Consider the following 54,328-nt stretch of genomic DNA (forward strand, 5'->3'; position numbering starts at 1 on the left):
AACATTATATTGACATGCCTAACTGGCTCTGACAAACTAATTTTACTTGTTTATGGTATCAATTAATTCAACCATAATTGGACTTATAAGATTGGGAGGGTATTCATTTGCGCAAAAAGATCCCACCTTTAAATTCTTTAAAAAGTTTTGAAGCAGCAGCTAGACATTGTTCTTTTAGAAACGCAGCGGATGAACTTTTTGTATCAGTCTCGGCAATTAGCCATCAAATAAAGCAACTAGAACATGTACTTAATGTTGAATTATTTATTCGCAAAACACGCTCCGTGGAACTCACTAAAATTGGTAAGCAATATTACCCTATCCTTCGCGATGCCTTTGATAAAATTGCTGAGGGAACCAGCTTAATTTTAAAACCAACACAATCAGATGTATTAACGATTCAATTATATTCAACATTAGCTATTCGCTGGATAATACCAAGGCTGCCCGACTTTCAAAGCAAATATCCTGATATCAGCGTAAGATTACACACTTCGCAATTCGACGTTGATTTTAATAAAAGCGATGTTGATGCCTGTGTCAAGATTGGTAGTCGTGCTGCTGATGGCTTGCAATACTCATATTTGTTTTCTAGCGATGTATTTCCGGTGTGTAGTCCTAATATACTTGCTGGAAAGGAGCAACTGTCGCGCCCTGAGCAACTGAACAATTTTACTATACTGCAGGTTTATCCTTCGCAAAAAGATTGGTACATTTGGTTGGATGAGGTGGGCTGTAATAATGTTGACCCAGAGTCAGGACTGCAATTTGATAGCTACGACCATTCAATTTCTACCGCTTTACAAGGCATGGGAGTGGCACTTGGTATGCAGCCATATGTTAACAAAGAGTTGTCCTCAGGGTTGTTAATTGAACCCTTTCCTGAAATGCGCGTTAAACATCACAGCGATTGGTATTTTGTTTACCGTCAGGAAAAATTCGAACAGAAAAAAATTCAGTTATTTGAAGCTTGGCTAATTGAACAAGTAAAAGCAGACCCTGAGCTCAGTATTTCACGGGAGAGAACACCCAGCGAGCACGTTTGTTAGTACCGATCGTCGTAACTAATTTCTCTTGCTTGTCTTAGTTAATTGTCTGTGCGTACGCCACTTCTAACTGAATTAACGCTTTTGTGAGTTTTAATTACAGGAAAGCGCTAGGGTTGTTGATATGTTGATTATTTTCAAAATTTCCAACGAATTTATCTAAGCGGGCGTAACGTTAAATGAATCGTAATATAATTATCTCTGCTGCAATTTCAGGCTCAGGTCCGACTGAAAACAAAACGCCTCATTTACCAATTACTCCCAAACAGCTAGCCGATGAGGCAATTGCGGCAGCCAAAGCTGGCGCAGCCATCGCTCACATTCACGTGCGTGACCCAAAAACCGGTGCTCCCTCTCGTGACATTTATTTGTACAAAGAGGTTGTGGACAGAATAAGACAAGAGTCTACAGACGTTATCATTAACCTCAGGACTGGAATGGGGGGTGACTTGCTTTTAGGGCCTGACAGCAATCCGACAGAGCTTGGTTAACATACTGTTTTGGTCAGGCAAGTAAAACGTCAAGAACATGTAGAATTACTTTTGCCTGAAATATGTTCACTTGACTACCCGACATTATATGGCGATGTTCGTTGACGCTAGCTACCACTTTCTAAATCGGGTGCTTGCATGGTCTGGTAAAGATAGTCAAAAGAATAATATTGGATGGGCTGACGTAAAGCACACCATTGAATATTTAATAGAGGTAAGAAGTGGACAGTTGCTAGATATCACAGGCGTGCTGACAAGAGTCGGTGGTAAGTCGATGACTGTTTCTTATGATATGAGGGTTAGGGCAAATAAAAGCATAAAAGAAGCAACTAATTAGCATTCTGATGCACCTGCTACTTCACACTCGATAGTGAATCCAGGTTCACCTTTGAGTGTACAAAAGAACTTTCGCCTTTTTTATTGGTACCTATCTTTTATGTATTGCCAAAATTTGCTTAACATTAAACGTTTATAGATCTGTGTTAGCGCTGGTGAAGATCCGCTGTTATTTGCCACAGTGTAATAGTGGACGGTTAAGGCCTTACTTGCCATTTTCAATAGCAATTGCGTTGGCGTGTTTAACCCTTCCCGTTCACCATGGTGGGTCACATCTCGACCTTATCTCTATCGTGATTTTATTGATTACGACGTACTTATTAATATTTAGTGAAGATATTAAAATATAGTCTTTATGGTCACCGCTTATTGGCAACTTGGTTGTCTAAGCAAATGCATTCAAGCACTGGACACTCTAGGGAACTAATCCAGCTGTGTTCAGTCAAAATGTGTTAACATCCAGTTCAATACATGGCCCCAAAATCGCTTAGGCTTCAAGCCATCGCTAGAAGTGTTTATAGAGCTGATAAAATGAGAGAAATAAATGAAACCATATCAAGCAACTATTTTTAACGCCGCCGTATTGGTGGTATTCGGCCTTTGGGCGTATCTGAATGTGGCTGCAGAGTCGCGCTCTACGACGATATTGATCCCCGTGATTTTTGGCGTCGTTCTCGCATTGTTGGTTCCGTTTTTTAAAAAGGACAACAAAGTTGTTGCTCACGCGGTTGCCGGTTTGACGCTACTGATTACGATAGCGCTAATCATGCCACTAATAGGCTCCATTGGACGGGACGATATGGTTGCCGTGTTTCGAGTGGGAGTGATGATGGCCGCCAGTATTTTCGCACTGGTTATCTACGTTAAGAGCTTTATTGCAATGCGCCGCGCCCGGCGCATTGAGACGTAGCCAAGTGGGCTAATGCCGACAGTTTAAAGCTGGATTTTAGACTATTAGGGTTTCTGCGCTACTATCAATCAAATCAATCGAGGTTTGATTGACAAGACGCACTACCTTGTTTGAAGCAAATCTTGTATCAAAGCCCTTGCACCCCTTATTTTAGTGAGCGTTAAATACTTTGGATCTGCGGCAAGCGTTGACATTAATTCATCTAAATCAGCTCAATGTTTAATTCGCATATCACTTTGTTTAAAACGTCTCGATCTTGCCAGAGCCATTTATTCAGGATTTTGTGGCTGCGCATATACCCGCTTTTTGACTTAACGCTAGGCTTCGAAGTCTGCAACACGTTTCTAACCTACCTCTTTTATTTTTCTCTATAATCGGCCGCTAGCAACATAGGCAATAAGTAGGTCTAATGATGTTTATCGATGCATACATGGCGCAAGCATATATTTAGCTGCATCAAAAAGAAGATAAATAGGGTGGGACTGGCGAAGATAAGCTCTTAAGTAACCTTATTATGTGACGTTCATTAAATTCGTTTTACTCAATATAGAGGTTAATTTATGCACTTTAACCAACCGTTTGTTAAGCAGCATCAACTAGCTGAAGCTTCAGCTGTTAGCACAGTTACGCTTGAAATTGGAGAAGGAGAGGCTGCTTACCTGAGCCCGTGCAAATTGGGCCGCGTTTTGTTGGTTGGAAGCGTGATGTGACTAATGAGTTGCTCTACACTTATCAATCTTATTAGCCGAAATTATCATTATAAAAAATAGAATGGCAGGATTTGCCATTCTACCTTCAACAAAAGAATACCTGTTTAGCAAAACTGCCATGCAGCTACAAGGCTCATTAGAATGTACATAAAATTTTCAATCTAATTGAAAATATACTTTATTCGATAGGGCTGTTCTCCCCCGACTTTGAGGGCTGCGTGCCAGACGCTTGGCGAATCGAATCTGCTGTGCCTTGGACAAAAGCAATTATCTTTTCAACATCTTCCTCAGAAAGATTGTCGAACGCTGGCATGCCGTTGTCAACAGCAATCCCATCTTTTACCCATAATCTCGCGTTTTTTAACACACCCACCGGTGAATAACCCAAGTTCGGAATTACGCCACCACTGTCAATGCCAGGCGTACCATGACAAAAAGAGCAATTCGCCACATACAGTTCCAAACCTTTAGCAACATGCTCTGGCTTATAAGGTACACCGGCAACTAAATTAGTACGGGTCGATAATGTCGCTTTTGGCATTATCGCCTGACCGTCTAACTCGAACGTAAACAATTTACCCTTGGTATCGTATTTAGTCGCTTTGTTAAGCAGGCCATAAATACCGCCCCAACCCACCGCTATGGTGACATACTGACGACCATTCTTAGACCAAGTAATGGGCGCAGCAATAACACCTGAGGTAACAGGTGTTTGCCATAAAGGCTGTCCAGTAGTAGCATTGTAAGCGATGAATCGGCCATCTGCGGTACCTTGAAAAACTAGATTACCCGCAGTGGTTAAAGTGCCACCATTCCAAGGAGAAATATATTCGGAACGCCAAACTTCTTTTTGGTTAACTGGATCCCAAGCGATTAGAGTCCCAAACGGTTCAGTTTCGGGAAATGCAACATGGAAAAGATATCCTAAATTCCAGTTTGCACCTGACATTGTTGAGCCAGGTTTGTAAGTGTTATGCTCCCATTTTAGGTCGGGAGCAACGGAGAGCGGAATACCTTGTGCTGGAATATAGACGAGCCCGGTATCGCTATTGAAACTCATAGAATGCCAGTTATGAGCGCCAAAGGATGACGGCACAATTTCTACAGCTTCAGATTTTACTCTTGCGCCAGGGGCTTCTATGGGTCGGCCGTTTTGGTCAATCCCAGTTGCCCAATTAACTTCAACAAAGTTTTCTGCCGATATAAACGCGCCTGTTACACGGTCTATAACATAAAAGAATCCGTTTTTTGGCGCTTGCATAGCAACTTTCCGTAACTCACCTTTGATAACCAGATCAGCTAATGTGATCTGTTGAGTATGCGTATAATCCCATGTGTCACCTGGCGTGCCTTGATAGTGCCAAACATACTCGCCTGTGTTAGGGTTTAAGGCTACAATGGAGGCTAAAAATAAGTTATCGCCGCCGCTTGGAGAGCGAAAATCACGATTCCATGGGGAGCCGTTCCCTACTCCAATGTAAAGTAAATTTAGGTCCGAGTCATACGCCATAGAATCCCAAACGGTGCCGCCACCACCCACTTCCCAATACTTGCCAGAGGGGTCCCATGTTTTTGCCGCCATTTCCATAGCTTTATTTTCGAAAGGCTTGCTGGGGTCACCAGGTACTGTGTACCATCGCCAATGTTGCTCGCCGGTATCAACATTATAAGCGGTTACGTAGCCACGTACACCAAACTCAGCTCCGCCATTACCGATAATAACTTTGTCGCCTGCTACAATTCTCGGCGCACCGGTGATGGTGTACGAAAACTCGCCTCTGCGTTCAAGCGTGTCTTGCTTCCAAATAAGCGCACCCGATTTTGCGTCTAGGGCATGTAGATAGCCGTCAAAGGCACCCAAAAAGATCTTACCATCATGGTAAGCTACACCTCTATTTACCACTCCGCAGCAACCTTTTGATGCATAGTCGCCTGGTACCTCAGGGTCATATACCCAAAGCCGCTTGCCAGTGATAGCGTCAACCGCATGTAAGATTGACCAAGAAGAGGTTACATACATTACGCCATCTTTAACTATGGGAGTAGCTTGGACACTGCGCGTTGATTCAAGATCGTATGACCATGCCAACCCGAGCCGGTCTACGTTAGATGCATCGATTTGTGATAGTTTGCTAAATCTCGTCTCTTCCTCATCCAAACCATGCATCGTCCAATCGACTGACTCAATGCTGGCTGTTTCGTCGCTAATATCAGTCGCCTTTTTATCTGCACTCTCAGCGTATAAAAATAGCGGGACTATCAGTATTCCGCATGTGACCAATGCTAATGTTTTTTTTAATATCATAACCAAACCTCTATAAACTTTGCCTACCAAACAGTGCAAAACCCGACTTTCACCAGATTAAACCGGTTGCAGCAAGCTTCCGCCATCAACTACCAAACTTATTCCATTAACAAACGAGCCTGAATCACTTACCAAAAGCAATAAAGGTGCGATCAATTCATGATAATGCCCCAGCCTTTGCGGAATCAACTTATTAATATATTCCTTGCCGCGCTCAGAGTTCAATTGCGTTTCGTTTATTTCAGTCGCAAAGTACCCAGGACTCAGGGTATTTACACGTACGCCTGAACGTGTCAACTCAAGTGCCATATTGCGCGTTAACTGAGCAAGCGCAGTTTTAGATACAACGTAATCCGTTTTTTGAAGCCCAGTACAATGACTATAAATTGAACCAATATTGACAATACAACCTCTTTGCGCAGATGCCATGCGAATTGCAGCTTGCTTGGCGACTCGCCATGCGCCCTTTAAATTCACATCGATGATGTATTCCCATTCATCATCTTGATCAACGAATTTTGAAGGTGTAGAGCTAAGGCCGGCGTTATTAACCAAAATATCTAAGTTCTTTACCACGCTGTCCACTTTTTCAAACGCCATTTGAACGCTTTGTGTAGATTCAACATCCATGACAACCGCGTGCGCAAGGCCCCCTTTTTGATGAATTTTGTCTACCAATTTACGTAAACGGTCTTCACGACGTGCAGCAACGATAACCTCAGCGCCCAACTCCGCCAAGACTTCAGCAAAATAGGCGCCAAGACCACTTGAGGCCCCGGTAATTAGTGCTGTCTTGCCTTTAAGGGACACAAGTCCCGCAATATCTACGAGTTTATCCATACTTTATTGCCCCTGTTTTAACGCGCGACCGTTAAGAAACAGTGCTTTGCGCTTTTTAAAATCATCGCTTTGAATGCACATGTTTTGTAGTTTTGCTTCCAAATCCATGCTTTGTGATAGTGTTTGGTTATTGGCATTTCGCAAAACTTCCTTGCTAAGGGACGCCGTCAGCGGTGGTACGTCGGCCAACGACGCTACCCAACGAGCGGTAGCAAAGGCTAACTCATCATGTGTAACAACTTTATTTATCAAGCCAAGTGTTCGACAGGTTTGTGCATCTAAGCGCTGTGATTCAAGAATCATTTCAAGTGCACGTTTTGGGCCAACAGTGTTAGCTAAAAGCCAATGAAAGCCTCCATCTGGTATTAACGAAATTGCACCAAATGCACTGTACAGATAAGCTGTGTCTGCCATAATTGCAAGGTCACTTGCCATAACTATGGACGCACCTATGCCTGCTGCAGCACCATGCACAGAGCTTACAACGATTTTTTTCGACTCGCGGATAGCGGTTATGATAGGTGCATACTCTTTTTGTAATTGCTTCGTGATGTGGCCATCTATATCGGGAATTTCTTCTGCTATGTCGGCCCCTGCACAAAATCCTTGTCCTGAACCGATAATCAGAATAATCCTTATTGCCGGGTCGAGCTCCACTTCTTCCAGTGCACTTAAGAACGCTAGTCGCATCTCATGATTAAATGCGTTTCTCGATTTGGGTCTATTCAACGTAATATACGCCACCGCTTTTTTTAGCTCTATGTGGATTGTATTTGCCATGCTTAAATATCCCTTAAGTGTAACGTGTTTCTAATTTCTAAGATTAGACGAAGTAGGGTGTTTATTGCCCACTAAATTTCGTCACATCCATGGTATTTTTCTTCGATGTGATTAGCCCACCGCGCCGTTCATTTTAAGCTGCCTAATTGCTTCTGCCGAGTAGCCTAGTTTTGCAAGCAGGTCGTATGTATCAACGCCGGCTTCATGCTTGCCGTGTCGAACCCTTGAAGGTGTTCGACTCAGTCGCGGTGCCGGTGCTGGCTGAACTTGCCCTTCAACATTCAAGTATGTTTCGCGAGCTACGTTGTGTGGGTGCAAAGGTGCTTCCTTAAGGGTCAACACGGGCGCAAAGCATGCGTCTGTTCCTTCTAAAATAGCGCACCACTGCTGTTGAGTTTTTTGTTTGAATATCTTTGCTAAGGCCTGCCTCAATATCGGCCACTGTTTGCGGTCATATTGTGATGTCGTGTTAAATAGTGTGACATCTAGTTCTGCTAACTCAATAAGTTCTTTAAAAAACTGTGGCTCAATAGACGCTAAAGCAATATGACGACAATCAAATGTTTCAAAAGTATCGTAAAAGAATGCACCACCATCTAATAGATTAGTTCCGCGCTCGGAAACGTTCCATTGATTGACGTCACTAAAACTGTGATACATCCACATAAGATTAGCCACACCATCCACCATAGCCGCGTCTACCACTTGTCCAAGATTAGACCTTGTGCGTTCGAATAGCGCTGCTAAGATGCCGTTGGTTAAAAACAGGCTTCCCCCAGCAAAATCGCCAACAATATTCAGTGGGATAGTTGGGCTCTCACCTGATTTCCCGATGGCGTGCAAAGCACCCGATACTGCGATGTAATTCAAATCGTGGCCAGCACATCCAGCAAGCGGGCCAACTTGCCCCCATCCTGTCATCCGACCATAAATTAAACGGTCGTTAATCGCCTCACACTGCGTAGGTCCAAACCCTAATCGCTCAGCAACGCCGGGACGATATCCTTCAATGAGGACGTCGGCGGACTGAATAAGCCTCATCAAGACTTCTCTGCCCTCGGCAGTCTTCAGGTTAAGTACCACCGATTTTTTCCCACGTGCACTTATGTCTTTCTCATAAAGAGGATCTCGGTGAGTGCTGCGCTCAACCTTTATAACCTCAGCCCCCATGTCAGCAAGAAGCATTCCAGCAAACGGACATGGACCTAAACCAGACATTTCAATCACTTTTATACCGTCTAATGCACCCATTGAGATGCTCCTTTTGTTTTCACAAAGTCTTCATAGTTACCGAACGATGGTCTTTGTATGAAGCACCTTAATGCCACCTTCAATTGAAACCACTAATAAAAATCACGCTCAATAAAATTAGTATAGTCTTCTCTTGCGATGTCACGAGCAATGATGAGTTTCATGACTTCCGAGGACCCTCCGTAAATGCGCCCTATGCGTGCATCTGTGAACATTCTGGAGATTGGATATTCGTCCATGTAGCCTGCGCCGCCGTGCAATTGCACTCCTTCGTCAACAACTCGGCATAACAACTCACTGGTAAGCAGTTTCGCTTTTGCAGCATCTACCGGTGAAAGGCAATCAGCGTTGAGCGCCACCACTAGTTGATCAATATAAATCTGCTGGGCATCTATTTCAGCGCGCAGTTGTGCGAGTTGAAACTGGGTATTTTGAAAGTCAGCTAACACCTGACCAAACAACTTACGTTCAATGGTAAACGCGCGCGTAATATCAAAGGCTTTCTGCGCTGCAGCAATGAATTCTACCGCGCATATCAAACGCTCTTCAGCTAATGCCTCTTTCAAATAAGAAAACCCCTTTGTTGGATCTCCTAACACATTATTGTTGGGTACTTTGACATTTTCGAAAAAGAGTTCAGCGGTATCTTGCGCTTTCTTACCCATTTTTTCTAAATTTGAGCCTCGATTGAATCCCTCCATGCCGCCTTCAATAAGGAACAGGCCAATTTGGCGCGGGTTATTTTTAGGATCAGTTTTGGCCGCAACCACAATTACATCAGCATTAATACCGTTAGAAATATACACTTTTGAGCCGTTTAACAGCCAGTGGTCACCCTGGGCAATTGCGTTAGTGCGTATCCCTGCAAGATCACTTCCTGCATCAGGCTCTGTCATTGCTATTGCTAAGATCGTCTCGCCGGTAACACATTTAGGTAAGAAACGATGCTGCTGTTCCGAACTGCCAAATCTAGTCAGGTAGGGCCCAACTAGACGACTATGCAATGTACAATACCAATCAGCAGTCAAAGCGTATTGATTTTCTTCAATGATTATTTGTTCGAATCTAAAGTCGTTATCGCCAAGTCCACCGAACTCTTCGTTTGGCCACACCATTAAAAAACCGTTTGCTCCTGCTTTCGTAAACGCTTCACGTGAAACGATGCCTTCGCTCCGCCATTTCTCGATATTAGGCACGATTTCTTGATGTAAAAACTTGCGATAAGATCCCCTAAACAGTTGCTGTTCTTCAGTAAAATTTCGTTTGAGCATGTAAAACTAACCTCTTAATCAAAATATTGGTGCTGTGCTGCTTTTTCAACCACAATTCTAGGCGCAACAAAGCGTTCACCGTAAAGCGAAACCAGCTCATCGCAGCGTTTTATAAAATTATCTAAGCCATAGGTATTCACAAACTGAATATAGCCACCCGTCCATTTAGGAGCGCCTATCCCTAATAGCGATCCGATGTTGCCATCTGCTACACTTCGAAGCACGCCTTCTTGCAAACATTTCAAGGATTCAATTACTTGCCTGAATAGTATTCTGTCCTTTATATCTTGGTATGAAATTTCTACCTCAGGCTTATGATATAGCGAATACAATTTTGGCCAAATTGCCTTGCTACCATCTTCTGCATAGTTGTAGTAGCCACCGCCGTGATAACGACCACCTCGACTGTATTCCTTTATTAGTCTTTCACTTACTTTGACATTAGCTGAGTTATCGCCTAGCGAACAAAACACGCCCATTTCGCGATGAGTGGCCGCTGCTTTTTTTGACAGTTCTTGGCTTACTTCATCTTGTACCGCCAGTGGACCAACTGGCATACCCACTTGTTTTGCAAGCGACTCGATTAGCACCGGATCAAGGCCATCCATTAGTAAGCGCGCACCTTCATCCATGAAGGTACCGAACACTCTTGAAGTAAAAAAACCAAGCGAATCGTTTACGACAATTGGCGTTTTTTTAATTTGCTTCACAAAGTCAAACGCGATCGCTAATGTTTGCTCGCTAGAGCGTTCACCGCAGATAATTTCGATCAGGGGCATTTTGTCTACTGGCGAAAAGAAATGAATACCTATAATCCGCTCAGGTAAAAGGACGGAACTGGCGATCTGTGTAATAGGTAACGTTGAGGTGTTGGTTGCAAAAATAACCTTTTCCCCAACGACTTCTTGTGCCTGCGCAATTACCTTTGTCTTCAGCGCCAAATCTTCGAATACCGCTTCGATGATCAGGTCACATCCGATAAGATCTTGATAGCTATCGCTAGGTTTTATCTTCTGCAAAATATCGTCTTTTTGTTGTGCGGTCAGTTGTCCTTTAGATATGCCTTTGTCCAGCATTTTTTGTGTGTATTGTTTACCTTTTTCGGCTGCACTCTTGGTTACATCTTTCAGCACAACATCAATACCGGCAATCGCCGCCGCATAAGCTATTCCTTGACCCATCATTCCTGCGCCTAAAATGCCAAGCTTTTGCACCACATTAGGGCCGATGTTCTTTGGTCGACTAGCGTCGCGCCTGATAGCGTTCATTTGAATGAACATAGAGGTAATAATATTTTTGGCTTGGGGTGTCGTAATTAAATATGCCAACGCTCTAGCTTCGATGCGTAGCGCCGTGTCAAAATCCACGGCAAGAGTATCGCCGACAAGCGACAGGATCCGCTCTGGCGCGGGCAACAAACCTCGTGTTTTTTTAAACAGAGCAGCAGGTGCTATGGCAAGCATACTAATAATCTTAGGGTGCCAAATATCGCCCCCGGGGATTGTATGATGTTTTTTATCCCACGGCTGTTGCCAGTCATCGGAATGCGATTTTATCCATGTTTTGGCTGCCTCTATTAATCCGTCTGCATCATCTACAAGTGTGTCAACATATCCCGCCTCAATCGCGGCCTTAGGCCCTAGGCTGAGACCTTCTAATAAATGCGGTAGCGATTTTTCCATCCCAAGCATGTGTACTGAACGAACCACACCGCCTGCACCCGGTAATAGTCCCAAAGTGACCTCAGGAAAACCGATCACCACTTTTGGATGGTTCAGCATAATGCGGTGGTTACATGCCAGGCATATTTCGAAGCCACCGCCTAAAGCCGCGCCGTTAATGGCGGCCACCACTGGTACCTTCATTTGTTCAAGACGACGTAAATCGTGTTTGATCAACTGTATTTGTTGAAACTGCTGTTCTTCTTCTCCCGCACGAACAGATAACATCTCTTTGAGGTCGCCGCCTGCAAAAAATGTCGTTTTCGCAGAGGTAAAAACGACCCCTCTTAATGACACTTCTGAATATAACTTGTCGACCGTTTCAGACATTGCTTTTCGATACTGGGCGTTCATCGCATTCACTGAGCCATCCATGTCCATTGTCACAACCGCGATGTCGTTGGCATCCTTTTCATAAATAAAGCCATGAATATTGTTTGTGCTCATAATGTCTCTCAAATCTATTAGTAATATTAATTAAGCGTTTATACTCGCTCAATAATTGTTGCTATTCCTTGACCACCACCAACACAAAGAGCGATTAATCCACGTTTTAAATTTCGCCGCTCTAATTCATCTAGGAGCGTACTTACGAGCATAGCGCCTGTTGCGCCTAATGGATGCCCCATGGCAATTGCGCCACCACAAACATTGGTAATCTCATGTGAAATATCAAGGTCTTTCATAAAGCGCATGGCAACTGATGCAAAGGCCTCGTTGATTTCAAATAAATCAATGTCAGAAACCTGCATTTTGGCGCGGGCTAAGACTTTTCTAGCCGCCGGACCTGGCCCAATTAGCATGATCGTAGGGTCTGTCGCTAATACTGCAGTGGCGACAACCCGTCCGCGAGGAGATAGACGAAGATCCTTGCCTGCTTTTTCGCTCCCTATAAGAACTGCCGAAGCGCCATCAACAATCCCTGAAGAGTTACCGGGGGTGTGCACATGATTGATTTTTACTATCGCAGGGTATTTGCGCTGCATTAAGAGATCAAATCCCATTGCGCCGAGTGATTCAAAGGATGGCCGTAATGCACCTAAGCCCTCGAGCGTACTGTTAGGCTTAATAAAGTCGTCTTTGCTTGAAATAACAACGTTGTTGCAGTCTAAAATTGGCACAACTGATTTATCAAAAAATCCATTTTTCTGAGCGTATGCTGCGCGTCGTTGAGACTCAAGTGCATAGGCGTCAACATCTTCTCGTGTCCATCCTTCAAGCGTAGCGATCGTATCTGCTCCAATACCTTGAGGTACGGCAGTACAATATTGACTAATTTCGGGGTCATTGAGCCATGAACCGCCGGAGGCGCCCATGGGAACCCGCGACATAGATTCGACTCCGCCTGCTACAACTAGATCTTCCCATCCAGATGCAATCTTCATCGCAGCTAAATTAACCGCTTCTAGGCCCGAGGCGCAAAACCGATCTAGTTGAACACCGGCTACACTCTCGTCCCAATTTGCAAACTGTACAATAGTTTTGGCTATATCGCCGCCTTGCTCACCCGTAGGCATTACACATCCCATTACGACATCGTCTACATAGCTAGTATCTAAGTCGTGGCGACACTGTAACTCTCGCAATAAACATGCCCCTAATGCTACTGGCTTTACTTCATGAAGGGCTCCATCTTTTTTGCCTTTAGACCGAGGGGTTCGAATTGCATCATATAGATATGCTGTATTACTCATTGTACGAAATCATCCTCTGCTAGTTTTACACAAGGGGTAATGATCAGGGTGAATGATCACTTATCTACTATGGAGTTTAGTGCGTTGGCGGTTTACTATACAATGGCGATTGTCTACAAATAAATAGGCAATAAACTACAGTATTGGTTATCAACATTTGAGCGAGTGCAATGAAAAACATCACTGTTCCAAGCTATTTTGCGGCATCACTGTTAAAAAATATCCCTAATAAAAACGTTAACTATTTAGAATTGCTAAATAAAAATGATATACGTGCACAAGTTATCGAAAACCGTAATGCGCGTTTGTCAGTAGAGTCCTTTATCAGTTTACAGCAGGATATTACTAATTTAATGCAAGATGAAATGATTGGGCATTTTGAACAAGCCATGCCGTTAGGTGCATTCTCGATCTGTTGCCACAGTCTAATTCACAGTACAACAGTGGGTTCAGCATTAGAGCGCTATTGTCAGTTTTATCAGATCGTAAATCGAGGCTTGCTTCCAAAAGTAGCTTTTCAAAAAGAAGGTGTAAGCGTTATTCTCACACCTCAGTCAAGCTCTTTTATCTATGACCGTTATGCATATGAGGCTTGTCTATATTATATTCACCGATTGTTAAATTGGCTTAGCAATAGCTTTATTCAACCCGTACAAGCAAATTTTGACTATGCGTATCCTGAGCACGCAGCCCAATATCGTCCTTTGTTTCTTGGCACAAACGTTATTTTTGACAGTGATAGGACAGAGCTTATTTTTAGTGCGTCAGCGATGGACCTGCCTGTGGTGCAAGACCAACAAAGTTTAAGTAAGTTTTTACAAAACCCTGCGTATGAAATGGCGATTCAAGGATATGAGACCTCGCATTGGTCCAGCAGAGTGTCGAAGTTGATTCAAAGGGATCTAAAGAATATTCCTTCATTAGAAAGTCTTGCTCAAACTCTATCAGTTCATCCGCAAACATTGAGAAGACGGTTAAAAGTCGAAGGCACCAGCTTTCAGGGCATAAAAAACGATGCTCGCAGAGACTACGCCATTTACAAGTTGAGTAGAACGAGAGAGAGTATAGACAACATATCATTAAAAGCAGGATTCTCCGAAATCAGTACTTTTTTTAGAGCATTTAAAACGTGGACCGGCGTGACACCGACCAGCTACCGAAGAACAGATTAACTACAATCAACCCGAGGTCGAAAATATGCGGCGCAACTCTCTACGTAATACTTTACCACTTGCATTTCTTGGCAGGGTGTCGACCTGCTCCCAAGTTCGTGGAACCTTAAAGCCTGCGATATGTTTTCGTGCGTGTAACGTTAATAACTCTGCGTCTAAAACGGCCTCAGCTCTAAGCACCACTACCGCTTTTACAGACTCGCCCCATTTTTCATCTGGCACACCAATCACTGCAACATCGGTAATATCTGGGTGGTTAAAAATGGCATTCTCGACTTCCGCAGGATATATGTTTTCACCCCCCGAAATAATCATGTCTTTCAGCCTGTCACGAATATACAAAAATCCATCTTCATCAATATAGCCGGCATCTCCAGTATGCAGCCAATTATTTTTAAGCGCTTCTTCAGTTGCTAATGCATTCTGCCAATAGCGTGGCATATTCCAAGCGCACTTCACTAAAATTTCACCGACTTCAAATGGATTGACATTCTGACCTTGCGCATCAACTATTTTTATTTGCGTGCCAGGATAAGGAACTCCGCACGAACGTAACTTGCCTAACTTAGCATTGTGCAATCGATTTGGTAGTGCCGTTGCAACCGCTAAGTTTTCGGTCATGCCATACAAATGCATGAATTGGCAATCTTCACCGAACCGCTTCTGCGCGCTAGCTAGCACCGATTCAGCGATAGGTGCAGCGCCGTATGATACGCACTTAAGAGACGAGAAATCAGTGTTTGATGCTATTGAATGATTGACCACCATGTGAATAATAGTTGGTACAAGAAAAAGATGCGTAACCTTATGTTTTGGAAGAAGCGTCAGAATTTCTTGTGGATCGACCGTTTTGGTTAGCACGACCTTTCCACCCGCCGCAAGTGTCAGTCTGACTAAGTTAAAACCTGCAACGTGAAATAAAGGCAAACACACTAAATTAACCGTATCAGCGCGATAGTTTGCCCAGCTAGTATCGTGTTCAGTATCACTTGCAGCAATTGCCGATAACGCAACGGTTCTGTGCGTATGGCATACCCCTTTTGGATAACCGGTGGTGCCGCTAGTGTAAAGTTGTATCACATCATCATCGAAGTCAGCACATAGATCTGGTTTATCAAAAGTCATCGACATGTACCATTGTTCGAAGTTTATCCATTTAGTATGGCCGCCATCTAAGGCGATAATGGTAAGACCCTCGCTAAGGCTTGACTCAATCGACTCTATCAATCGATAATAATCCATTCCAACAAACAACATCACACTGTTGGAATCATTTAATATGTAGGCGATTTCAGGACCGGCGAGGCGCGTGTTTATGCTGACTTGTACAGCACCAGACTTTGCGATACCGAGCATTAGAAGTAAATAATTTACAGAATTCGCATCTAAAATTGAGATTCTATCTTGCTTGTTGACGCCGTGATTAATAATAGCTTGAGCGACCTGATTACTTTTGAGTTCCAATGCGTGATAAGTCAGCTCAACACCTTCAAACCACAAGGCAATATCATCTGATTGGGCAGCAGCCCGTTGGGTGATAAGGTTAGAAAACATGAGGTGTGAAGTGCCTTGTTTCATTTATTCTCCTTTGAACTTCAGATTTTTATTCATTGCAGAAGATTTTATTCAGCACGCAAATTTAGAACCAACTGAGGCGTTGCTTCATCGCATCGTGAGCTTCTGCTACCATTCGGTCAATAAGGACCTTACAACTAGGTATATCATCGATTAATCCCATTACCATACCAACAGTCCAGATGCCGTCATCCACATCGCCACCCTCAATGCATCGCTCGCGACCTCTTACACCTGCAACGAGCGGCTGCAATTCGTTAAAATCTGTATTACCAGCCTTTGCTTCTATTTCTACAACTTCCTTGGAGACAGTATTTTTAAATACACGTACCGTATTATTTAGCGAGCGAAACATCAGTGTTGTTTGCCGCTCGTCTGCATCAACCATCGCTTGCTTCATATTGTGATGGACAGGTGCTTCTTTGGTTGCCACGAAACGAGAACCCATATTAATTCCCTCTGCCCCTAAAAGCATTGCAGCCGCCATCTGGCTTCCAGTAGCGATGCCACCTGACGCAACAATGGGTATAGAAAGTTTGGCTGCTGCACATGGTATTAGCACCAAATTAGTCACATCGTCTTCACCAGGATGCCCTGCACATTCAAAACCATCGACACTGACAGCATCACAGCCCACCTTTTCGGCCTTCACAGCATGACGAACAGAAGTGCACTTGTGAATCACTTTAACGTTGTTAGCTCGAAGGTATGGTATAAAACGTTCTGGATTACGGCCGGCGGTTTCAATTACCTTGACACCACATTCTACCGCCGCCTGCAAATATTCATCGTATGGGATGGGTTTTATCGAAGGCAATATTGTGAGATTTACACCAAAAGGTTTGTCGGTCATTTCACTACAACGCCTAATTTCTTGGCGTAATAATTCAGGGGTTGCTTGCGTTAATGCCGTTAGTATGCCTAAACCACCTGCATTAGATACTGCTGCTGCCAATTCAGCCCGACCAACCCACATCATTCCTCCCTGAATGATGGGGTAACGAATGCCAAACATTTCTGTTATACGGGTTTTCATTCGACTTTCCTCATTTGAACCTGCTTTACTATTTAGAATATTGGATTAACTAGTGCGTTATCGAAATGGTGATACCACATTTAATGATAGGAAAAGATGACACCTCTGTGGACTATTTCGGTTGCATTCGAATACCAGCGTCTATTCGAATACACTCACCATTGATGTATTCATTGTCAACAATATGTAATGCTAATTTTGCAATTTCATGCGTATGACCTAGTCTTTTAGGAAAAACTGTCATATTTTCCAAAGACTTGTAATAGTCTTCTTGGACCTCGTCAAATAAGGGAGTGTGAATGAGTCCGGGGGCAATAGTGACAACCCGAATTGCATAAGGCGCGAGTTCTCTTGCCATAGGCAAAGTCATTGCAACAATCGCACCCTTAGTTGCCGCATATGCAACTTGACCAATTTGACCTTCAAAGGCAGCAACTGACGCGGTATTGATTATCACACCACGAGATTCCTCACCATCGGATAATTCATTAATAGCCATCTTTTCAGCGCCAAGTCGACATAAATTAAACGTGCCTATTTGATTTACCGCTACGGTTTTTTGATAAATATTTAGCGGGTGAGGGCCTTTCTTTCCGAAGGTTTTGCAAGCAGGCCCAATTCCAGCGTAGTTGTTTATAATATGCAATGCCCCGAAATGTAGGACCACCTCATCGATGGCTTTGCTTACTTGTGATTCGTCAGAAACGTCAACCGAAAAGTACGCAATATTATCGCCATGCTCTTCCTGCATTTTTTTACCGATTTCATCATTTAAGTCAAAAATCGCAACATTGGCACCTTTACTTAAATAAAGTTCTGCGGTCGCACGGCCTAACCCTGAAGCACCGCCAGTAACAATTGCTGTTTTTCCTATGATGTTCATATCTTTTACCTTTTGATCAAACTTTTTTCATGGTTAATTAACCAAACCAATGGCCATTTTCGCCAACGGTGCAACCATTTCGCCCATTTTATAGGCTTTATCATTAGAGGCATTACCATCTAATGCGCGTTTTTTTACGCCTTGCAAAATAGCCGCAAATCGAAATGCGCTGAAGGCGAGGTAAAAATTCCAGTCAGTAATGCCATTAATACCTACTCTTTTGCAATACTGTGAAACATAATCCTGTTCGCTTGGAATACCCAACGCTTCGCGGTCGATGCCATCTAAACCCTGTAGTGCTGAATTGCTAGCCATACGTAATTGCATACATTGATAGGCTAAATCGGCGAAAGGGTGGCCTAGAGTAGATAATTCCCAGTCAACTAGCGCTAGGACTTGACTTTTTTTAGGATGAAAAAGCATATTATCAAGGCGAAAATCGCCATGGACTAAGCTAACGCGACCATCTTCGGAGGGTGTGTTGTTAGGTAACCACTTAATCAACCAATTCATGTCTGCTATCTTTTCAGTTTCGCTAGCGCGATACTGCTGGATCCATCGGTTTATTTGGCGCTCGTAATAATTACCTGGCCGCCCATAATCGCTTAAACCTACTTCTGCGATGTTTATCTTATGCAGTGAGGCCATCACTCGGTTCATTTCGCTATAAATTTCGCAACGATGCGAAAAGTCGACATCAGGAAGTGCTGGATCCCACATAACTCTTCCGTCCACATATTCCATGATATAGAAAACACTTCCAATAATGGTTGCGTCTTCGCATAGCAATAGTGGTTTGGCAACCGGCACCTCTGAGTTTTCAAGTGCTGTTATGACCCGAAATTCACGGTCCACAGCATGAGCAGATTTGAGCAAGTCTCCAGCAGGTTTTCGTCTCAAAACATACCGTTTGTTGTGACTAGTCAGCAAATAGGTTGGATTTGACTGTCCTCCAACAAATTTTTTCGCCTCTATGGGTCCCTCTAATCCATCAAGATGTCGACCTAGATACTGTGATAAGGCAGTGACATTCAAATCTGAGTTAGACATTATCAGGCCTCCCCTTACTTGCCTGCATAGCGATCGATAATACTTTTGCCCAAAGCCATTTGATGCACTTCATCGGGCCCATCTGCTAATCGACACCATCGAGCATAATTAAACGCTTCAGCCATAAAATAATCTTCTGTAAGTCCTCCCGCACCATGCATTTGCATGCATCGGTCAATAATATTTTGGACAAGTAAGGGCACTGTTGTTTTAGTAGCAGCAATCATATCTACAGATGCAGACACACCTTCAGCGTCGATCTTATTAGATGTTTTCAATACCAGTAGGCGAGCCATTTCAACTTCAGAAAAACAACGCGAGATGTTTTCACGAATAGATTGGTGCTTACTAATAGGGCGACCGAAAGTCACGCGTGTACTAACGCGTTTGCAGGCTAATTCTAGGGCACGTTGGGCGCTGCCGATAAGCCGCATGCAGTGATGCATTCGACCGGGTCCTAAACGACCTTGTGCAATCTCAAAGCCACGTCCTTCACCCAGTAATACGTTTTCAAGTGGCACTCTAACATTGTCAAAAACAATTTCTGCATGCCCTATGGGCGCATCGTCATAACCAAGGGTAGTAAGTGGTCGGACTAACGTGATTCCTGGCGTGTTTTTGGGCACTAATACCTGAGTTTGTTGTTTGTGGCGATTAGTATTATCAGGGTCACTCTTTCCCATTACGATAAAAATCTTGGTGCGCTCATACATCGCACCTGTAATGAACCACTTGCGGCCATTTAAAACCCATTCTTGGCCATCGGTATTGATAGAGAGTTCTATATTGGTCGCATCACTCGATGCCACTTGAGGCTCTGTCATGGCGTATGATGAGCGAATATCACCCGATAGCATCGGTATTAGCCAGGTATCTTGCTGTTTACGAGTAGCATAGTTCATCAATACTTCCATGTTACCTGTGTCCGGTGCGTTGCAGTTGAATACTTCAGGTGACCAAATTACCCTCCCCATGACCTCAGCTAACGGCGCGTAATCAACAAAAGATAAGCCCCCATGTTCGCTGTATTGCGCGTGCTCTTCGGGTATAAATAAATTCCATAATCCGGCTTTTTTTGCTTTTACTTTTAGTTCATCCATCAACGGCAGTGGAGCAAAGCGCCTTGGGGCATTGTGCAGTGCTTGCGCGTATCTGATTTCGTTCGGGTAAATATGCTCAGACATAAATTGCGATAATTTGCTCAAAAGTTGTTGAGACTTTTCACTGTGTGAATACATATAATATTCCAATATCTATCGATGCTTACGAATTGTTGATTGAAAAGGTAATTTAACGGGTAATCTGACCTTGTCGCAATAACGAGTTATTAACCTTCATCAAGCTTCGAATTATTAAAACTGAGCGCTAGGTACGGATACAATTAAACCATCCAGCGCGTTACTCACTCGAATCTGACAACTTAACCGGCTAAATTGATTGGGTTCAACCGAACCTTCAAGAATTGCTAACTCAAGCTCACTTGGAGAGTCAAGCTTGTTGAGCCAATCCTTATCGACGTAACAATGGCAAGTACCGCAGCTCATTGTGCCTCCGCACTCACCTATAATATTTTCTATTCCCTCATTAACTGCAACCTCCATTACGGATTGCCCGAATTCGGCGTCAACCATCACTGCGTCGCCGTTTAATTGTATAAAAGTTACTTTTGCCATGCTTTACCCTCAAATAGTTTAGGGCTTTCTATTTCTAGAAAACCCTCACTATGGTGAATTATTCGAAATTGTAAGTGAACTCGATGCCAAATGTACGTGGTAAACCACGGGTCAGATAATCCTGTCCGAAGGCGTTCAAATTGAGTCCATAAGTGTAATAAAATTCGTCCGCTATGTTTTTCGCCCATATCGCAACGGAATAGTTTTCAGTCGTGTAGGTGACTCGGCTGTTTAGCAGCCAGTAAGCTGGATTACCCTCTGCTAGTTCTCGCGATGCCAAGAAGCCTGAACCAGCGTCTGCTGAACCACCAGGGTAGTTGCCGCCATAGTTACCAAATGGGTCAAAATTATACTCTCCCATATATTGTGCATCTAATGTTAAGTCTACAAACCCACCACGAATTTCCATAATGTTCCAGTCAACTCCAAAGTTGAAGGTAACGTCAGGTGCATTTGGGAAACTATTACCACCAACTAACACACCGTTTGGCGTAAAGCGTTGACCTTCATCGTATTCACTGTCGATTAGGCCTAATGAGCTTCGAATTCTAATGCTATCAGTAGGAAGTGCTGTTAGTTCAATTTCTAGCCCACTAAGCTCTCCATCTGCGGCGCGAAGGAACGATGTTGTTCCAACAATTTCTGCGACTTGCTGATTGTTGTAGTCGTACATAAATGCCGCAGCATTAATTTGTAAACGGTTTTCTAACCAGCGTGATTTGTAACCGACTTCATATGCATCGATGGTTTCCGGTTCAATAAAAAAGACCTGATTAATATCCTGATACGCTAAACCATTAAATGTTCCTGCCCGATAACCGCGGCTATAGCTGAAGAAAGCCATTGAACTGTCACTTACATCGTAGGACGTTATGACACGGCCTGTAAACTCATCACTTTCCTCACTTTGTGAAATTCTTGCAAGTGATAAATCAGCTGGGAAGCTATACGGTATCGTAGTCGCCCTAATGTTTCCTGCTTCATCGAACAAAACGGTGCGCGCATCGTTAAATTCAACGTCGTCTCGGGTGTATCGCAGACCGACCGTTACATTAAATTCATTTGTTACATCGTAGGAGATTTCGCCGTAAATAGCCTGAGATGGTCGTTCAATCGTAAATTGTTGATTAGCTAATATAGATGTGAAAGGTGGTGCCCCTGCTGCCGCACATCCCGATGTTAAGCCGACAAATTCGAAAAACGTTCTAGCATCTAAAAAGCCATTAGCATTTAAATTAAGCGGACTGCAGTTTCCATCGGACGGGATAACTCCTAGTGCTGGATTGGAGGGGTCAATAACACCGACAACTGGGTTAAAGAGATCTGCGGGCAATTGCGCATCAAGCAGTCCAAAGAAATCCGGTTCATTTTCTGTAAATACTTCTTCTGTACCGAAATAAACACCAGCAACAACACTGAGTCTATCAGTAACATACGTTAGCCGAAGATCTTGATTAAAACTTTCACTTTCAGAGAAATAACGGATTGCACAAAGGTCTAGTACTGTCCCGTCACAATCGTAGGGGTTTAGGGTAAAGTCAGCTTTGTCAAAACCCGTGATTGAGGTTAATGTAAAATCGTCCCACGTGTAAGATGCAGTTAACGACATGCCGTCTGAGGAAGTGCCATAGCGGTTTGCTTCATTAGACTCTATTTCATCTTCGTTTAATCGCCGGCCATTTCCATCCGGTAAAAGGGAATTACGCGTTGGCGCGCCGAGAACATTGGCTTGACCCGGGAAATAGCCTACTCCATAAGCCAAATCGCCTAAGCCATCATTTTCAGCCGTATAAGCTTTAAAATCAATTTCCAAGTCTTCACTCGGAGCCCACTTAACAGAAAATCGCAATGCTTGTGAGTCAGTCTCACCATAATATTGATTATCAACTGGGTTAAATGTATAGCCATCCATCTTTTGTTTAGTTGCTGCAATACGAAAGCCCAGTTCACTAGGAATGAGCGTGTGTTCAAAAGCGCCTGTAAATGCCTGTGAGCCAAAATTACCTGCGCCCACAGTAATAAAACCTTTATTTCCATCGTCTAAACTCGGTTTCACCGTTGCTATGGTAATAGCACCACCTGTTGTGTTACGTCCGAACAAAGTGCCTTGCGGGCCACGCAATACCTCTATTTGTGCCAGATCGAACAACTGTTGCCCATGCGCAGCGCGGAATGTTTGGAACACTTCATCTACATAAACGCCCACGGGAGAAGCCGTTGATGCGCTAAATTCATTGGCTACGCTTATTCCACGAATACTGAAGTTGGGTTGAGTTTTTGAATAAGCCGAGGTCACCTGTAAATTTGGCACACTGCCCATTAGATCGGATGTTTCGCTTATATTTCTTGCCTTCAATTCAGAGCCTGAAATTGCTGTTACGGTAATGGGAACATCTTGAAGATTTTGAGGCCGCTTTGTTGCGGTCACCTCTATAACTTCAATTACGGGAGCCGAAGAAGCTTCTACTTCTGCCGACTCATCCGCTTGCGCATAGACCATTTGAGTGCTTGCGCCAAGAATGGCTATTTGCACTGCCAAGGACAGATAATTTCTTTTTTTATTCATAAATACCTCAGTTCTTTATTTCAATCTTATTAAAAAGATGGCGCTATTGTTAACCAGGCAACAATATAGCCTTTAAGCATCGGCCTTCGTGTTGGTCGATGATTGCCGCATTAATTTCTGACATTGGGTAAAAAGAAACTAGTTTCTCGATAGGAAATTGACCATCAATAATGTATTGAACAAGTTCGGGTATAAATGTTTCAGGATCACTGTCCCCTTCTAATATTCCTTGCACACGATGCCCCTTGAGAATACTTCCTGTGAGGTTCAACTTTATGTCAACCTCGGGAGAAACCGAACCCAATAAACCAAGAAATCCATGTGCCGCAAGGTAAGTAATAGCTTCCTCAATCACTGCCGGTATACCCGTATTATCAAGAATATACTGCGCACCATCTGGTAATATTCTGCGAACTTGGTCAGCAGCAGGGCCCGCATGTGGGTCTATTACATGGGTGGCGCCCATTTCCAGTCCTAGTTTCCTGCGCACAGACATTGGTTCCACCAGAATAATGTTGCGGCAACGTGCAATTTTGGCAGCAATCACTGCGCTCATCCCAACTGAGCCCCCGCCGATAATAACGATATTAGAATCTGGCTCACAAGCCATTGAACGCAAAACACTGCCTGCGCCTGTTTGGAAACCGCAGCCTAGGGGGCCAAGGCATGCCAAAGGTGCGTTCTTATCAACTTTGATTACATTGCGTCGATTTGCAAGGGCGTGCGTGGCAAAAGATGATTGACCAAAATAATTACCGTAGATTTTTTCACCCTCATCTACGATAGTATGGCTACCATCACGGCGGGTGCCAGCAAAGTTAACTTCAGGAAACTGGTGGCAATAACTAGGTATGTTGTCTAGGCAGTTACCGCATGAGCCACAAGATAAAAAGCTTAGTACGACATGGTCACCTACTTGCAAGTCGTCAATTTTAGAACCCACTTCAATTATTCGCCCACTTCCTTCGTGGCCCAATACCATAGGAAGTGGAACGGGAATACTCTGGTCGCGAGAAATAATATCTGTATGGCACATACCGACACCTTCAATTTTCACCAGCACTTCATCGGCTTTCAATGTGTCTAATTTAAGCTCCTCCAACGAGAAGTCTTCGAAAGGTTTTCTAGCAACCGCTGCAATAATGTTCATATCTATGTCCCCGAACTTATATCCATTATGATTGATTTTGTCTCGGTGTAAGCGTCAAGTGCTTCCCAACCACACTCTCTGCCGATCCCTGACATTTTCGTCCCACCAAATGGAAAGGCTGGGTCTGCTTTTAACACACAGTTTACAAAGACTGTGCCAACATCAAGCGCATTTGCCACGCTATGTGCTTTGGCCAAATTTTGTGTCCAAACATAAGCAGCCAAACCAAACGGACTGTCGTTGGCCATGTGTAGAGCTTGCTCATCGTCATCAAACGGCGTTACTGAAACTGCAGGACCAAATACCTCTTGCTTCATAATTTCTGACTGCTCGTGCGCATTGCATATAAGCGTAGGTTTATAAAAGTAGCCGCTGTCTGGTATTTGGGTATCGCAATGAATAATGTCAGCGCCTGACACTTTCGCATTATTAATCATGTTAGAGACGGATTGATATTGTCGGGCGCTTATTAGCGGCCCCATTTCTGATGATCTGTCGTCACTCATACCAAATTTAATCCCGCTCGCACCGCTTTGAATACCTTCAACTACCTGGTCATAAAGCGAGCGATGAACATAAAGACGCGTTCCGGCGTAGCACACTTGTCCGCTATTGAAAAATGCACCAGCGATAGCATTTGGAATTGCTAAGTTTAAGTTTGCATCTGGCATAATGATGGAGGGTGATTTACCCCCTAATTCTAATGTAATGCGTTTTAAATCTGGAACTGATTGAGCAAGCAGATGCTGGCCTGTTTGAGTGGAGCCGGTGAACGCAATCTTCCTTACTAGGGGGTGCTGAATCAAAGCTTGACCAGTTGTCTCGCCATCGCCGGTTACCACGCTGATAACACCCTGTGGTATACCAGCCTGAATTGCTAACTCTTGCAGTCTTAAAAGGCTATGAGGAGCTTCTAATGGGGGTTTAACAACTATCGTACAACCCGCCGCTAATGCTGGTCCTATTTTAAACATGGCAAGAATAAGGGGAAAATTCCAGGGTACAATAGCAACGACTACGCCCACTGGCCTGCGTGTCGTGTACGCGAGAAACTCGGGCCCGCTACCAGCCAAACTTCCGCTCTTGCCATACATTTTAGTTGGCCAACCGGCATAGGTTCTTAGCCACATGGATGCTAATGGGATATCGACCGTTTCTGTAACACTTATTGGCCTTCCCGTATCTAGTGCCTCAAGCTTTGCTAAGTGTTCACTGTCTCTGTCAATTGCATCTGCCAGTGCATGCATGAGCTTCTCGCGGCCTAGTGGCGGTATATTTTGCCACTCTGAGCTTCTAAATCTGGCGTGGGCCTTTGAAACTATTTCATCAACTACAGCATGATTTGCTATTGGGATGTCAGCATAGGGTTTCTCTGTACATGGATCTATACAAGGTACTAATGAAGACTTGATGTCGCTTCTTGTGGCCCAGTCTTGCTTCGGTAAAACTAAATCTGTCCAACTCATACACTACTCCCAATATTTCTGCTCATTCAACATGTTTATAAAGGCTGCATCGAGATTGCTCATGCCTACCGTGTATAACTTTTGTTAACCTCATGTAAATATAATACTAAAAAAGACTCCTTGTCTACTTTTAAATGTATACATTGTTTAAAATTATAATTGTTGCTATTCCTTGACCACCATCAAGGCAAAGGGCAATTAATCCACGTTTTAAACTTCGCTTCTCTAATTCATCGAGAAGCGCACTGAAAAGCATTGCAGCTGCTGCACCCATTGGCTGCCCCAACGTAATAACATCAGTAAAAACGTTGGTAATCTCAAATGTATTATTGCGATTGATAAAGCCGTCTTTGACTGAAATTACAACAGTATTGCAATCTCCAACTTGTATAATAAATCTGGTAAGAATCTGTATTTCGGAAGTAATGACGTAATTGTAACTCTCGCAATAAGCTTGACCCAGTGATAGTGGCGTGACCTCATGAAGGGCTCCATCTTTTTTGCCTTTAGACCGGGGGGTCGAATTGCATTATGTCGATACGCGGTATTACTCATTGTAAGAAATCGTCCTTTGCAAATTTACATAAGGGATTGACAATCAAGTGATAATGCCATCATCATTTTTTGAGTTTAGAGCGTTGGCGGCCTACTATACAATGGCGATTGTCTACAAATAAATAGGCAATAAACTACAATATTGGTTATCAACATTTGAGCGATTGCAATGAAATACATCACTTTTTAAAGCTATTTTGCAGCAGAACTGCTTAAAAATATCGTTAATAAAACGTTAAATAACTGTAATTAATGAATAAAAATAATATACGCGCAAAAATTGTCGAAATCCGTAATACACGTTTGTCAGTGGAGTCCTTTATTAATTTACAGCAGGATATTACTAATTTAATGCAAGATGAAATTATTGGGCATTTTGAACAAGTCATGCATTTAGGCGCATTCTGAATCTGTTGCACAGCCTAATTCACAGTATAGCAGCCGGTTCAGCACCTAAAACTTGGACCGGCGTTGCACCGACCAGTTTACGAAAGACAGATTGACCACAATTAACCCGAGGTCGAAAATATGCAACGTAACTGCCGCACACTTTTACCTTTACGCGCGACTAATGCCTAGATCCATTCATTGCTTTAGGAACAAGTTTTCTTCCGACAGCAGCTTTTAACTCGGGCATTACTTACATAATAGGCAGGCTTTGCCGCTTACCGTTTTAACATATTCTTCAACAGATCTGATTTTTGCTTTCCCACCGGCTGACTACAGCAAAGGTGTCGATGAGGATACAAAAAAGTATATTTTCCTTTACTAAACGTTCACAGATCGGTGAACCTCAGATTTATTCATAAGTCAACTGTGCTGACTGCTTGGGATAAAATATAAGAAAATTCATTCTTAAAGTGGGTAAAGAATAATGGGTGTAATTATATTTTTCACAAAAAGACACTTTGTCCATTTTAAGTGTATACAGTGTTTGAAAAATAATGTAATACTTATAAAACCTGTTACAAGTTATTTACAATAATTTAAATGACATTGCGTAACGTTCCTATTTTTTTGACAATTTAACTGTTAAGGATTGCTAAAATGGCACAAACATTAGAGACCTTTGGTCCGATTTATCTCGCTGAGACTGATTATTTTAAAGAAGGATTTCCCCATGATCTATTTACTAAATTGAGAGCTGAAAATCCCGTAGTTTGGAGTGAAGAAAAAAATGATAGAGGTTTTTGGGTATTAACAAAATATAAGGACATAGAGTATGTCTCAAGAAATCCTCAGCTATTTTCTTCTGCAACAAAAAATGGTGGACACCGAATTTTTGATGAAGACAAAGTAGGTTTAGTTGCAGCAGGTGAGGACAACGCTACAATCGGTCGACCTATGATATCGCTGGATCCACCAGAGCATGTCGGGGTTCGTCAATCGGCTATGCGCGGTCTTACACCTGCAGCTATGAAGTCAATGGAGGGACGGATACGTGAGCGCATCAGTGCATTGTTAGATGCCGTCGTTCCTGGTCAACAGTTTGATGTCATCAGTTCATTAAGTGCGCCCATCCCCATACAAACGCTAGTTGAGATTTTGGGGTGCCCTCCAGAAATGGAAGCAGAACTCTACGCTTGGACAAATTGCTTAGTTGGTGAGGGTGACCCAGAATTTCGTCAATCGCCTGAGCATATGGGTAAAGTTATTGAGAATTTGGTCAAATTTGCGTTGCAGTTGCTAGATGCGGGTAAGGATGGCGATGGTACCGATATGATCAGCTTAATATCCAAAACATATGACGGCACAAAGTTAAGCCAAGCTGACTTCCTTGGTAATTTTATTCTGTTGGTTATTGGAGGAAATGAAACTACGCGAAATACTCTTTCCGGCGGACTGTTAGCATTCGCTGAATATCCTGACCAGCTTTCAAAGTTAATTGCTAACCCAGAGCTTATCCCAAGTGCCGTTAAAGAAATCTTACGATGGGTGTCTCCTGTGATGCATTTTCGACGAACTGCGACAGAGGACGTTGAGATACGCGGCGTAAAAATTGCTAAAGGTTCAAAAATAGTGATGTGGTATCCTTCAGCTAATCGCGATGAGGAGATATGGGAGCGTCCATTTGAATTTGATATAGAACGTAAAAATAATCGCCACTTCACGTTCGGCACGGGGCAGCACATGTGTATTGGAAATCGTCTGGGTGAGCTGCAGATTCGTGTCTTTTTAGAAGAATTTACCAAGCGCTTTAATCACGTTGAACTTGCTGGTAAGGCCAAACGGGTGCAGTCCAATTTTTTACAGGGTCTCAAAAAATTGCCCATGAAATTCAATAATGTGTAGTGGTTTGAACAATGAAACATTTTTCAAAAAAGGCTGAAAACTCGCCAGATAAAATTGCTGTGATTTTTGATGATAACGTAGCACTAAGTTATGCGCAGTTAAACAAGGCCAGTATCGCGTTTGGAAATTATATGCAGCACCTTGGAGTGGATTCGTCCAAACCCGTCGCTGTGTTAATGGAAAACCGATACGAATATATTGTTTGCGCATTAACTTTGCTCAGAATGGGGATGCAGTTAGTCCCGATCAATAGTCATTTAAAACAAGCAGAAATTACTTATATCGTCACCGACTCTGATGCTGCATTACTGATTACCTCTGACTTGTACAAAGATGTTTGTAAAAATTTATCGCTAACAATCTTAAACGTGGATGATGAAAAAGTCTGGGGAGCTATAAAACGTAAGTTCGAAAGTACATTTTCTGTTGAGTATGCGTTTAAACAATCTGAAGGACAGGTCTTATTTTATTCATCGGGGACGACTGGTAAGCCCAAAGGCATATTAAGACCGGTGAACGACCGACCATTTGGAACGCCAGCGCCTATTGAAGAGTTTTTATCCAATTACTATAAATTTGATTGTCAATCTGTATACCTTTGTCCGGCACCTCTTTATCATGCTGCACCATTAAATTGGACATTATCGGTGCTTCGTTATGGTGGTTGCGTGGTTGTTATGCCAAAGTTTGATGCTGAAAATGCCTTAAGGCTCATAGACACTTACAAGGTAGATGTCACTCAATTCGTACCAACTATGTTTGTACGCATGCTCAGCCTAAGCACTACGATAAAGCAAAGGTACTCCCAATCGTCACTGCGAATCGTGGCACATGCAGGCGCACCCTGTGCACCGGAGATAAAGCATAAAATGATCGATTGGTGGGGCATGATAATTCATGAATATTATGCCGGCAGTGAAACTAATGGCTTAACTGCTATTACCCCTGAGGAATGGTTGGAACATCCAGGGTCAGTTGGTAAGGCAGTGCTGGGTGAACTGCATATTTGCAACGAGCATGGTGTTCCTGAAGTAGCAGGTACGACAGGTCAAATATATTTTTCTGGTTTACCGCCTTTTTCATATAAGGGAGACGAGCGTAAAACACAAGAAGCTTATAACGAGAAGGGATGGAGCACTCTAGGCGATATTGGATATATAGACGCAGAAGGCTTTCTATATTTGAAAGATAGAAAGAACTTTATGATTATTTCCGGTGGTGTCAACATTTACCCACTTGAAGTTGAAAACACGCTTATGTCTTACGACCTAATACTTGATGTTGCAGTAGTAGGAGTGCCACATGAGGAGCTTGGCGAAGAAGTAGTCGCCGTGATTCAGTTACACGATTATTATAACAAAAGCCCCCAATTAGCAAACGAAATTATTGAATTTTGCCGTGAAAAGATAGCGCATTTTAAGTGTCCAAAGAGAGTTGTTTTTACAACTGAGTTACCTAGATTGCCGAATGGGAAGTTGTTAAAAAGGCATATAAAAGACAACTTACTTGAAGCTATCTCATCAAAAAAAGAAATAAAGAGGTGAAACATGAAAAATTTATTAAAAGATAGAGTGGCCCTGGTTACTGGTGGTTCGCGCGGCATTGGACGCGCCATTGCTGAGGCTTTTATAGCAGAGGGAGCTAAGGTTTTCATTAGTGGTAGAGATGAAAAGGTAGGCGAGCAGGTGGCTCAAGATTTAGGTAAGCAATGTCACTTTATTGCCTGCGATGTCACGGACGGCAAGAGCATTAATGCAATGGTCGATAGTGCTGTTAAGCAAGGAGGCAGACTTGACATCTTGGTCAATAACGCTGGAGGTGTGTGGGGATTCGCGCCCGCTTCTCAAATGGACGATGAAACATGGGATAATATCATTGCGCTGAACCTCACATCTGTTTTTAAAGCATCCCGCGCCGCGATGCGCGTAATGGAAAAACAAAATTACGGACGTATTATAAATATCTCTTCCGTTGAAGGAAAACAAGGGAAGGTCGGATTCTCACATTATTCGGCGACTAAACACGGTGTGATCGGCCTGACTAAGTGTATGTCGAAGGAAGGAGGTCCGTATGGAGTTACAGTAAACGCAGTCTGCCCCGGTTTAGTTATCACTGATCTAATCAGGGATAATGCTGGTTCTGCAGCTGAAGCTGCAGGCATGGATTACGATGAACTTATTGATGCGTATGCAAAGCAAGCCGCTATTGGAAGACCTATAAAACTAGAAGAAGTAGCAGCAATAACCGTAATGCTTGCATCGGAACTCGGTGGAGGAGTAAGTGGCGCACCAATTTCTGTTGATGGTGGCACAGCTTCTTATTGAACTAGCTGCCCCTCTGCGCATCAAGCAGGTGGGCATTTTATCAATTAGTTACCATTGAATATAGCGCTTACGGTTATGTGACCTAAGGCCTCGGCAAGAGAATCCAGATCTTTGCTCTCACACTTTGAAACGAAGTTAGTGAGGTAAAGCGTATTTATCCAAGTCAAAATTTTTGCCACCTCTGCCGTCGCCTGTTTTTTTGCCTTTCCTTGTTGGTGAACCGCATGAACAGCAAGTTCACTTTTATGACATAGCGTGGTCATCATCTCTTCGTATAAACGTCTTACATTATCATCATGAGGAGCCAGATCCTGAATTGCTGCCACGATAGCTTGATGCTTTTTAAATGCATACACAATGCCCTTTATTCCTTCATGCAAATCTTCTGGGTTTGCTTTTTCTGAGTTTTTAAACCACAAACCCGCGCCGTCAATGATATCCTTTGTGACCACGCCCATCAACCGAGCTACCAATTCACCTTTATCTTTGAAGTGAGTATAAAAAGTAGACCTAGCAATATCGGCGCGGCTAGCCAAATCATCGATTGTAATCTGCCCTAAACTGTTACCTTCTTCTAGCATCTTCTCCATTGCATCAAGCAGACGTTCCTCTATCAATGGTTTTCTTGTGTTTTTCTCCCTATTCCGACGAGTGGGCCTTTGTTCTAAATCTAACTGTCTCATTTTCATCCAGTGTTAAATATTATTTAATTTTACAACTACTGCACTTAATCAATACCAAATAATATTCGCAGTAAATAAATCGCCTAGATTATATTAATTGAAATTCAAATGCAGATATGAGTACTTCTAAACCTTAGCACATTGTAATAACGTGACCTGTTAGTTGGATCGTTCTAATATTAATCTCAAACAATAATAGCCTTTTCGGATAAAGCAATAAGGTGTTTATCAGGATTCTTTCTAGCTGTTAATAAATTCTTTGCAGTTATAAAGTCTGCAGGCGAATTTATGCAGTCAACGGCGAGCAGAATGTCCTCTTTAAAATACCACGCAGAGAATTTTTCCGACATTGTGTCACCGCGTAGCACTATATTATCATAACCGTGACTTAAACCAGCAATCTGAAGTTTCATATTAAATTGATCAGACCAAAACCAAGGTACGGCGTCATACGTTTTTAACTTACCGCATAAGGATGCTGCTGCACATTTTGCCTGTTCATTTGCATTTGGAACTGACTCTAGTCTTATGCGCGCTTCAGTAAAAGGGCTAGGAAATGATGCGCAGTCGCCAATAGCATATATATCGGGATCACTGGTTAACATTTGTGCGTTCACAACAATACCGTTATCTACTTCAATGCCCACTTTTTCAGCTAACATAACATTTGGTCTAACGCCTACACCAATAATGACTAAATCTGCAGGGAAGCGTTGACCATCGTTACATATCACCTCTTGTACCTGCTCCTCACCACTAAATGCCGATACCTGTGCATTGGTAACGATATTTACACCTCTAGTAGTATGAGCATTGGTATAAAATGCTGATATCTCTGGTTCGGTCACTCGCCTTAGTATACGCTCCATACTCTCTAAAATTGTAACTTCCATGCCAAAAGATCTCAGCGCGGCAGCGGCCTCTAGGCCAATATAACCACCACCTACAAGTACTGCTCGCTTCCCCTTTTTAACAAACTTACTGAGTCTATCTACATCACCAAAATCGCGCAAATAGCCTATTCCTTTAAGTGTTTCACCCGGCAAGTTAAGATAAACTGGGTTTGAGCCGATGCACAGTACTAATTTGCTATAGCTCAAAACTTTCTCGCTCGATAAGGTCACTGATTTATCGTTTTTATTAATATTCTCAACAGATTGGCCGAGGAGCATCTCTACATGATTTTTTTCATAAAATAGTTTCGATCTAAGTAGAATACTCTCTACGGATTTTCCGTCTGTTAACATAGTTTTTGAGAGTGGTGGCCGATGGTAAGGAAAATGTTTCTCGCGACCTACTATAGTGATCCCGTGTTGCCAACCCTGTTGCCTGAGGCTAGTAACTAATTGAACAGCAGCGTGGCTTGCGCCGACTATAACGATGGGTTTAGTCATTTCGAGTTTCTCCAACCACAGTGTACACTCTTAAGATATTCGTAGCTTTTAATTAGACACAAATAATAACATCAAATAGACGTATAGTCTCTTTTTTGAATGCGCGTTTCTAAATTTGCCACTATTGGCGGATTATCCGGCCAATACATAATGGTGTACTTACGAAACACTGGAATACTAAGCTCGCCGTCAGCCGCTGGTGAGCTTTGTATTTCATATTGGGAAAGTAGTAGTGTTTTTCTATCAAGGTTTTACGGATTTTATTAAATGAGGCAATACGACCGGTCAAGGTAATTGGTGGTGTGCCCTGAAGGCGGGCTTGTAGGATGGGAAACGCCATGCTGTAATTGTGATGAGGGCGGGCCCCTCGAACACGCCGATTAGGCGGTGTGTTCAAACCACCCTGAGCTGCATTTGTAAAGAGCGTTTGTGACCCGCTTTAGTGCGAGACCGAAATAAAAGACGTTTTTAGGGCTTAATCAGTATCACCATCCTTGGAGCTAGTCGTGTGATTTATGACTATAAAGCCAGTAATACCGCTGAAAAAAGATTAACACCAAATAAGTGGGTCTCCTGATCTGTTCAACACGTGATGATTTTGCTGAGATGACAGCTGACAAACTGTCTTTTAGTACAGGTTTTTAGTTGAATGAAATTGTGTTTCGGTTTATGTATGTGAACGTTAACCTGAAAAGATAGGCCAAATTAGCTTCTTCACGCACATTAGCTTCCACTTATTTCTACAGAGAATATCCGGCGAATAGTATGACGGAGTCTAAGCACCTCAACAGTGCCTGCTAGCAAATTCTTTGTTTCTGTCGATGACTAGAGTTTTTATCAAGGTGCTCTAGAATCTTTTAAATAACGAATGTGCGTGTGATGGAAGCAATGTTGGGTACGTCAATGTCAGCTTATCTCAAAACCTGCCGTTGGTTTAATAATGAGAACGTAACGTTTCTATATGCGTTGTATACTAACCCATTTTCCTTGACTATCTTTCGTTCTTTTCTCACATTATGGCTTATATAAAAACCAATAGACCTCCTATGGGTTTATGTATAAATCAAGCCTTTGGAGTGAACATGCCAAAATCTGTGAATCGTTCCTATTCTAGATATACCGAAGAAGCCATTGCGCTCTTCTCTAGACTTATTCGTGCCGCCAGATTAGAGAGAAAATTAAGCGCTCCATTAACAAAAAGCTAGGCTCAAAAGGCAAAGACACTGATACGGCAGCGCTATGCTAGCTATGAAACATTATCCGAAATTATTCGCCATCGGTTTACAAAACCTAAAGATACTCTTAGAGAGCTATTCTCAAGGCTGGTGTTCAATATTTTGTGTGGCAATACCAACGACCATGCCCGCAATCACGCTGCATTTTGGGATGGAAAACATTTAAGTTTGACGCCAGCATATGATATCTGTCCGTAGGGGAGCACAGGCAATGAAGCTGGGCAAGCTATGCGTATTGTTGGTGATAACAATTTGAGTCAGTTTAAAACCTGTTTAATGGTTGCGCCCAAGTTCTTAATAAGCAAAAGCGAGGCATTTGGGATATTTGAGCACCAAATATCCGTTATTGGACAAAATTGGCAAGTCGTTTGCGATGAAGCAGAATTGAGTGAAATTGATCGTCAGTTATTTTGGCGCCGCCAGTTTTTAAACCCTTTTTCGGTTATTGAGTAACTAAAGTCTGCTCTTACCCTTAATGGCTTTGCGAAGTATATAAAGTCTCGAATTAGCACTGTTGTGACTGTCACAAATTAGTTTGGGTGTAAAGCGGCTAATCTTTGGTGAAGAATATGCGTTGTAAGTCGGTAAAACCGCACAATGTATAACCAAGCAATGTGAATACCACAAGCTCTCACTATAACGTAACACAATATTCAGCGATGTCGGCTAAACGCGCTGGCCCAATCCCATTTATTGCCTGTAATTGTAATATGTTGTTAATCGGTCGCAGGGCAATAATTGCTTTTGCGCGACCCACTCCAATGTGCGGGAGCGTTTGTAATTGTTGTAAAGTCGCCGTATTGAAATTGACAAGATGGGGCTTGCTGGCAAATTTATCTAAGTAGGCTGCGGGATGATTTGCTGCTTTTTGCTGAGGCTTATCGACCGATAGCGAGGTAAATTGCAAGCCAGCAAACTCTGCAAAAATCTGCACTAATTCGTCTTGAAATACAGTGCGCGCGCCCAACGCTAGAGCTAATTCGTCGACACTTAGTAGGGCTTCTGCTGTATCTTCAGGGCTTAGGATACCAGCTAACTGCTGTGTTAAGAGCGCCATCATAACACGTGGATCACCGGAGGCTTTATCTTCATAGCCGGCTCGTAACTGCTCTAGCTGTTGGGCGCTTGAATGTAAAATAGGCAAGGTGGTTTGCAACAAGAGCAGATTATCAGGCTGCTGCTGAAGATACTGGGCAATATGATGCGCTGCATCTTCAGCCCGCATACCTCGGCCCCAACCTGCTAAAATTAACAAGATTGCCGCCAGCAGTTCTGTTGATTGCCAATTACTGATACTAGGCTGCAATAACACCCTTGCTTTGATTAAACGGTGGGCAAATCGTGCGCCATTAACACGCTGTTTTAGGGCGTTAAATCCAGAGGGTATTGCCATCGTTAATGCAAACGCTTGGATAAGCGCCTGCCCTAAAAACTTTATGCTGTAGAACCCCGCTGAAAACAGCATATAGACCACTTGAATGCTCGCTGCATTCTTACCGCGTAACTGTATGCCGGCAATTTTGACGGAGGAACGATTGGGTTTCACCCAGTTAAAGGCGCCCAATGCATTACGCGATGATACTGTTGCCCCGGTTTTAGAGATATTTAAACGTGCAGGACCGCTGCCATAATGGCCTTGAAGAACAAAACGGCCATTTTGCATGGCAATGCGTGTATTTTTTGCGATACGTTTTGAAACACGCACACCTTGCATGGTATTGGCAGTAACCGAAACACCCGCAATTTTCGCCTGTTTACGCAGCGATACACCACCGGTGCGACTGAGACGCGCATATTTACCGCGGTGCTCAATCCGCTTTTGCTTACCGTCACTGTCTTTTTCGAAAATATTCAAAAAGCCCATATTAGTCTCCTGTTGCGATGTTTGCAGGGTATTTTACATGATGAGGCTCTGGGGAGATGGTGCGATCCGGATGTTAAAACATCAAAACAGCTGCAATTGGCTACGGATTACTGCGACGCCACATTAACAACATATCCTTTGTGCTTTGTCTTATAGCAAAATTCCTCTTTCTAAAGTATATCAGGGTGCTGAAATTCAGGGAGCATCTTGCAATGACTTCTGAGGCGGCTGTTTGAGCCAGCGGTCCATCCAGGCTTCTAGGCGACGGTACATATCGACCCGGTTAGCAGGGTCGCGAAATCGGTGCGGCTCGCCGGCATAGCTATGTGCTTCGAGCACCTTGCCGTGACGTTTAAGTTCAGCCACCGCTTGCTGATACTGCTCAAACGGTGCGATCGTGTCGCTTTCACCATGCATTAAAAGAACAGGTGTTTTTACAGCATTAAGGCGGCTGATGGTATTGCTGATCGCATAAATTTCTGGGCGCTCCTGTGGCGAACCACCATGGCCCTGAGTGGCCCACAGCTGGATCAGCCGTTCGGCATTTTCATGGGACGAAGCAAAGTCGTAGATCCCGGCCATGGGTACGGCTGCATCAAAAGCGTCCGGTGCCCGAGCGATGGCAGCCAGGCTGATGATACCGCCATAGCTATAGCCGTAAATACCAACCTTACCGCTCGACCACGGCTGGGCACGAATGTAGTCGGCGGCGGCCGCTGCATCAAGTGCCTGACCGTTGGCCCAGTCGTTTTTTGATAGGTCCTGAAAACGGCGACCAAAGCCCGAGCCTCCACGATAGTTCACTGCAAACACTACATAGCCCTGCTGGGCAAGACGCTGCTCCACTAGATTGAGCCCGTTGTAATAGGAGTGAGTTCCGCCGCCGTGGACTTGCACTACGACAGGATATGTCTTGTCTACATCGAAGCCTGGTGGCCGGAAGATAAATGCCTGAATATACAAGCCATCCCAGCTTCGATAACTGATTTCTTCAGGCACAACCAAACCCGACCAGTTGCTGGCAAATTGGGTCAGTTGGGTCAAGCTACCGCCACGCGTCGCCAGCAAGTCGATTTCTTTGCCCCGAGTCGGCGTAGAGCGCACTAGGGCGAATTCGTCGCCTTGGGGACTTTGGTCCCAATCGTGGATCAAACCTCCGGCTTGGCTCATCCGGGTTGCGACACCGCCGGCGGCCGGCAACCGCCACAATGTAACTTCGCCACGGCTATGATTGGAAAAGAACAGCTCGCTACCGTCTCCTGACCAGGCTGGCGCGCCAGGCTCACGCGCCGTGATCTGCATAGAAAGCGCCTCGGCAGTGCCATTTTTAGTATCGATAATGAACAGATCCGACATTTCGGTGTACCAATGTGCCGATTTGGCCGCACCGAACGCAGCAATGCGCAATCCATCATGCGACCAAGATGGGTCGCCTAGTCCCATAAAGGACTTGGTCAGCTGCTTTTCCTCCTGATCCTCGACATCAACTAACCACAGATCGTTTGACCAGGTATCGGTACGGTTTGAGTAGTAGGCAACTGTCGACCCATCGGGAGACCAGCTGTGAGCGAAGCGCGTTTCATCCTGTGGCATCGCGCCTTTCGTCAACTGCTGTGGCGGCGCACTGCCGTCGACCGGCACCAGCCAGAGATCTTGATGTCCTGAACGGCCACTGGCGAAAACAACCTTATCACCGTTAGGGGATGGGCGCGGGGCACGCACATCAGCTTCATCATTGGTTAGACGCTTGGCGCTGTTTGCGCCCACCTCAATTGACCACAGGTCGTTGTCATGCACGAACACGATGCCACTGCCGTTGGCAAGCCATGCGGCTGAATGGCCTTGAGTCCAGAAGCGAGTCTCATCGTCTCGGTCGACCAGATACAGGCCGCTCTTGTCGCTTCTTCGTACGTCCACGGCTAATTGCCGACCGTCCGGCGAGAAGCGCGCCGCAAACACGCCGTCATGACCGGTGCCGCGACACACCGAGACAGCGCAAAGCGCCTCCCATGAAACAGCAGTCGACGCGTCCTGGGCATGTGCATGGACATGAAAAAACAAGCCGGCGAAGCAAAACAACAAAGCAGATAAAGACGTGGACAAAAGCATGGAAGAACGTTGCATAAGATCGGGACCTCAAAACTGGAATTAGAATAGAAAAATAAAGTATGAAAAGAATAAACCACTACCCTGTTGTATGCAACAAGGGCTGATTTTGCTTTAATTTAAAGGTATCCAACGGCCTGTTAGTGCAGGTTTATGTTTAGCATCTGGGCTAAACCTGAGAACAATACAGCGATAGCTTTCAGTTAGCCTTGACTTGTACCTTATCTTGTACAACCTTGTGGTTTTAATATATACTTGTCTTCTATATTGTACATGAGGAAGCTTTATGAGAATTGTATCTTTTACAGATGCTCGAAACGGTTTAAAGGCTGTTTTGGACACAGTCGTTAATGACGCAGATACTACGATTATTACACGAAGAGATTCGGAGGATGCTGTTGTAATGTCACTTGATTATTATAACAGTTTGATGGAAACCGTTTACTTACTCAAATCACCCCAAAATGCGGCTCACTTAGCTAAATCTATCGCACAATATAAAGCAGGTGAGAACATTCAAAGGGAGTTGATTGATGAGTAAAAGGTTATTGCCATGGACTGATGAATCCTGGAAAGATTATTTGTATTGGCAAACCCAAGATAAGAAAACGCTCAAGCGTATTAATAAACTTATACTAGACGCTAGGCGTTCACCCTTTGATGGCATTGGTAAACCAGAGCCTTTAAAAGAAAATTTTACTGGTTTTTGGTCGCGTCGAATCGATGATACAAATCGTTTAGTTTATGCCGTTAAAGACAGTTCAATCATCATCATTTCTTGTCGTTACCATTATTAGAATGGAGCCCAAGAAAGCTAACAAAAACATGAATACGGACATTTTGGAAGAGCACCAAAACGCCGCAATGAAGTTCTTTAAAAAGTTATTGAAGGGCCAGCAGGCAAGGCCATTAAAGATAGTCATCGACAAATTGCGCAGTTATTGGGCTGCGAGAAGGGAAATTATGCCCAGCGTTGCTTATTCAACCCAACAATACGAAAACAATCGCTGTGAATTGTCTCATCAGCCTAGTAGACAACAAGAACGGCAAATGCGGCGGTTTACATCCCAAGGCCAAGCACAACGATTTTTAGCGTGTCATGGCATTGTAAATAATCTGTTTAGGCTTGGCCGCCATAAAATGCAAGCCGATAATGGCTGATGGTGTGGACGAGCTCGACCATATCGTTGTGACATGGTGCTTTGATGCGAGTGAAGGTGGTGCCACCCCATGAATTTTCGTTAATAGCACCTTCTAAGAACAGCATGTGGAAGTGGATATTTAGATTCAACGCGCTACCAAAGCGTTAAATAAGTGTAACAGCACCTGTCTTGGCTTGTTTAGTTGTAAAGCCTGCTCGATTGACAATGTGCGTAGATATGGCGCGGTGAATGATACCCATGACTTTACTCAATTCACTTGGATATCGAGCCAACAGCAATCCCAAAGGGATAGGAAGGCTTAAAACCCACTGACGAATCGGATAGGCCCTTCAGGGACTGTGAAGAACATCGTCTACAATAGTGTAGCACTTTCCGTCATTCTTCTAGCGCCGCAACTAGGTCGGCATATTTTATCGACTACCTTCGCCACTGTGGGCGGGCTTATCCCCTTGTTATTGTTTAGTGAAGGTACACTTTGGCCACCACTTGCAGTAGTACTTGCCGGTGGCGTTGGCTTTTCCATCATACTGACGTTGGTATTTACGCCAGTGCTTGTGGCAAGGCTTTGTAGAGTGCGCACTAAAAGCCAATCAAACGTTAAAAGCAAAGTTAGTTTGCAAGCCTCATGAGAAAATTTGTCAAATAGTGGAATACGGATTATGCTTTTTTAAGCGTTCACTTTGTATTATGGTATTGGCAATTATTATGATGTTGTTACATTTTTATTTCTTGCTGATGTATTTTCTATGCGTAAGTTTCAAGAAAGATTCAACTGTTAAACTTTATCATGTTGTCATGTTGTCATGTTGTCATGTTGTCATGTTGTCATGTTGTCAGGTAGGCAACTCGCTTGATTAAGCTACCGATACATTATGGATTTTTACAACACTATAAGGTGCTATATGAAAAATATAAAGCGGAAGTTTAATGTAGTTCACATTAGCCCATAAAGTTGAGTTTATAAAATTAAAGGAAAAATATGTCTACAAGAAATATGAGAGTCATTGGTTTATGTTTATTACTTAATGGTTGTGCAATTAACGTTACTCCAGAAAAAATCATTTATCAAGATAAGCAAGTAGTCTCACTTGATGTTGAAAAAATGCAATCAAGTTTTGATACAGATTTATCGATGGCAAAATTAAGTAAAGTATCGATAAATACTGCTGATGGCGTAATACTTAATGGGATATCGTTTATTCATCCACAAGCAAAGGTTAGTATTGTTTTATTTGGTGGTAGTGGGATGAAAATCAGTTCCTCTGTAAAAATCCTTGAACGCTTTGCGTTAATTCCTGCCAATGTTACTTGGTTTGACTATAGAGGCGTAGGAGCTAGTACTAAGAAAGAAAGTTTATCAATTGATGACTTTAAAAAAGATGCGTTAAATGTTTTTTGATTTTGCTAATAAATTAAACAAACAGGATTTACCTATTATTATTCATGGTATTTCAATGGGTTCAATAATAGTGAGCGAACTTATCAATGAACGTAATATTGATGGTGTAGTACTTGATGGTGCTATAGGTTCAGTGACCGACCTCATTACTCAAACAACCCCATTATGGACAAAACTTTTTTCTACGGTGACAGTATCCCCAGAGCTTGCGTCGCTGAATAACATCGATAAGATAAGAGAGTATCAAAAACCCCTCTTGTTATTAGTCGGCGAAAATGATGAAACAACGCCAGTTAAGTTTTCACAAGCACTTTATGATGTCAGCTCAAGTAAGGTTAAAATATTAACCATAATTCCGGATATTGATCATGGCAGAACGATGAAAAAAGAAGAAGCCATATTGGCATATCAAGAATTTATAAAACAGATACCTTAACTTTTATCATTTATTTATTATTGTCTTCTTAATTCGTTGTACTTCGCAACCATATTTCCATACTTTCTCAATATTATATATTGTTGTTATGTCTAGCAATGGATTGCCTGAGACCATCAAAAGGTCGGCGTGATAGCCAACCTTTACCATGCCTTTCTTTGTTTATCCATAATACCTAAGTTATTGAATATATCTCGTAAAATGAAAGGCTGCTTTTTCGCCACGATACCACTAAGTTAGTGCAGAGCGACTTCAAATTCGAATTTCCCCCTCATATTTAATTTATAAAATTTATCTATCGGGACGGGGGATTTATTTTTAAGACACAGTGATAATTGTAGACTTATCAATAGTCACATATGGGGGATCAACAAACTCAGATATATTTTTATTTTTTGCTGATTTATTTTCTATGCGTAAGTTTCAAGAAAGATTCAACTGTTAATCTTTACCATGTTGTCTGATTGGCAACTCGATTGATTAAGCTACAGATACTTTATGGAACTGATTTTACAACATTAAAAGGTACTAATATGAAAATTATAAACTCGCTCATTACCGTTGGTTTTTTAATAGGCGCACAACAAGCATATGCAGCTGATAAATATGCTGAACCTGAATTAAGTTGGGGTGTTGGCCTAGGTATTATCATTGAAGATGAAGGTTACACTGAGCTGGATAGTGATAGCATGGCTGTACCTATATTTATCATTAATTACGGTAAGTTTTATCTAATGGGTCCTAAATTTGGCTATGAGTTATATGGCAATGATAATTATACATTCGGTTTGACTGGGAATTATCGACTGGACGGCTATGAAGCAACGGATAGTCGATATTTGACGGGCATGGATGACCGAGATGGCACTCTAGACTTAGGTGTTGAATACAGTTATGACACCGGCTTTGGAAAAATTGGCATAGGAGTCGTCGCAGATACACTAGGCAAACATGAAGGATATCAGGCGGACATTTCCTTTAGTTATCCCATTAACTTTGACAATGGCCAGCTCTCACCTTATATCGGTGCAGAATATCTTAGCGATGACTTAGTTAACTATTATTATGGTGTAAAAAGTACTGAAGCGACTCAAACACGTCAATTTTATCAGGCTGATTCTGCCGTTAACCTTGTGATGGGGATCAGAAGTACCTGGTTTTCGGGACCTCATCACAGATTTGTCGCGATGTTGGACTTTACAGTTTTTGATGACTCAATAAAAGATAGCCCGATTATTGATGTTGATCATGCAGCTAGCATGATCCTTGGTTATGCATATGTATTTTAAACCAGCTTTAGCCACAACCAAAGTGACGCCGGCACATACTTTTTATATTCGCTTTGCAAGCAAAATTGAAGGTCAGCATTTCCACAGGCTTTCTGTTGCGGCTCTAAGCCGGACGTTCTTGTAAAAAAATCACAATAGGTATAGATATGAAACATTTGAAACTGGCCACAACCGCTGCCGTTGTGATTGCTGCTGGCTTCTGGCTAATGCAGCCTGAAGACCCTGAACGTACAAACCCGTTTGACGGGGAAGCACAGCCGCTTTCCACTGGTATCCTTTCACCGCAAAAAGGTTTGACCCTTGCGCTTGAACGGATCACGCCAGACGGAGCTCCCCATGTATTGCTGGTTACCGAACTGCAAGGGGACCAGATTTCGGCAGTTGATCTGACCGCCGCAGGGCTAACCACAAAGACCGACTTCTTCGATGTTCTGACGGACGTTGGAATCGAAACACTTGTCAATATTGCGCAGGCCGATGCCAATGACCAGTTCCCGGTTGTGCAGCGCAGTTTTGGTGATCTCTTGCCTGCCGCTGGTACGGCTGCGCGACACGTGGCAAGTGGCACCAATTTCCCTGAGCATCAGGAGGAGACAGGCTCGGAGTCTGTCTTCAACTTTCCGAAATTCGGGGTCGCCACGCCACCTGTAACAACGGTTTCAACGGATGCAGACGAACTGCTCGATTACGAGGTCGAGATCTGCACAAGATTTGATCGCGACATTGAGCGTATCGAGGATTTTGATGCTGCGCAAAAAGGTTTCTTCTTGTGTGGAGATTTCAGCAACAGGAGTGTGCTGACGCGACTGATTGATCCCGACAATTTCGATTCGGGCACAGGTTTCAGCGATGCCAAAAGCGGACCGGAGCGCTTCCCCTCGGGCGGGCTGTTCGTGGTTCCACTTGACTGGGAGAGCTTTGTAAAAAACGAGCGTCTTGTCACGCAGGTCAATGACGAGATACGCCAAGACGCCCGTGCAGGCGAAATGATTCTGTCTTTCCGATCGCTGGTAGAAAAAGCGCTGGCCGATACGGAGTCCACCCGATTTCTGTACGACGACAAACAATTTCAGCTTGTAGAGAACGGCATGATCGCACGCGATCAAGTTCTGATGTCGGGCACCGCCGAAGGCGTCATTTTTATGCCGCCTAACATGAAGCAAATCGTCAGAGGCGCTATGCTTTACATAGTGAAAGGCACGTTTCTGACGGGGCAGGCTCCGTATGACGCAGTGCTCGAAAATTTTCTGGACGAAGAGCGCGCATCACTCCGGTTTCTCCAACCCGGACATCTTGTGACCCACAACTCTTCAAACATGGGGACTATTTCTGTCGTAGTGCAACGGGCTGAAAACTAACTGGTTAAGAACATTAGAGTGATGCATTAGGATCACCCTCAAATAGAAAAATGGCGGTAAACGCATCCACGCATTGGTCGTTCATCTCACGGGAGAGTTTGTGCGGGGGGGCTATGAAAAATGGCTGGATGGCAATGATAGGTGGACGCTTATTTTCAACCTTACTCATTCTAGTTGTGCTAAGTTAATATGTATCGGTAAGTTTAAGAAAAGGTTTCAAGAATGAGAATACTCATTGTCGAAGACAATCCAAAAGTAGCCAAGCTATTAAAAATAGCATGTGAAAAATTCCCTGCAAGTTGCGATATGTCAACCAGTGGAAAAATCGCAATTTCCTTATGTGAGATCACTAACTATGATGCTGTTATTCTCGACCTCGGATTACCTGATTTTGATGGTTTAGAGGTACTTAAAATCCTCAGAAAGAGAGATTATCATTTTCCCGTACTGGTATTAACCGCTAGAGGAAATATACAAGATAGAATTACCGGGCTTGATTTGGGAGCCGATGATTACCTGGTAAAACCATTTTCTATAGAAGAATTACTTGCAAGATTACGGGCATTATTACGTCGTCCAGGTACGCTAGCAGGCAGCATGCTGATCCACGGTAATATCAAACTAGATCTGTGTTCTAAGCACCTAGATATTCAGGGAGAACCTTTATTTTTAGGAAAAACTGAAATTGCTATTCTGAGTTATTTAATCAGTAATGCTGGGATCACAGTATCTAAAGATGCGATGAAAGACAGACTATATGGTTTTGATGATGATGTTAGCGAAAATGCAATTCAGGTCGCCATTCACAGACTACGTAAAAAGCTGGTTTGCGCAGGGGCGACCTTCGAATTAAAAACACTCAGGGGTATTGGATATATTTTGCATGTTGAAAAGGTTACCGCATGAAGTTATTTCGTTATTTATGGACGTTTCGTTATTCCCTTACAGCGACCTTGCTATTTGCCTATTGTATTGCTGGTATATTGTTATTCAGCTCTTTAATGGTGGCAATGCTTACGTTCAATACCGGTAATTTTGCAGATCTTGCCGCGCAAGAGCCTTCCGAAGAACTGGCTTACGATATTATGGAAGTTTTAAGTATTAACGATCAAGGAGAAATTCTGGTTAATAACCCGGACATTCTTAGTTGGGCATATGATAACTTATACGGTAATCTTGGTTTTCGGATAGTGGATAAAAATACCAATAAAATCATTAAAAGCTCAGCATCAGATGCTGTTGCAATCCAAACTTTACTACATTATTTACCTGTAGACTTATCTCCTGGTGCGATTAGATTAGACTCGAAATTAGGGCCGATCACCGGATTTCGTCTTCAGGTGAAGCTACAAGATATTGCGCTTTATATCGATGTTGCAAGAAGTGATCGCCTGGGTGAGTTTGCAAAAGAGGCAGTAATGCCAGCTATTCAAGCCAGTTTTAAAGTGATGATTTTTGCCTCTGTATTACTCTTTATTCTTGTGAGCCTAGTTTCCCTCAAATTAACAACAAGAAAAATAAAGCGCGTTTCTCTGGATGCCAATAAAATCTCACCAAACCAATTAGATCAACGTCTCAGTATCGATAAAATTCCCAATGAAATTGTGCCGTTAGCCAATGCGATTAATCGTGCTTTAGCAAGGGTTGAAGCTGGATTTGAAGAGCAAAAACGTTTTGTTGCTAACGCTGCACATGAACTTCGCACTCCTTTGACTATCATTCGTACACGCATTGAGCTGAGTGAACTACCAGACGGTTTAATCACAGATTTATTACAAGACGTAACTTATATGAGCCGCAGTGTTGAACAACTTCTTGATTTGTCCCGGGCGCAAAACTCGAGTACCTATTTACATAAGCCGATACCTATCGTCAAACCCGTGACCGATGCCTGCCAGCTTTTAGGTCCGCTGGTTCTGCGTGAAGATAAAGATCTCGAACTGATAGTAACAGGTAATAATGATTCGGTTATTTATGGTGACCACGGTGCACTGACGGTTGCCTGTAAAAATATCATTGAAAATGCAATTAAGCATGGCGACGTAAATGGATTGATCCGTGTTGAAGTCGGCGATAATTGGATAAGCTTTTCAGATAATGGTCCGGGCATAGATAAAAAAAACCAGACTCTCGCTTTACAAGCATTTTGGCGAAATAATCAATCAAGTAACGATGGCTCAGGTCTGGGTTTAGCCATCGTTAATGAAATTTGTAAAGCGCACAATGCAAAGTTAACAATTGGTCGTAGCATCAGCTTAAAAGGTGCTGAGATCACTATCCAGTTCTAAAATAAAGCAAAAGAGTATGAGTGGAATTAAGGCTGTATGCTACCTTTCGTTACACCATAGACACTACTAGTTACAAAATACTGTTAGTAACTCATGTAATATTTTGTTCTTATTAATTACACAAAATATAGAGAATCATATATGAAAGAAGATATTGATGAACTGAAAAATGAATTTCGAGCAAAACTTCTATTTTGGAATAATATAAAAAGTAAAAAATTTAAATTCTTATTAATATTATTATGTTTCGGCTTGATTGGATTAAAAGTTTTTACCACTATTTTCACTTTCGATTGGCTTGCCGGGTTGTTATGACCATCAGTTTCCGCTCTCTTAACAAACATGATATTAACTATTCGAAAGTTATTGACCTTTTTTTCGAAGCTTTTCCAAAAATTCAATTGCTACCACAATGGGTTGTCAAATATAGAATGAGAAATGGTAAGGATGGTTTTGAAGTTCTTTACGAACATAATTATTGGGTCGGGTTTATCTACGCTAAAGAGTATAAAAATATTGTATTTGTAAAATTTTTTGCAATATCAGAATCGCTCCGTTCAAGTGGTTTGTTCTGGTCAAGCCCAACCGGACACATTCCTAAAGGAATTTTCAAATTCAATCGGTGATTGATCGCCATTCGACGAATGCAACCGCTCCAGATTGTAATATTTAATATATGCAGCAACATCTTGCTTCATGTGTTCCCGTGTTGGTTGCTCTATTTTGAACAACCAATCATGTTTTAAGCTACCAAAAAATCTTTCAACCACGGCATTATCCCAACATGCGCCGACATCGCCCATGCTGGCGCGGCAGTCTAAGTCCTTGAGTAGCTTTCTAAAGCGTTTACTCGTATATTGCGAGCCTCTATCACTATGAAAAACCAAGCCTTTTGGAGGCTGGCGTAGGCCGTATGCTTTTAAAAATGCTTGCTCAACTAAGTCCGTCGTCATTCGACTCGACAAGTGCCAGCCTATAATTCGCCGACCACATAAATCCATAACAACGGCTAAATACTGCCAACCTTCGCCAGACCTCAAATAGGTGATGTCGCCGGCCCACACCTTATTTGGCCCAGGCGGATTAAAATTCATGTTTAACAAGCTATCAGCCACAGCATCACTGTGTTTGCGCTGAGTGGTTACTTTGTAAGCAATACGCTGTTTAACAATTAAGCGTGACCTTTTCATCAACTTAACCACTTGATATCGTGTTATTTCAAAGCCTTCTTTGCGCAGCTTTTTGCCTAGCTCACGGCTACCCAAACTGTCTCTACTTTCCTTAAAAAGCGCTTTAGCTCTGCGATGTAAATCCAGTGTTTGAGCACTGATAATAACCGCAGGCCGCTTGCGCCAAGCATAGTATGCCGACTTACTGACTAGCATAACTCGGCATGACATTGAAACTGGGTACTGCTTACCTAAACTGTATATAAATGAATATCTTACTTCATTTCTTTCGCAAAGAAGGCCGATGAGGATTCAAGTCATCAAAGCAACAGGTATACTAAATTACTGATTTGCATGAGGACATTGAATGAAACGATTAAAACGTACATTTACCACAGGCGAGAGAGACCTTGTTTTTGACCTATGGAAAAACGGCGCTGGATTCAGCGATATTGGTCGCGTAATTGAGGCCAAGCCTGGCTCTGTTTTTACAATTTTACGGGAAACAGGTGGCATTAAGCCGAAACCTAGGCATCGAAATATTACACATATATCTCTGAGCGAACGCGAAGAAATACGCGTCGCGTTATCAGCAAAGAAGAGCATTCGGGCAATCGCTGAAATGTTAAATCGGTCTCCGTCAACCATATCTAGAGAAGTCGCTCGCAATCGAGGACGCAGGTATTACAAGGCTGTAGATGCAGACAATCGTGCTAAGCGAATGGCGAAACGACCGAAGCTTGGCGTGCTACAGCGTTACCCTGAGCTAAAACAAATTGTGATAGATAAACTTGAATTGAAATGGTCACCGGAGCAAATTTCAGGTTGGCTAAGCGTCGAATATTCAAGACGTAAAAAGATGCAGGTATCACACGAAACAATTTATAAGTCGCTTTATGTACGATCAAAAAACATTCTCGACCATTCGCTTTCAGAACACTTACGCAGAAAGCGCCCTATGCGACACAGTCGCTTTCATACACGCAAAGGCCATAGAGGCTCAATTAATATTGTTAATGGTGTCTCTATTCACGAACGCTCGAAGCATATTGATAATAGGCGATCACTTGGACATTGGGAGGGTGACTTAGTATCTGGGTCAAAAAATACCCACATTGCCACATTAGTGGATAGAAAGTCACGTTTCACTATCATTCTCAAACTAGCGGGAAAAGATGCTGGCTCTGTTAATGATGCACTTCTAGCTATATGTAGACAAATGCCATTGGAATATCGAAAATCTTTGACTTGGGACAGAGGTATGGAATTGGCTAAACATAGCGTTCTTACTGAAGAGTTTGGGATGCCTGTTTACTTCTGCGATCCTCAGTGTCCATGGCAGCGAGGCACAAATGAAAACACTAATAGCCTTATTCGACAGTACTTCCCCAAAAAGACAGATTTATCACTACATAGCCAAGCACGACTGAGTGAGGTCGCAACTCAATTAAATGAGCGCCCAAGAAAAACATTGAAATTTAAAACACCATCACACATGATTGAAAAGAGTGTTGCTTTGTTGGCTTGAATCCTCAGACGCCTTTTTTAATATTTCACGCTCCATTTGCAAGCGTTTTTTATCTTTTCTGAGTTGAATGAGTTCAGCTCTTTCATCCGTTGATAACTCAGACTTTTCGCTTTGTTCTTTAAATTTCGCCACCCAATTATAAAGCAATTTATCAGTAATATTTAATGAAGCAGCCGCCTCAACAACTGAATAACCTTGCTCAGTTACCAGTGATACCGCTTCTTGCTTAAAATCATTTGGGTAATTCTTATTTGTACGTTTAGTCATTTTTACACCTCAATAAATTGGAGTTTATCCTTTATTGATGTGTCCTGCTAATTCAACCAGAACACAATCTAAATCTTAAAGTAAGCGAACAATTCCGCTGGTAAAGGAGTGTGTAATTTCCAAGTTACATTCATTGGCGCCTCGCCCTGATGGTTCTGGTAATCTATTTTTCCAAGGTAATAAAAAGGTGAAGCTGTTTTTGCGGTAAGTTTGTTTTTTCTCACAAAGAGATGCACTTTATCGTCAAACTGAACTGCTTTTCCTTTGGCACTATTTGCTTTGGTTGATGCCTGACTTTGCCAGTGGAATGTTTTATCGTCGATAAAATAGTCATTGTATTGATGCTCACTGGCTTTCCCTTGCTTATTCAGCGTAACCAATAAAAACTGCTCATTAGAATTTTTGGGCCTAATATGGCCGGCTTCCCACAAGCCTTTATTAAATTCCAATCCGAACAGCCCTGGAATATCTTGGCGCATAAACTCTTGATGGCAGTAAACATCAGCAGGATCCAGGATGTTTTTTAAAAAAGCCAATAAAGTCATATCAGTATATGACTTTATTGGCTCATGAACAGCATTCTGCTCTATCAACTGGTATTTCTGGTCGCCTAACTTTTTCACTTGCCGAAGAAGGTATTGCTCATCACCACTTGCATTATTGCGCTCAATCGCAATAGTTTTACCGCTTATATCGTCAGTATACTCAGGCGTAATATGTTCCAATAATAACAAGTCACCATGTTTAATTTGGTATTCCCCACCATCCATTGAATTCCCTGATGCAAATACTACAAAATGTCGTTTGGGGTCTAAGTTGCCATAGGAGAGTGGGAGATCAATCGTTTTTGAGTATTCATGGCTTTTTGACTTGAAATGTCCGTAAGCAATTTTAAGATCGGTAAAAAAGGGAACAGACTGTTTTAGTGCTGAATTAATAGAAATAACCTCTGCTAATGGTTTTTCTGAATTGGCGTCACTATTTGCCAGTCGATTCTCGTACTGTAGAAAGCGATAGTTTACTAATTCCTGCATTATATCCGCTAGAATATCGCGCAATTTATCAGGCACATCAAGGTTGATAGCAAAAATCTTCTCATCGAGTCGAAAATAGGCCTGACTGTTTATGCTGTTTTCTCCTATCCATGCCTTAACTGGGTTGCTGCGCCAATAGTTAGTCCATTTTTTTAGATCAACATTGTCATCTATAATACTGTCGTAAAACTGTGACGTTAGATCTCGCAATAATGGCCGGTGACGTTTTAGAACTGATAACGAACGCATCGATAAAGCTTCCAGTTCAATTGGCGCGTTAAGGCCACCTAATTCTAAAAATGCCTCTATTAAAATGAGCTTAAAAGATTTGGTTAAATGAGTGGTTTCTAAAGCTCTTAAAAATGTTCCAAATTGCTTTAAACAATCGTCTTCCTTTGCTTTTAAGTCTTTTTGGCTCAGTACAAATTCAAACCAACCACCATACTCTTTGCGAATTTTTTCTACCGATCCGCCGGCATGGTATAACTCCGAGAGGGTAGGTCGGCGACCAAAAGAGTCTTTGAGCCCAATGTAGATATCAACTTGTTGATCCGGGTTGTCGGAAATAAGCTGCTGCAAAATATCAATCGCAGCAAGTTCGAAATTAACGAAACACCCTTTAGGAAGCGGCAAATTGCCACTTCTGGCATCTGTTAGAAACTTTCTACGCGCACCATTGGTTACTCCAAAGGCAAATAAAGAGTCAACCTTACGGAAAAAGCTAATATGGTTACCTATAAAGTCCAAGATCACCAAGCGCTCTTTTTGCGTTGCAATGCTGGTTCGTAGCCCACGGCCTAGTTGCTGCAAAAATATAATTTTTGAATCGGTAGGGCGCAGCATCATAACTGTATCGATGGCGGGTAAATCGACGCCTTCGTTAAATAAGTCCACTGAAAAAATCACTTGGATGGCACCGGCTCTGAGTTCGTTGAGCGCGACATTTCTTGGCATTTTGGACTTGCTATGCACTGAAACGGCGTTAATTCCTTGTCTATTAAAGTAATCAGCCATAAAATCAGCATGTTTGGTAGAGACACAAAAAGCCAGAGTTCTGGTTAGCTTATGTTTCTGCCAATGGACCAAATTGTGCTTGGCTCTTGAAACAGTCGCTAATTTATTTTCAAGCTGTTCTGGGTCAAACTTACCGTTACGCCAGCTTATCTCATTATAATCGACAGTATCAGCTATGCCTTGGTAGTCAAAGGAACATAAAACGCCAGACTTAATGCCATCAAACAAACCAAAATTAAATACAAGATTATCGTCGCATAGCGACAAGATGTCTGATTGATCGGTACGCTCTGGTGTAGCTGTCAATCCCAGCATAAACTTAGGCGTAAAATAGGCTATTAGCTTTTGATAACTTGCTGCTGCAGCATGATGAAACTCATCCACTACGATATAATCAAAATGTAATGGCGAAAATTTGGCTAGATGTTGTTGTTTACCAATAGTTTGGATTGATGCAAATAACAAATCAACATCCTGCTGTTTCGTTTTTCCTGAATAGCGCCCTATACGTGTGTTTGGGTGGATCCTAACGAATGTCTGCTCTGCTTGATCAAGGATCTCCTCTCTGTGAGCCACAAATAAAATCTTTTTGGCAGACACATTTTTTGAATCAAACGCGGCAAGCCATGTTTTACCTGTGCCGGTCGCCATGACTACCAAGCCGCGCTGATACCCATTTATTCGAGTTTGGTGTAATGCGGTTAGTGCTTGTTGTTGAATAATATTAGGCTCAGGTAAAGGCTCAAAAGCCTCAGTACCTGTGTTGGATGCTAATTTAAGAGGTGATGCCTTGGGGATCCTCTTTTCATATTTATCTATCCAATCATGGTTTAATGGGACACACCTTGGATCGACATAAAGCTCTTCGTATTTTAAGCGAATGGTATTAAATTTGTCAGGTTCGGTTTTTAGATCAACGCTCACATTCCACTCGAGCCCGCCTTGCAAAGCGGATTTAGATATATTACTTGAGCCAATAAAAGCGCAGCCTTCTAATGCATCTTGCTGCGAGCCCTCGATGAATAAATAAGCTTTCATGTGAAAACTTTGGTATCCCTTGGATTCAAATACTTTTATTTCAGCCCCTCTTGATTGCATTAAAATCAATTGGCGTAAAGCTACCGGCTCTGTTATGCCCATATAATCGCCAGTTAAAATCCTGACTGTTGCGCCGCGTAAAAGGGCATCTTCCAACGCTGGGAAAATTAAATTAAGGCCGGTTTTTCGAATAAAAGCAGCTGCGATACTGATTGAAGTCGCATAATTTATCGCTTGCAGCAAATTAGGTAAAAATGGGTCAGTTCCACCAACGGTGAGATGTTGAGATGGGAAGGTCTTCATTTTTTAGTTCCTGTTTTTCTAACCAATATGTTGACCCATTTCTGTGTCGTGTCTCTCAATGGTTTTGTTTCTTCCCAGCACTCAATGACTTTAAAACCGCCAATACCGTTGACTAAGGCTTGTAGTTGCTCACTGTTATAATTATTAAACAAACGACCTAATGCGTCACAAGATTCACCGTCACCCCACTTAAATGAGGCATAAAAAACGCCGTCTTTTTTCAAGGCTTTATTTACCCGAGATAGCACAGATAATATTTGATCTTCAGGGCAATGTAATAAACTGGCGCATGCCCATATAGCGTCAAACTCATTATCAAACAACATGTCTTGATATAAGGCGACAAGAACTTTTTGTTTAATAAGGTTCTCGGCGATTTTAGCTAGCTCTGAGCTACCATCTAAGGCAGTGATTTCAAAACCGTGGTTTAAAAAATAACGGGAATCACGACCTGAGCCGCAACCGAGATCTAAAATATGTGCATTTGGTTTAAGATGTTGTAAAAATCTTGCGTACAGAGGCTCCAAGTCAACACTAGTAGTTTCTTGGGCGTAACTGCTAGCCTGTTTTTGATAGAAGCGCGTTAAACTGACTTTGGATTTGAATTGACTAATTAACGGGATATCTGCCTCTGCCCATACTAAGGAATCTAGTTCTGGTATTGCGACCCATTGCATCTGATCATGATCACGTAACTGGAAATCGCCGCTTAAGTACTCCACTTGATAAGCAATTAAGCGAACGGTTTTATCGTTATAAGAATGTATATTTTCGCCAATGTAATGGGTAACCTGAGTTTCAATCCCAAACTCTTCTCGCAATTCACGTTCAAGACACTGTTCAGGGGATTCACTCTGTTCTATTTTTCCACCCGGAAACTCCCAAAAGCCGGCAAGATGCAGCCCAGGTTTTCTGCGTGCAGCAAATACTTTGTTATTTTTGGCAATAATGCCAACGGCAACATTTATAATCGACAACATAAAAGTGGGTACTTCCTTTTAATTCAAGACTCTCCCTGCTGCCAGGTTAACTTAATTTAGAAATGGTTGCGAGCGCTGGCAAGCGCATTTTCATATTGAGAATAGAATAAAAAGATAAGTACAAAATGATTTGAAATTACTCTCATTTTTGGTGTAAAAATATGGGTTTAGCTAGCGAAGGTTTAAACAGTCTGTTTGACGTGTTTGTTCACTTTTTGCTATGCGGAATAATTTGTAGAAGCCTAGGTGTGCGTCACTTTTTCAAGTTTGCTTCCGCGCTCCACAACTCAAAATTTGCGTTAATCCTATGATAGTCCAACCATGGTTTGATTAAGTCAGTATTTTTTATAATACCTCGTTGATCGCTGTCTTCTGGTTTAGGATTTTCCAAATCTATTGATTCAATATCTTGACATGATTGAGCAAGAAAATTAGATATCAGTTCATCAAAAGTTGGTTGAATATAAGCAGAGTGGCTATTATCAAAACCCATAAAAACTCAAAAACGTGGCAGATTTCGCAATTATACAAAGGCTTGTAAATCTGTGATCTTTTCTGTCATACTTTTTTGTTGAATCTGTCATACTTTGTTTAATGCTAATTAATATGGGAAAAATATAAACTGTTGATATTATGATTATATTTTATCTAAATTGATGCTATTTAACCTTTACTCAATATTT

General features: G+C 42.6%; 46 protein-coding genes and 3 pseudogenes. 22 read left to right on the forward strand and 27 right to left on the reverse strand.

Annotated elements, in window-relative coordinates; translation table 11 throughout:
- Positions 1-107: 107 nt before the first annotated feature.
- From gcvA to BAE46_RS13510, 4 genes are all read left to right on the forward strand, one after another.
- Positions 108-1,049 (forward strand): transcriptional regulator GcvA, encoded by a 942-nt coding sequence (gene gcvA / locus BAE46_RS13495; RefSeq protein ID WP_070113295.1) that lies wholly within the window; start codon positions 108-110, stop codon positions 1,047-1,049.
- A gap of 176 nt (positions 1,050-1,225) precedes the next feature.
- On the forward strand, positions 1,226-1,537 hold the full coding sequence (locus BAE46_RS13500) for a 3-keto-5-aminohexanoate cleavage protein (RefSeq protein ID WP_244885027.1): 312 nt from the start codon (positions 1,226-1,228) through the stop codon (positions 1,535-1,537).
- Positions 1,538-1,625: 88 nt separating this feature from the next.
- Positions 1,626-1,874, forward strand: coding sequence for an acyl-CoA thioesterase (locus BAE46_RS13505; RefSeq protein ID WP_006006628.1), 249 nt, complete (start codon positions 1,626-1,628; stop codon positions 1,872-1,874).
- Positions 1,875-2,417: 543 nt separating this feature from the next.
- Positions 2,418-2,783, forward strand: a complete 366-nt coding sequence (locus BAE46_RS13510; protein ID WP_006006630.1) for a hypothetical protein — start codon at positions 2,418-2,420, stop codon at positions 2,781-2,783.
- Positions 2,784-3,671: 888 nt separating this feature from the next.
- Here the strand turns inward: BAE46_RS13510 and BAE46_RS13515 are convergent.
- The 7 genes from BAE46_RS13515 to BAE46_RS13545 form a co-directional block, all read right to left on the reverse strand.
- Positions 3,672-5,798 (reverse strand): PQQ-dependent dehydrogenase, methanol/ethanol family, encoded by a 2,127-nt coding sequence (locus BAE46_RS13515; RefSeq protein WP_070113297.1) that lies wholly within the window; start codon positions 5,796-5,798, stop codon positions 3,672-3,674.
- A gap of 57 nt (positions 5,799-5,855) precedes the next feature.
- Positions 5,856-6,638, reverse strand: coding sequence for an SDR family NAD(P)-dependent oxidoreductase (locus tag BAE46_RS13520; RefSeq protein ID WP_006006636.1), 783 nt, complete (start codon positions 6,636-6,638; stop codon positions 5,856-5,858).
- 3 nt (positions 6,639-6,641) lie between these two features.
- Entirely contained in the window at positions 6,642-7,418 is a 777-nt protein-coding gene (locus tag BAE46_RS13525; RefSeq protein ID WP_006006637.1) for an enoyl-CoA hydratase/isomerase family protein, read from the reverse strand.
- A gap of 111 nt (positions 7,419-7,529) precedes the next feature.
- Complete coding sequence (locus BAE46_RS13530; protein ID WP_006006638.1) at positions 7,530-8,669, reverse strand: CaiB/BaiF CoA transferase family protein; 1,140 nt, start codon at positions 8,667-8,669, stop codon at positions 7,530-7,532.
- Between the two features lie 92 nt (positions 8,670-8,761).
- Positions 8,762-9,940 (reverse strand): acyl-CoA dehydrogenase family protein, encoded by a 1,179-nt coding sequence (locus BAE46_RS13535; protein WP_006006639.1) that lies wholly within the window; start codon positions 9,938-9,940, stop codon positions 8,762-8,764.
- A gap of 14 nt (positions 9,941-9,954) precedes the next feature.
- The gene (locus BAE46_RS13540) at positions 9,955-12,108 is read right to left on the reverse strand and encodes a 3-hydroxyacyl-CoA dehydrogenase NAD-binding domain-containing protein (protein WP_070113299.1); all 2,154 of its coding nucleotides are present in this window, start codon (positions 12,106-12,108) and stop codon (positions 9,955-9,957) included.
- 38 nt (positions 12,109-12,146) lie between these two features.
- Positions 12,147-13,355, reverse strand: coding sequence for an acetyl-CoA C-acetyltransferase (locus tag BAE46_RS13545; RefSeq protein WP_070113301.1), 1,209 nt, complete (start codon positions 13,353-13,355; stop codon positions 12,147-12,149).
- A gap of 170 nt (positions 13,356-13,525) precedes the next feature.
- On the opposite strand from BAE46_RS13545, the gene BAE46_RS13550 reads away from it, so the two are divergent.
- Positions 13,526-14,527 (forward strand): AraC family transcriptional regulator, encoded by a 1,002-nt coding sequence (locus BAE46_RS13550; protein ID WP_070113303.1) that lies wholly within the window; start codon positions 13,526-13,528, stop codon positions 14,525-14,527.
- A 6-nt stretch (positions 14,528-14,533) separates the two neighbouring features.
- Here the strand turns inward: BAE46_RS13550 and BAE46_RS13555 are convergent, their stop codons facing one another.
- The 10 genes from BAE46_RS13555 to BAE46_RS15145 all read right to left on the reverse strand — a co-directional run bounded on the left by BAE46_RS13555 (position 14,534) and on the right by BAE46_RS15145 (position 26,389).
- A complete protein-coding gene (locus BAE46_RS13555) occupies positions 14,534-16,105 on the reverse strand; it encodes a long-chain-fatty-acid--CoA ligase (protein WP_070113305.1) in 1,572 nt (523 codons plus the stop codon).
- A 61-nt stretch (positions 16,106-16,166) separates the two neighbouring features.
- Positions 16,167-17,138 carry an NAD(P)H-dependent flavin oxidoreductase gene (locus tag BAE46_RS13560; RefSeq protein WP_070113307.1) on the reverse strand — a complete coding sequence of 324 codons (972 nt, stop codon included), beginning with the start codon at positions 17,136-17,138 and terminating at the stop codon, positions 16,167-16,169.
- A gap of 112 nt (positions 17,139-17,250) precedes the next feature.
- Complete coding sequence (locus tag BAE46_RS13565) at positions 17,251-18,021, reverse strand: SDR family NAD(P)-dependent oxidoreductase (protein WP_070113309.1); 771 nt, start codon at positions 18,019-18,021, stop codon at positions 17,251-17,253.
- Between the two features lie 33 nt (positions 18,022-18,054).
- Positions 18,055-19,071: a phosphotransferase family protein gene (locus tag BAE46_RS13570; protein WP_040520662.1), complete on the reverse strand. Its 1,017-nt coding sequence runs from the start codon at positions 19,069-19,071 to the stop codon at positions 18,055-18,057.
- A gap of 14 nt (positions 19,072-19,085) precedes the next feature.
- Positions 19,086-20,309, reverse strand: coding sequence for an acyl-CoA dehydrogenase family protein (locus tag BAE46_RS13575; protein ID WP_070113311.1), 1,224 nt, complete (start codon positions 20,307-20,309; stop codon positions 19,086-19,088).
- Between the two features lie 114 nt (positions 20,310-20,423).
- On the reverse strand, positions 20,424-20,744 hold the full coding sequence (locus BAE46_RS13580; protein ID WP_070113313.1) for a 2Fe-2S iron-sulfur cluster-binding protein: 321 nt from the start codon (positions 20,742-20,744) through the stop codon (positions 20,424-20,426).
- 58 nt (positions 20,745-20,802) lie between these two features.
- Complete coding sequence (locus BAE46_RS13585) at positions 20,803-23,310, reverse strand: TonB-dependent receptor (RefSeq protein WP_070113315.1); 2,508 nt, start codon at positions 23,308-23,310, stop codon at positions 20,803-20,805.
- Between the two features lie 49 nt (positions 23,311-23,359).
- Positions 23,360-24,460: an NAD(P)-dependent alcohol dehydrogenase gene (locus tag BAE46_RS13590; RefSeq protein WP_006005292.1), complete on the reverse strand. Its 1,101-nt coding sequence runs from the start codon at positions 24,458-24,460 to the stop codon at positions 23,360-23,362.
- Between the two features lie 2 nt (positions 24,461-24,462).
- Entirely contained in the window at positions 24,463-25,926 is a 1,464-nt protein-coding gene (locus BAE46_RS13595) for an aldehyde dehydrogenase family protein (protein ID WP_006005293.1), read from the reverse strand.
- 130 nt (positions 25,927-26,056) lie between these two features.
- Positions 26,057-26,389, reverse strand: coding sequence for a hypothetical protein (locus BAE46_RS15145; RefSeq protein ID WP_081483927.1), 333 nt, complete (start codon positions 26,387-26,389; stop codon positions 26,057-26,059).
- Positions 26,390-27,528: 1,139 nt separating this feature from the next.
- On the opposite strand from BAE46_RS15145, the gene BAE46_RS13600 reads away from it, so the two are divergent.
- Genes BAE46_RS13600 through BAE46_RS13610 form a run of 3 tightly spaced genes read left to right on the forward strand, consistent with a single transcriptional unit; the run spans position 27,529 to position 31,097 of the window.
- Complete coding sequence (locus tag BAE46_RS13600; protein ID WP_006005301.1) at positions 27,529-28,773, forward strand: cytochrome P450; 1,245 nt, start codon at positions 27,529-27,531, stop codon at positions 28,771-28,773.
- 11 nt (positions 28,774-28,784) lie between these two features.
- Positions 28,785-30,317, forward strand: a complete 1,533-nt coding sequence (locus tag BAE46_RS13605; RefSeq protein ID WP_006005303.1) for an AMP-binding protein — start codon at positions 28,785-28,787, stop codon at positions 30,315-30,317.
- Between the two features lie 3 nt (positions 30,318-30,320).
- Positions 30,321-31,097: an SDR family NAD(P)-dependent oxidoreductase gene (locus BAE46_RS13610; protein ID WP_006005305.1), complete on the forward strand. Its 777-nt coding sequence runs from the start codon at positions 30,321-30,323 to the stop codon at positions 31,095-31,097.
- A gap of 44 nt (positions 31,098-31,141) precedes the next feature.
- Here BAE46_RS13610 and BAE46_RS13615 read toward each other — a convergent pair whose 3' ends face one another.
- Together BAE46_RS13615 and BAE46_RS13620 are read right to left on the reverse strand one after the other, a co-directional pair.
- The gene (locus tag BAE46_RS13615; protein WP_040520663.1) at positions 31,142-31,780 is read right to left on the reverse strand and encodes a TetR/AcrR family transcriptional regulator; all 639 of its coding nucleotides are present in this window, start codon (positions 31,778-31,780) and stop codon (positions 31,142-31,144) included.
- A gap of 185 nt (positions 31,781-31,965) precedes the next feature.
- Positions 31,966-33,174 (reverse strand): NAD(P)/FAD-dependent oxidoreductase, encoded by a 1,209-nt coding sequence (locus BAE46_RS13620; RefSeq protein WP_040520665.1) that lies wholly within the window; start codon positions 33,172-33,174, stop codon positions 31,966-31,968.
- A 1,226-nt stretch (positions 33,175-34,400) separates the two neighbouring features.
- On the opposite strand from BAE46_RS13620, the gene BAE46_RS15255 reads away from it, so the two are divergent.
- Both BAE46_RS15255 and BAE46_RS14935 read left to right on the forward strand, forming a co-directional pair.
- Positions 34,401-34,607: a HipA domain-containing protein gene (locus tag BAE46_RS15255; protein WP_369403275.1), complete on the forward strand. Its 207-nt coding sequence runs from the start codon at positions 34,401-34,403 to the stop codon at positions 34,605-34,607.
- Positions 34,608-34,661: 54 nt separating this feature from the next.
- Complete coding sequence (locus BAE46_RS14935; RefSeq protein ID WP_216094988.1) at positions 34,662-34,862, forward strand: hypothetical protein; 201 nt, start codon at positions 34,662-34,664, stop codon at positions 34,860-34,862.
- A 181-nt stretch (positions 34,863-35,043) separates the two neighbouring features.
- On the opposite strand, the gene BAE46_RS13630 is transcribed toward BAE46_RS14935, so the two are convergent.
- Positions 35,044-36,273 carry a ComEA family DNA-binding protein gene (locus tag BAE46_RS13630; protein ID WP_006005315.1) on the reverse strand — a complete coding sequence of 410 codons (1,230 nt, stop codon included), beginning with the start codon at positions 36,271-36,273 and terminating at the stop codon, positions 35,044-35,046.
- Positions 36,274-36,468: 195 nt separating this feature from the next.
- Positions 36,469-38,397 carry a S9 family peptidase gene (locus BAE46_RS13635; protein WP_081483929.1) on the reverse strand — a complete coding sequence of 643 codons (1,929 nt, stop codon included), beginning with the start codon at positions 38,395-38,397 and terminating at the stop codon, positions 36,469-36,471.
- Positions 38,398-38,665: 268 nt separating this feature from the next.
- Between BAE46_RS13635 and BAE46_RS13640 the strand changes: the two genes are divergently transcribed.
- The 3 genes and pseudogenes from BAE46_RS13640 to BAE46_RS13650 all read left to right on the forward strand — a co-directional run.
- Positions 38,666-38,920 (forward strand): type II toxin-antitoxin system Phd/YefM family antitoxin, encoded by a 255-nt coding sequence (locus tag BAE46_RS13640; RefSeq protein WP_040520670.1) that lies wholly within the window; start codon positions 38,666-38,668, stop codon positions 38,918-38,920.
- Positions 38,913-39,176, forward strand: coding sequence for a Txe/YoeB family addiction module toxin (locus tag BAE46_RS13645; RefSeq protein WP_006005325.1), 264 nt, complete (start codon positions 38,913-38,915; stop codon positions 39,174-39,176). Before BAE46_RS13640 ends, BAE46_RS13645 begins: the two co-directional genes overlap by 8 nt.
- A 52-nt stretch (positions 39,177-39,228) precedes the next feature.
- Positions 39,229-39,534, forward strand: a pseudogene (locus BAE46_RS13650) (DDE-type integrase/transposase/recombinase); the annotation flags it as partial.
- Here BAE46_RS13650 and BAE46_RS15065 read toward each other — a convergent pair.
- Positions 39,500-39,646, reverse strand: coding sequence for a hypothetical protein (locus BAE46_RS15065; protein WP_238528952.1), 147 nt, complete (start codon positions 39,644-39,646; stop codon positions 39,500-39,502). The pseudogene BAE46_RS13650 and the gene BAE46_RS15065 overlap by 35 nt on opposite strands.
- Before the next feature lie 297 nt (positions 39,647-39,943).
- Between BAE46_RS15065 and BAE46_RS13655 the strand changes: the two are divergent.
- The 8 genes and pseudogenes from BAE46_RS13655 to BAE46_RS14885 form a co-directional block, all read left to right on the forward strand.
- A pseudogene (locus BAE46_RS13655) lies at positions 39,944-40,171 on the forward strand (hypothetical protein); the annotation flags it as partial.
- 350 nt (positions 40,172-40,521) lie between these two features.
- Complete coding sequence (locus BAE46_RS14475; RefSeq protein WP_083256889.1) at positions 40,522-40,941, forward strand: alpha/beta hydrolase family protein; 420 nt, start codon at positions 40,522-40,524, stop codon at positions 40,939-40,941.
- Complete coding sequence (locus tag BAE46_RS14480; RefSeq protein ID WP_083256890.1) at positions 40,931-41,377, forward strand: alpha/beta hydrolase family protein; 447 nt, start codon at positions 40,931-40,933, stop codon at positions 41,375-41,377. Before BAE46_RS14475 ends, BAE46_RS14480 begins: the two co-directional genes overlap by 11 nt.
- 533 nt (positions 41,378-41,910) lie before the next feature.
- Positions 41,911-42,666, forward strand: a complete 756-nt coding sequence (locus BAE46_RS13665) for a MipA/OmpV family protein (protein WP_006005335.1) — start codon at positions 41,911-41,913, stop codon at positions 42,664-42,666.
- 146 nt (positions 42,667-42,812) lie between these two features.
- On the forward strand, positions 42,813-44,024 hold the full coding sequence (locus tag BAE46_RS13670) for a fumarylacetoacetate hydrolase family protein (protein WP_006005338.1): 1,212 nt from the start codon (positions 42,813-42,815) through the stop codon (positions 44,022-44,024).
- Between the two features lie 222 nt (positions 44,025-44,246).
- Positions 44,247-44,930, forward strand: a complete 684-nt coding sequence (locus BAE46_RS13675; protein ID WP_006005342.1) for a response regulator — start codon at positions 44,247-44,249, stop codon at positions 44,928-44,930.
- Complete coding sequence (locus tag BAE46_RS13680) at positions 44,927-46,312, forward strand: sensor histidine kinase (protein ID WP_006005344.1); 1,386 nt, start codon at positions 44,927-44,929, stop codon at positions 46,310-46,312. Before BAE46_RS13675 ends, BAE46_RS13680 begins: the two co-directional genes overlap by 4 nt.
- Before the next feature lie 141 nt (positions 46,313-46,453).
- Positions 46,454-46,627, forward strand: coding sequence for a hypothetical protein (locus BAE46_RS14885; RefSeq protein WP_006005346.1), 174 nt, complete (start codon positions 46,454-46,456; stop codon positions 46,625-46,627).
- A 260-nt stretch (positions 46,628-46,887) separates the two neighbouring features.
- Here the strand turns inward: BAE46_RS14885 and BAE46_RS13685 are convergent.
- A pseudogene (locus BAE46_RS13685) lies at positions 46,888-47,781 on the reverse strand (IS3 family transposase); the annotation flags it as partial.
- Between the two features lie 67 nt (positions 47,782-47,848).
- On the opposite strand from BAE46_RS13685, the gene BAE46_RS13690 reads away from it, so the two are divergent.
- Positions 47,849-49,009 carry an IS30 family transposase gene (locus BAE46_RS13690; protein WP_070113319.1) on the forward strand — a complete coding sequence of 387 codons (1,161 nt, stop codon included), beginning with the start codon at positions 47,849-47,851 and terminating at the stop codon, positions 49,007-49,009.
- Here BAE46_RS13690 and BAE46_RS13695 read toward each other — a convergent pair.
- The 4 genes from BAE46_RS13695 to BAE46_RS13710 form a co-directional block, all read right to left on the reverse strand.
- Positions 48,971-49,276, reverse strand: a complete 306-nt coding sequence (locus BAE46_RS13695) for a transposase (protein ID WP_070113321.1) — start codon at positions 49,274-49,276, stop codon at positions 48,971-48,973. The genes BAE46_RS13690 and BAE46_RS13695 overlap by 39 nt on opposite strands.
- 68 nt (positions 49,277-49,344) lie before the next feature.
- Positions 49,345-52,665, reverse strand: coding sequence for a DUF3427 domain-containing protein (locus BAE46_RS13700; protein WP_070113323.1), 3,321 nt, complete (start codon positions 52,663-52,665; stop codon positions 49,345-49,347).
- Positions 52,662-53,645 carry an NUDIX domain-containing protein gene (locus BAE46_RS14490; protein WP_006004320.1) on the reverse strand — a complete coding sequence of 328 codons (984 nt, stop codon included), beginning with the start codon at positions 53,643-53,645 and terminating at the stop codon, positions 52,662-52,664. The genes BAE46_RS13700 and BAE46_RS14490 overlap by 4 nt, the downstream gene beginning before the upstream one ends.
- Positions 53,646-53,898: 253 nt before the next feature.
- Complete coding sequence (locus BAE46_RS13710; RefSeq protein ID WP_006004322.1) at positions 53,899-54,138, reverse strand: hypothetical protein; 240 nt, start codon at positions 54,136-54,138, stop codon at positions 53,899-53,901.
- Between the last annotated feature and the right edge of the window lie 190 nt (positions 54,139-54,328).

The organism is Glaciecola punicea, from assembly GCF_001756615.1.
GTDB lineage: Bacteria > Pseudomonadota > Gammaproteobacteria > Enterobacterales > Alteromonadaceae > Glaciecola > Glaciecola punicea.

Coding starts and splice junctions, on each gene's coding strand:
- BAE46_RS13500 (WP_244885027.1), top strand. CDS start 1,226: ATGAATCGTAATATAATTATCTCTGCTGCAATTTCAGGCTCAGGTCCG.
- BAE46_RS13505 (WP_006006628.1), top strand. CDS start 1,626: ATGGCGATGTTCGTTGACGCTAGCTACCACTTTCTAAATCGGGTGCTT.
- BAE46_RS13510 (WP_006006630.1), top strand. CDS start 2,418: ATGAAACCATATCAAGCAACTATTTTTAACGCCGCCGTATTGGTGGTA.
- BAE46_RS13515 (WP_070113297.1), bottom strand. CDS start 5,798: ATGATATTAAAAAAAACATTAGCATTGGTCACATGCGGAATACTGATA.
- BAE46_RS13520 (WP_006006636.1), bottom strand. CDS start 6,638: ATGGATAAACTCGTAGATATTGCGGGACTTGTGTCCCTTAAAGGCAAG.
- BAE46_RS13525 (WP_006006637.1), bottom strand. CDS start 7,418: ATGGCAAATACAATCCACATAGAGCTAAAAAAAGCGGTGGCGTATATT.
- BAE46_RS13530 (WP_006006638.1), bottom strand. CDS start 8,669: ATGGGTGCATTAGACGGTATAAAAGTGATTGAAATGTCTGGTTTAGGT.
- BAE46_RS13535 (WP_006006639.1), bottom strand. CDS start 9,940: ATGCTCAAACGAAATTTTACTGAAGAACAGCAACTGTTTAGGGGATCT.
- BAE46_RS13540 (WP_070113299.1), bottom strand. CDS start 12,108: ATGAGCACAAACAATATTCATGGCTTTATTTATGAAAAGGATGCCAAC.
- BAE46_RS13545 (WP_070113301.1), bottom strand. CDS start 13,355: ATGAGTAATACAGCATATCTATATGATGCAATTCGAACCCCTCGGTCT.
- BAE46_RS13550 (WP_070113303.1), top strand. CDS start 13,526: ATGAAAAACATCACTGTTCCAAGCTATTTTGCGGCATCACTGTTAAAA.
- BAE46_RS13555 (WP_070113305.1), bottom strand. CDS start 16,105: ATGAAACAAGGCACTTCACACCTCATGTTTTCTAACCTTATCACCCAA.
- BAE46_RS13560 (WP_070113307.1), bottom strand. CDS start 17,138: ATGAAAACCCGTATAACAGAAATGTTTGGCATTCGTTACCCCATCATT.
- BAE46_RS13565 (WP_070113309.1), bottom strand. CDS start 18,021: ATGAACATCATAGGAAAAACAGCAATTGTTACTGGCGGTGCTTCAGGG.
- BAE46_RS13570 (WP_040520662.1), bottom strand. CDS start 19,071: ATGTCTAACTCAGATTTGAATGTCACTGCCTTATCACAGTATCTAGGT.
- BAE46_RS13575 (WP_070113311.1), bottom strand. CDS start 20,309: ATGTATTCACACAGTGAAAAGTCTCAACAACTTTTGAGCAAATTATCG.
- BAE46_RS13580 (WP_070113313.1), bottom strand. CDS start 20,744: ATGGCAAAAGTAACTTTTATACAATTAAACGGCGACGCAGTGATGGTT.
- BAE46_RS13585 (WP_070113315.1), bottom strand. CDS start 23,310: ATGAATAAAAAAAGAAATTATCTGTCCTTGGCAGTGCAAATAGCCATT.
- BAE46_RS13590 (WP_006005292.1), bottom strand. CDS start 24,460: ATGAACATTATTGCAGCGGTTGCTAGAAAACCTTTCGAAGACTTCTCG.
- BAE46_RS13595 (WP_006005293.1), bottom strand. CDS start 25,926: ATGAGTTGGACAGATTTAGTTTTACCGAAGCAAGACTGGGCCACAAGA.
- BAE46_RS13600 (WP_006005301.1), top strand. CDS start 27,529: ATGGCACAAACATTAGAGACCTTTGGTCCGATTTATCTCGCTGAGACT.
- BAE46_RS13605 (WP_006005303.1), top strand. CDS start 28,785: ATGAAACATTTTTCAAAAAAGGCTGAAAACTCGCCAGATAAAATTGCT.
- BAE46_RS13610 (WP_006005305.1), top strand. CDS start 30,321: ATGAAAAATTTATTAAAAGATAGAGTGGCCCTGGTTACTGGTGGTTCG.
- BAE46_RS13615 (WP_040520663.1), bottom strand. CDS start 31,780: ATGAGACAGTTAGATTTAGAACAAAGGCCCACTCGTCGGAATAGGGAG.
- BAE46_RS13620 (WP_040520665.1), bottom strand. CDS start 33,174: ATGACTAAACCCATCGTTATAGTCGGCGCAAGCCACGCTGCTGTTCAA.
- BAE46_RS13630 (WP_006005315.1), bottom strand. CDS start 36,273: ATGGGCTTTTTGAATATTTTCGAAAAAGACAGTGACGGTAAGCAAAAG.
- BAE46_RS13635 (WP_081483929.1), bottom strand. CDS start 38,397: ATGCAACGTTCTTCCATGCTTTTGTCCACGTCTTTATCTGCTTTGTTG.
- BAE46_RS13640 (WP_040520670.1), top strand. CDS start 38,666: ATGAGAATTGTATCTTTTACAGATGCTCGAAACGGTTTAAAGGCTGTT.
- BAE46_RS13645 (WP_006005325.1), top strand. CDS start 38,913: ATGAGTAAAAGGTTATTGCCATGGACTGATGAATCCTGGAAAGATTAT.
- BAE46_RS15065 (WP_238528952.1), bottom strand. CDS start 39,646: ATGCTGTTCTTAGAAGGTGCTATTAACGAAAATTCATGGGGTGGCACC.
- BAE46_RS14475 (WP_083256889.1), top strand. CDS start 40,522: ATGTCTACAAGAAATATGAGAGTCATTGGTTTATGTTTATTACTTAAT.
- BAE46_RS14480 (WP_083256890.1), top strand. CDS start 40,931: ATGTTTTTTGATTTTGCTAATAAATTAAACAAACAGGATTTACCTATT.
- BAE46_RS13665 (WP_006005335.1), top strand. CDS start 41,911: ATGAAAATTATAAACTCGCTCATTACCGTTGGTTTTTTAATAGGCGCA.
- BAE46_RS13670 (WP_006005338.1), top strand. CDS start 42,813: ATGAAACATTTGAAACTGGCCACAACCGCTGCCGTTGTGATTGCTGCT.
- BAE46_RS13675 (WP_006005342.1), top strand. CDS start 44,247: ATGAGAATACTCATTGTCGAAGACAATCCAAAAGTAGCCAAGCTATTA.
- BAE46_RS13680 (WP_006005344.1), top strand. CDS start 44,927: ATGAAGTTATTTCGTTATTTATGGACGTTTCGTTATTCCCTTACAGCG.
- BAE46_RS14885 (WP_006005346.1), top strand. CDS start 46,454: ATGAAAGAAGATATTGATGAACTGAAAAATGAATTTCGAGCAAAACTT.
- BAE46_RS13690 (WP_070113319.1), top strand. CDS start 47,849: ATGAAACGATTAAAACGTACATTTACCACAGGCGAGAGAGACCTTGTT.
- BAE46_RS13695 (WP_070113321.1), bottom strand. CDS start 49,276: ATGACTAAACGTACAAATAAGAATTACCCAAATGATTTTAAGCAAGAA.
- BAE46_RS13700 (WP_070113323.1), bottom strand. CDS start 52,665: ATGAAGACCTTCCCATCTCAACATCTCACCGTTGGTGGAACTGACCCA.
- BAE46_RS14490 (WP_006004320.1), bottom strand. CDS start 53,645: ATGTTGTCGATTATAAATGTTGCCGTTGGCATTATTGCCAAAAATAAC.
- BAE46_RS13710 (WP_006004322.1), bottom strand. CDS start 54,138: ATGGGTTTTGATAATAGCCACTCTGCTTATATTCAACCAACTTTTGAT.